The sequence below is a fragment of the Fructilactobacillus sp. X7R7C1 genome (assembly GCF_059901065.1).
In genome coordinates, this window is sequence record NZ_JBWXVF010000003.1 from 1 (window position 1) to 57671 (window position 57671).

The 57671-nt window shown below is 39.0% G+C and carries 61 protein-coding genes, 5 tRNA genes, 1 other RNA gene and 1 other annotated feature (1 of these 68 running past the window's edge); of the genes, 57 read left to right on the top strand and 10 right to left on the bottom strand.

The genetic code is table 11. From position 1 onward, the window contains the following. Positions 1–4 precede the first annotated feature (4 nt). From AC6UDC_RS04835 to glnA, 4 genes are all read left to right on the top strand, one after another. Positions 5–77 (top strand) — tRNA-Asn (locus AC6UDC_RS04835). Positions 78–133: 56 nt separating this feature from the next. Then, a tRNA-Thr gene (locus AC6UDC_RS04840) sits at positions 134–206 on the top strand. A 245-nt stretch (positions 207–451) separates the two neighbouring features. Beyond that, complete coding sequence (locus AC6UDC_RS04845) at positions 452–835, top strand: MerR family transcriptional regulator (protein ID WP_500694500.1); 384 nt, start codon at positions 452–454, stop codon at positions 833–835. Between the two features lie 11 nt (positions 836–846). Then, the gene (gene glnA, locus AC6UDC_RS04850; RefSeq protein WP_500696168.1) at positions 847–2187 is read left to right on the top strand and encodes a type I glutamate--ammonia ligase; all 1341 of its coding nucleotides are present in this window, start codon (positions 847–849) and stop codon (positions 2185–2187) included. Positions 2188–2222: 35 nt separating this feature from the next. Here glnA and mscL read toward each other — a convergent pair whose 3' ends face one another. Further along, the gene (gene mscL / locus AC6UDC_RS04855) at positions 2223–2597 is read right to left on the bottom strand and encodes a large-conductance mechanosensitive channel protein MscL (protein WP_500694498.1); all 375 of its coding nucleotides are present in this window, start codon (positions 2595–2597) and stop codon (positions 2223–2225) included. A 130-nt stretch (positions 2598–2727) separates the two neighbouring features. Between mscL and AC6UDC_RS04860 the strand changes: the two genes are divergently transcribed. From AC6UDC_RS04860 to AC6UDC_RS04875, 4 genes are all read left to right on the top strand, one after another. Continuing rightward, the gene (locus tag AC6UDC_RS04860) at positions 2728–4212 is read left to right on the top strand and encodes a peptide MFS transporter (protein ID WP_500694497.1); all 1485 of its coding nucleotides are present in this window, start codon (positions 2728–2730) and stop codon (positions 4210–4212) included. Between the two features lie 128 nt (positions 4213–4340). Continuing rightward, positions 4341–4423: transfer RNA gene (locus AC6UDC_RS04865), tRNA-Tyr, on the top strand. 8 nt (positions 4424–4431) lie between these two features. Beyond that, a tRNA-Gln gene (locus AC6UDC_RS04870) sits at positions 4432–4503 on the top strand. A gap of 69 nt (positions 4504–4572) precedes the next feature. Beyond that, the gene (locus tag AC6UDC_RS04875; protein ID WP_500694496.1) at positions 4573–5274 is read left to right on the top strand and encodes a GntR family transcriptional regulator; all 702 of its coding nucleotides are present in this window, start codon (positions 4573–4575) and stop codon (positions 5272–5274) included. A 41-nt stretch (positions 5275–5315) separates the two neighbouring features. Here AC6UDC_RS04875 and AC6UDC_RS04880 read toward each other — a convergent pair whose 3' ends face one another. Further along, the gene (locus AC6UDC_RS04880) at positions 5316–6050 is read right to left on the bottom strand and encodes a WecB/TagA/CpsF family glycosyltransferase (protein WP_500721581.1); all 735 of its coding nucleotides are present in this window, start codon (positions 6048–6050) and stop codon (positions 5316–5318) included. Between the two features lie 89 nt (positions 6051–6139). Between AC6UDC_RS04880 and AC6UDC_RS04885 the strand changes: the two genes are divergently transcribed. The 7 genes from AC6UDC_RS04885 (at position 6140) to AC6UDC_RS04915 (ending at position 13765) form a co-directional block, all read left to right on the top strand. After that, the gene (locus tag AC6UDC_RS04885; RefSeq protein WP_500699887.1) at positions 6140–7606 is read left to right on the top strand and encodes a nicotinate phosphoribosyltransferase; all 1467 of its coding nucleotides are present in this window, start codon (positions 6140–6142) and stop codon (positions 7604–7606) included. Positions 7607–7615: 9 nt separating this feature from the next. Further along, a complete protein-coding gene (nadE, locus tag AC6UDC_RS04890) occupies positions 7616–8455 on the top strand; it encodes an NAD(+) synthase (protein ID WP_500721584.1) in 840 nt (279 codons plus the stop codon). A 65-nt stretch (positions 8456–8520) separates the two neighbouring features. Continuing rightward, positions 8521–10689: a Tex family protein gene (locus tag AC6UDC_RS04895; RefSeq protein ID WP_500721750.1), complete on the top strand. Its 2169-nt coding sequence runs from the start codon at positions 8521–8523 to the stop codon at positions 10687–10689. Positions 10690–10701: 12 nt separating this feature from the next. Further along, a complete protein-coding gene (locus AC6UDC_RS04900; protein WP_500694492.1) occupies positions 10702–11151 on the top strand; it encodes a SprT family protein in 450 nt (149 codons plus the stop codon). Between the two features lie 6 nt (positions 11152–11157). Further along, positions 11158–12045 carry a homoserine kinase gene (thrB, locus tag AC6UDC_RS04905; protein WP_500694491.1) on the top strand — a complete coding sequence of 296 codons (888 nt, stop codon included), beginning with the start codon at positions 11158–11160 and terminating at the stop codon, positions 12043–12045. 56 nt (positions 12046–12101) lie between these two features. Continuing rightward, positions 12102–12187: transfer RNA gene (locus AC6UDC_RS04910), tRNA-Leu, on the top strand. A 135-nt stretch (positions 12188–12322) separates the two neighbouring features. Then, positions 12323–13765 (top strand): catalase, encoded by a 1443-nt coding sequence (locus AC6UDC_RS04915; protein ID WP_500696788.1) that lies wholly within the window; start codon positions 12323–12325, stop codon positions 13763–13765. 64 nt (positions 13766–13829) lie between these two features. Here AC6UDC_RS04915 and AC6UDC_RS04920 read toward each other — a convergent pair whose 3' ends face one another. Beyond that, positions 13830–14990, bottom strand: coding sequence for an LCP family protein (locus AC6UDC_RS04920; RefSeq protein ID WP_500721587.1), 1161 nt, complete (start codon positions 14988–14990; stop codon positions 13830–13832). Positions 14991–15179: 189 nt separating this feature from the next. Between AC6UDC_RS04920 and AC6UDC_RS04925 the strand changes: the two genes are divergently transcribed. Genes AC6UDC_RS04925 through AC6UDC_RS04935 form a run of 3 tightly spaced genes read left to right on the top strand, consistent with a single transcriptional unit; the run spans position 15180 to position 17851 of the window. Then, the gene (locus AC6UDC_RS04925) at positions 15180–16127 is read left to right on the top strand and encodes an AEC family transporter (RefSeq protein ID WP_500696159.1); all 948 of its coding nucleotides are present in this window, start codon (positions 15180–15182) and stop codon (positions 16125–16127) included. Between the two features lie 51 nt (positions 16128–16178). Beyond that, positions 16179–17156: a DMT family transporter gene (locus AC6UDC_RS04930; protein WP_500706817.1), complete on the top strand. Its 978-nt coding sequence runs from the start codon at positions 16179–16181 to the stop codon at positions 17154–17156. Between the two features lie 23 nt (positions 17157–17179). Then, positions 17180–17851 carry a 2,3-bisphosphoglycerate-dependent phosphoglycerate mutase gene (locus AC6UDC_RS04935; protein ID WP_500701483.1) on the top strand — a complete coding sequence of 224 codons (672 nt, stop codon included), beginning with the start codon at positions 17180–17182 and terminating at the stop codon, positions 17849–17851. A gap of 91 nt (positions 17852–17942) precedes the next feature. On the opposite strand, the gene rpiA is transcribed toward AC6UDC_RS04935, so the two are convergent. Then, on the bottom strand, positions 17943–18632 hold the full coding sequence (gene rpiA, locus AC6UDC_RS04940; protein WP_500711150.1) for a ribose-5-phosphate isomerase RpiA: 690 nt from the start codon (positions 18630–18632) through the stop codon (positions 17943–17945). Positions 18633–18789: 157 nt separating this feature from the next. Between rpiA and AC6UDC_RS04945 the strand changes: the two genes are divergently transcribed. The 14 genes from AC6UDC_RS04945 to mprF all read left to right on the top strand — a co-directional run bounded on the left by AC6UDC_RS04945 (position 18790) and on the right by mprF (position 30389). Then, a complete protein-coding gene (locus AC6UDC_RS04945) occupies positions 18790–19326 on the top strand; it encodes a dCTP deaminase/dUTPase family protein (RefSeq protein ID WP_500699879.1) in 537 nt (178 codons plus the stop codon). Positions 19327–19341: 15 nt separating this feature from the next. Further along, complete coding sequence (gene radA, locus AC6UDC_RS04950) at positions 19342–20724, top strand: DNA repair protein RadA (RefSeq protein ID WP_500699878.1); 1383 nt, start codon at positions 19342–19344, stop codon at positions 20722–20724. An 87-nt stretch (positions 20725–20811) separates the two neighbouring features. Continuing rightward, positions 20812–22221 carry a cysteine--tRNA ligase gene (gene cysS, locus AC6UDC_RS04955; protein ID WP_500699877.1) on the top strand — a complete coding sequence of 470 codons (1410 nt, stop codon included), beginning with the start codon at positions 20812–20814 and terminating at the stop codon, positions 22219–22221. Positions 22222–22225: 4 nt separating this feature from the next. Then, on the top strand, positions 22226–22651 hold the full coding sequence (locus tag AC6UDC_RS04960) for a Mini-ribonuclease 3 (protein WP_500699876.1): 426 nt from the start codon (positions 22226–22228) through the stop codon (positions 22649–22651). Continuing rightward, positions 22641–23393, top strand: a complete 753-nt coding sequence (gene rlmB / locus AC6UDC_RS04965; RefSeq protein WP_500721591.1) for a 23S rRNA (guanosine(2251)-2'-O)-methyltransferase RlmB — start codon at positions 22641–22643, stop codon at positions 23391–23393. The genes AC6UDC_RS04960 and rlmB overlap by 11 nt, the downstream gene beginning before the upstream one ends. A gap of 193 nt (positions 23394–23586) precedes the next feature. Next, positions 23587–24168, top strand: a complete 582-nt coding sequence (locus AC6UDC_RS04970) for a sigma-70 family RNA polymerase sigma factor (RefSeq protein ID WP_500721594.1) — start codon at positions 23587–23589, stop codon at positions 24166–24168. Positions 24169–24216: 48 nt separating this feature from the next. Beyond that, positions 24217–24366 (top strand): 50S ribosomal protein L33, encoded by a 150-nt coding sequence (gene rpmG, locus AC6UDC_RS04975; protein ID WP_500694478.1) that lies wholly within the window; start codon positions 24217–24219, stop codon positions 24364–24366. Positions 24367–24380: 14 nt separating this feature from the next. Beyond that, positions 24381–24560, top strand: coding sequence for a preprotein translocase subunit SecE (gene secE, locus AC6UDC_RS04980; RefSeq protein WP_500721598.1), 180 nt, complete (start codon positions 24381–24383; stop codon positions 24558–24560). Between the two features lie 102 nt (positions 24561–24662). After that, entirely contained in the window at positions 24663–25223 is a 561-nt protein-coding gene (gene nusG, locus AC6UDC_RS04985; RefSeq protein ID WP_500694476.1) for a transcription termination/antitermination protein NusG, read from the top strand. Between the two features lie 124 nt (positions 25224–25347). After that, a complete protein-coding gene (gene rplK / locus AC6UDC_RS04990; RefSeq protein ID WP_010021774.1) occupies positions 25348–25773 on the top strand; it encodes a 50S ribosomal protein L11 in 426 nt (141 codons plus the stop codon). A gap of 91 nt (positions 25774–25864) precedes the next feature. Next, positions 25865–26557, top strand: a complete 693-nt coding sequence (rplA, locus tag AC6UDC_RS04995; RefSeq protein ID WP_500696148.1) for a 50S ribosomal protein L1 — start codon at positions 25865–25867, stop codon at positions 26555–26557. 56 nt (positions 26558–26613) lie between these two features. After that, positions 26614–26730: a sequence feature (ribosomal protein L10 leader region), on the top strand. Positions 26731–26756: 26 nt separating this feature from the next. Continuing rightward, positions 26757–27275 (top strand): 50S ribosomal protein L10, encoded by a 519-nt coding sequence (gene rplJ, locus AC6UDC_RS05000; protein WP_500694474.1) that lies wholly within the window; start codon positions 26757–26759, stop codon positions 27273–27275. Between the two features lie 38 nt (positions 27276–27313). Then, positions 27314–27679 (top strand): 50S ribosomal protein L7/L12, encoded by a 366-nt coding sequence (gene rplL / locus AC6UDC_RS05005; protein WP_500694473.1) that lies wholly within the window; start codon positions 27314–27316, stop codon positions 27677–27679. 148 nt (positions 27680–27827) lie between these two features. Then, a complete protein-coding gene (gene mprF, locus AC6UDC_RS05010; protein ID WP_500721753.1) occupies positions 27828–30389 on the top strand; it encodes a bifunctional lysylphosphatidylglycerol flippase/synthetase MprF in 2562 nt (853 codons plus the stop codon). A 47-nt stretch (positions 30390–30436) separates the two neighbouring features. Here the strand turns inward: mprF and nrdF are convergent, their stop codons facing one another. The 3 genes from nrdF to nrdH all read right to left on the bottom strand — a co-directional run bounded on the left by nrdF (position 30437) and on the right by nrdH (position 33937). Beyond that, positions 30437–31444, bottom strand: a complete 1008-nt coding sequence (gene nrdF / locus AC6UDC_RS05015) for a class 1b ribonucleoside-diphosphate reductase subunit beta (RefSeq protein WP_500694471.1) — start codon at positions 31442–31444, stop codon at positions 30437–30439. Between the two features lie 17 nt (positions 31445–31461). Next, positions 31462–33627, bottom strand: coding sequence for a class 1b ribonucleoside-diphosphate reductase subunit alpha (gene nrdE, locus AC6UDC_RS05020; protein WP_500721601.1), 2166 nt, complete (start codon positions 33625–33627; stop codon positions 31462–31464). 79 nt (positions 33628–33706) lie between these two features. Beyond that, a complete protein-coding gene (gene nrdH, locus AC6UDC_RS05025; protein ID WP_500694469.1) occupies positions 33707–33937 on the bottom strand; it encodes a glutaredoxin-like protein NrdH in 231 nt (76 codons plus the stop codon). 159 nt (positions 33938–34096) lie between these two features. Here nrdH and AC6UDC_RS05030 point away from each other — a divergent pair, with 159 nt between their 5' ends. The 20 genes from AC6UDC_RS05030 to kimA all read left to right on the top strand — a co-directional run bounded on the left by AC6UDC_RS05030 (position 34097) and on the right by kimA (position 49797). Further along, the gene (locus AC6UDC_RS05030; RefSeq protein WP_500721605.1) at positions 34097–34711 is read left to right on the top strand and encodes a class I SAM-dependent methyltransferase; all 615 of its coding nucleotides are present in this window, start codon (positions 34097–34099) and stop codon (positions 34709–34711) included. Continuing rightward, the gene (gene tadA / locus AC6UDC_RS05035) at positions 34704–35159 is read left to right on the top strand and encodes a tRNA adenosine(34) deaminase TadA (RefSeq protein WP_500721609.1); all 456 of its coding nucleotides are present in this window, start codon (positions 34704–34706) and stop codon (positions 35157–35159) included. Before AC6UDC_RS05030 ends, tadA begins: the two co-directional genes overlap by 8 nt. Before the next feature lie 56 nt (positions 35160–35215). Continuing rightward, an RNA gene (ffs, locus tag AC6UDC_RS05040) (signal recognition particle sRNA small type) lies at positions 35216–35302 on the top strand. Positions 35303–35434: 132 nt separating this feature from the next. Next, complete coding sequence (gene dnaX, locus AC6UDC_RS05045; protein ID WP_500721611.1) at positions 35435–37246, top strand: DNA polymerase III subunit gamma/tau; 1812 nt, start codon at positions 35435–35437, stop codon at positions 37244–37246. A gap of 14 nt (positions 37247–37260) precedes the next feature. Further along, on the top strand, positions 37261–37578 hold the full coding sequence (locus AC6UDC_RS05050; protein WP_500696169.1) for a YbaB/EbfC family nucleoid-associated protein: 318 nt from the start codon (positions 37261–37263) through the stop codon (positions 37576–37578). Between the two features lie 14 nt (positions 37579–37592). Continuing rightward, positions 37593–38192, top strand: a complete 600-nt coding sequence (gene recR, locus AC6UDC_RS05055; RefSeq protein WP_500694465.1) for a recombination mediator RecR — start codon at positions 37593–37595, stop codon at positions 38190–38192. Positions 38193–38202: 10 nt separating this feature from the next. Further along, complete coding sequence (locus tag AC6UDC_RS05060; protein WP_500696139.1) at positions 38203–38448, top strand: YaaL family protein; 246 nt, start codon at positions 38203–38205, stop codon at positions 38446–38448. Between the two features lie 97 nt (positions 38449–38545). Beyond that, positions 38546–39196, top strand: coding sequence for a dTMP kinase (gene tmk / locus AC6UDC_RS05065; protein ID WP_500721613.1), 651 nt, complete (start codon positions 38546–38548; stop codon positions 39194–39196). Positions 39197–39207: 11 nt separating this feature from the next. Continuing rightward, the gene (gene darA / locus AC6UDC_RS05070) at positions 39208–39534 is read left to right on the top strand and encodes a cyclic di-AMP receptor DarA (RefSeq protein WP_500696137.1); all 327 of its coding nucleotides are present in this window, start codon (positions 39208–39210) and stop codon (positions 39532–39534) included. Positions 39535–39546: 12 nt separating this feature from the next. Beyond that, positions 39547–40587, top strand: a complete 1041-nt coding sequence (holB, locus tag AC6UDC_RS05075; protein ID WP_500721617.1) for a DNA polymerase III subunit delta' — start codon at positions 39547–39549, stop codon at positions 40585–40587. Beyond that, positions 40584–40910, top strand: coding sequence for a DNA replication initiation control protein YabA (locus AC6UDC_RS05080; RefSeq protein ID WP_500694460.1), 327 nt, complete (start codon positions 40584–40586; stop codon positions 40908–40910). Before holB ends, AC6UDC_RS05080 begins: the two co-directional genes overlap by 4 nt. 5 nt (positions 40911–40915) lie before the next feature. Further along, on the top strand, positions 40916–41797 hold the full coding sequence (gene rsmI, locus AC6UDC_RS05085; RefSeq protein WP_500694459.1) for a 16S rRNA (cytidine(1402)-2'-O)-methyltransferase: 882 nt from the start codon (positions 40916–40918) through the stop codon (positions 41795–41797). Positions 41798–41813: 16 nt separating this feature from the next. After that, positions 41814–42581 (top strand): acyl-[acyl-carrier-protein] thioesterase, encoded by a 768-nt coding sequence (locus AC6UDC_RS05090; RefSeq protein ID WP_500699861.1) that lies wholly within the window; start codon positions 41814–41816, stop codon positions 42579–42581. 1 nt (position 42582) lies between these two features. Continuing rightward, positions 42583–43308 (top strand): tRNA (adenosine(37)-N6)-threonylcarbamoyltransferase complex dimerization subunit type 1 TsaB, encoded by a 726-nt coding sequence (tsaB, locus tag AC6UDC_RS05095; protein WP_500699860.1) that lies wholly within the window; start codon positions 42583–42585, stop codon positions 43306–43308. After that, positions 43292–43888, top strand: a complete 597-nt coding sequence (rimI, locus tag AC6UDC_RS05100) for a ribosomal protein S18-alanine N-acetyltransferase (RefSeq protein WP_500696132.1) — start codon at positions 43292–43294, stop codon at positions 43886–43888. The genes tsaB and rimI overlap by 17 nt, the downstream gene beginning before the upstream one ends. 20 nt (positions 43889–43908) lie before the next feature. Beyond that, positions 43909–44937, top strand: a complete 1029-nt coding sequence (gene tsaD, locus AC6UDC_RS05105) for a tRNA (adenosine(37)-N6)-threonylcarbamoyltransferase complex transferase subunit TsaD (protein WP_500699859.1) — start codon at positions 43909–43911, stop codon at positions 44935–44937. A 151-nt stretch (positions 44938–45088) separates the two neighbouring features. After that, a complete protein-coding gene (locus tag AC6UDC_RS05110; RefSeq protein ID WP_010021811.1) occupies positions 45089–45724 on the top strand; it encodes a redox-sensing transcriptional repressor Rex in 636 nt (211 codons plus the stop codon). 144 nt (positions 45725–45868) lie between these two features. Next, the gene (gene groES, locus AC6UDC_RS05115) at positions 45869–46153 is read left to right on the top strand and encodes a co-chaperone GroES (RefSeq protein ID WP_500694454.1); all 285 of its coding nucleotides are present in this window, start codon (positions 45869–45871) and stop codon (positions 46151–46153) included. Between the two features lie 33 nt (positions 46154–46186). Continuing rightward, the gene (groL, locus tag AC6UDC_RS05120) at positions 46187–47812 is read left to right on the top strand and encodes a chaperonin GroEL (protein WP_500699858.1); all 1626 of its coding nucleotides are present in this window, start codon (positions 46187–46189) and stop codon (positions 47810–47812) included. A gap of 149 nt (positions 47813–47961) precedes the next feature. Then, positions 47962–49797: a potassium transporter KimA gene (gene kimA / locus AC6UDC_RS05125; protein ID WP_500696129.1), complete on the top strand. Its 1836-nt coding sequence runs from the start codon at positions 47962–47964 to the stop codon at positions 49795–49797. Between the two features lie 53 nt (positions 49798–49850). On the opposite strand, the gene lrgB is transcribed toward kimA, so the two are convergent. Further along, positions 49851–50588 (bottom strand): antiholin-like protein LrgB, encoded by a 738-nt coding sequence (gene lrgB / locus AC6UDC_RS05130; protein ID WP_500721622.1) that lies wholly within the window; start codon positions 50586–50588, stop codon positions 49851–49853. Between the two features lie 6 nt (positions 50589–50594). Next, positions 50595–51017 carry a CidA/LrgA family protein gene (locus AC6UDC_RS05135; protein ID WP_500696812.1) on the bottom strand — a complete coding sequence of 141 codons (423 nt, stop codon included), beginning with the start codon at positions 51015–51017 and terminating at the stop codon, positions 50595–50597. Positions 51018–51220: 203 nt separating this feature from the next. On the opposite strand from AC6UDC_RS05135, the gene AC6UDC_RS05140 reads away from it, so the two are divergent. Then, entirely contained in the window at positions 51221–52372 is a 1152-nt protein-coding gene (locus tag AC6UDC_RS05140) for a glycosyltransferase family 4 protein (RefSeq protein WP_500721626.1), read from the top strand. A gap of 29 nt (positions 52373–52401) precedes the next feature. On the opposite strand, the gene AC6UDC_RS05145 is transcribed toward AC6UDC_RS05140, so the two are convergent. After that, the gene (locus AC6UDC_RS05145; protein WP_500721630.1) at positions 52402–53034 is read right to left on the bottom strand and encodes a YigZ family protein; all 633 of its coding nucleotides are present in this window, start codon (positions 53032–53034) and stop codon (positions 52402–52404) included. A gap of 46 nt (positions 53035–53080) precedes the next feature. On the opposite strand from AC6UDC_RS05145, the gene AC6UDC_RS05150 reads away from it, so the two are divergent. The 4 genes from AC6UDC_RS05150 to secA form a co-directional block, all read left to right on the top strand. Continuing rightward, positions 53081–54421: an ATP-dependent helicase ComFA gene (locus AC6UDC_RS05150; protein ID WP_500721633.1), complete on the top strand. Its 1341-nt coding sequence runs from the start codon at positions 53081–53083 to the stop codon at positions 54419–54421. Further along, positions 54414–55103 carry a ComF family protein gene (locus AC6UDC_RS05155; RefSeq protein WP_500696124.1) on the top strand — a complete coding sequence of 230 codons (690 nt, stop codon included), beginning with the start codon at positions 54414–54416 and terminating at the stop codon, positions 55101–55103. Before AC6UDC_RS05150 ends, AC6UDC_RS05155 begins: the two co-directional genes overlap by 8 nt. Before the next feature lie 88 nt (positions 55104–55191). Continuing rightward, positions 55192–55725, top strand: coding sequence for a ribosome hibernation-promoting factor, HPF/YfiA family (gene hpf, locus AC6UDC_RS05160; protein ID WP_500696123.1), 534 nt, complete (start codon positions 55192–55194; stop codon positions 55723–55725). A 133-nt stretch (positions 55726–55858) separates the two neighbouring features. Then, on the top strand, positions 55859–57671 hold the 5' portion of the coding sequence (secA, locus tag AC6UDC_RS05165; RefSeq protein WP_500694444.1) for a preprotein translocase subunit SecA. Its footprint extends 554 nt past the window's final position; the window shows 1813 of its 2367 coding nt (coding positions 1–1813); its start codon is at positions 55859–55861; its stop codon lies beyond the right edge, outside the window.

Below are 57671 nucleotides of genomic sequence, written 5' to 3' on the forward strand. Positions count from 1 at the left end.
TTATTCCGGCATAGCTCAGTTGGTAGAGCACCTGACTGTTAATCAGGTTGTCGACGGTTCGAGCCCGCCTGCCGGAGCTATGTCTGAGTGCTAACAACAATTGCCGTTAGCACTTTTAATTTATCGTCATTTTGCCGGCTTAGCTCAGCTGGTAGAGCATCGGTATCGTAAACCGAGGGTCACAGGTTCAAGTCCTGCAGCCGGCATAAATTTTTTATTCATTCTTAATGATGATTAAACCTTTGGCATAGCAAATAACGGGTGAATAGAATCTAATGGTGTGCTTGAATATGCACATACATACATGAAGACACAAGAATTTATTTCTTGTGTCTTTTTTTATATTGCAAGTTTTATGTTAAACTTGGATCAGTGTTACATTTCATAACATAGGTTATTGACGCTTATATCAATAACGAATAGAATGGTGTCATATCAAGGAGATATGCGTATGAGTGAAAAAGTACTGAGGAAATCTTTAGCGGTTCTGCCAATGGGAACGGTTATGAAGCTTACTTCCTTATCATCCAGACAAATAAGGTATTACGATGATCATGGTCTTGTTCATTCTAAACGAACATCAGGAAACCGACGTTTGTATTCATTAGATAATGTGGACCAAATTCTTGAGATTCACAACTATCTTATTGAAGGAATGACAATTGCTCAGGTTAAAAGAGTATTTGAGAAACAACGTCGTCGAAAACTTTTACATAGTGGTGATAAATCACTTAGTGATGAAGATGTCCGCGAATACTTGAAAGACGATATTTTAAAAGCTGGACGCTTGTATGATGATTCTGATTTAAAGCAACAGGGTAAGTATTTAAAATAAGGAGACTACTTATGGTACATGATTATACAAAAGACGACATTCGCCAAATGGTAAAAGATGAAGACGTCCGATTTATTCGATTAATGTTTACTGACTTGATGGGCAGCATCAAAAATGTTGAGGTACCCGTTAACCAACTAAACAAGGTTTTAGATGGTAAGATTATGTTTGATGGATCTTCAATTGATGGTTTCGTACGCATTGAGGAAAGTGATATGTACCTGATCCCTGATCTTTCAACGTGGATGGTCTTCCCATGGGGTGACGAACACGGTAAGGTTGCTCGTCTGACATGTAGTGTTCATACATCAGATGGCGAGGTGTTCGTTGGTGATCCAAGAAATAATTTAATGCGTGTTCTGGATGAAATGAAAGAAATGGGCTTTTCTAACTTTAACATTGGCCCAGAACCTGAATTCTTCTTGTTCAAAATGGACGATAAGGGTAATCCAACCACTGAATTGAATGATCACGGAAGTTACTTTGATTTGGCACCAATGGATTTGGCAGCCAATATTCGTCGTGATATGGTTCTTGAATTAGAAAATATGGGCTTTCGAGTTGAGGCTTCTCACCATGAAGTAGCATCTGGACAACATGAAATTGATTTTCAGTACGACAACGCCGTGGTTACGGCAGATCATATTCAAACCTTTAAGTTAGTTGTAAAAACAGTTGCTAGAAAGTATGGATTATACGCCACTTTCATGCCAAAGCCACTGAATGGTATCAATGGATCTGGGATGCACATCAACATGTCATTGTTTGATAAAAATGGTGACAACGTCTTTTATGATAAAGATGGTGACCTGGAATTATCACAAACAGCTTACTACTTCTTAGGAGGACTTTTGAAGCACGCTAAAGCATTAACTGCTGTATGTAACCCAATCGTTAACTCCTACAAGCGACTAGTTCCTGGCTTTGAGGCACCGGTCTATGTGGCATGGTCGGCATCTAATCGTTCACCACTAGTTCGAGTTCCTGCTAGCCGTGGTCTTAGCACCCGCCTTGAACTTCGAAGTGTCGATCCTTCAGCTAACCCATACTTAGCAATTGCATCAATTCTTGAAGCTGGTTTAGATGGTATTAAAAACAAAATCGAACCAGGTGAACCAATTGACCGTAATATCTATCATATGGATGGCAAGGAACGAAAATTAGATCATATTGAAAACTTACCTTCCACCCTTCATAATGCGCTTAAAGCATATGAAGCTGATCCACTTATGAAGAAAGCCATGGGACCTCACATGTATCAAAATTACTTGGATGCAAAGAACATGGAATGGAATGCTTACAGACAAAACGTTTCTCAATGGGAACGCGACAGATACCTAGATATGCTATAAAAAAACACCAACAGAGCGTTGGTGTGATTAAGGAATTACTTTTTAAGCAGTTTAACAATTTCAGCTAGATATTGATCAGTAAGGCTCGGTTCTTGAGCCTTCTTTTCTTGCTTTTTTTGATTTTTATTAGTTAATTTGTTGATAAATTTGACCAATAAAAAGACGATGAAAGCAATCAGCAGGAAATTGATGACTGAGTTTAGAAATAAGCCATATTTTATCTTTGCTTTTCCAACGGTGATGGCAAGTGATGAAAGATCGATTTTTCCTAAGAACAGTCCAATAAACGGGTTAAAAATGTTATTAACCAATGAAGTCACGATCGAAGTGAAGGCAGACCCGATGATAATTCCGACGGCCATGTCAACCACATTCCCTCGTGATATAAATTCTTTAAATTCCTTGAACAATGTATTATCCACTTCCTTTTCCTTGATAATCACTATTCTAACAAACTTTTTGTCGAGATATGATTGTAAATGAAAATCAAGAATGGTATTATTTCTGATAATTGTTAAAAGATTGACAGGAGGAGATTTTATGAACGGACAAGGCGAGAAGAGTCTCGACCATGCGTTCTTTGGGCAACCAAAAGGGTTGCAAACACTGTTCTTCACTGAAATGTGGGAACGATTCAGTTACTACGGGATGCGTGCAATTCTTTTATACTACATGTATTTCTCAGTCGCCAAGGGTGGATTAGGATTTTCTCCAACCACTGCAGCTTCAGTTATGGCAATTTACGGTTCACTGGTATTTCTAACTTCAGTGTTAGGTGGTTATTTAAGTGACCGAGTTTGGGGGAGTCGAAAGACTGTTCTGTATGGTGGAATTTTAATTATGTTTGGGCACGTGGTACTTTCATTACCATTTGGTGCCGGAGCGCTATTTATTTCCATTGTCTTAATCACCGTTGGTACTGGACTATTGAAGCCAAATGTTTCAGAAATGGTTGGTGCCTTATATGGTGAAAATGATCCAAGACGTGATACTGGATTTACCATTTTTGTTTTTGGGATTAACTTAGGGTCGTTCATCGCACCGATCTTAGTTGGGACCGTCGGAATGGACTTTAATTTCCATGCTGGTTTCTCACTTGCCGCTATCGGAATGTTCTTTGCTTTAATTTACTACTACTTCAGTGGTAAAAAGACTTTGAGCATCGATGGCCTCTATCCAAGTGATCCCTTAGAACCAGATGATTTGAATCGTTTAGTTCTTGAAATTATTGGTGGATTGGCCGTATTTGCTGTTATTATCGCGGGAATGTGGTATTTCAAGGTTTTGAGCATTGACAACTTTGTTCTACTATTGAGTATTATCGCAATTTTAACCCCAATTATTTACTTCGTTGTTATTTTGAGAAGTAAGAAGGTTACTAAGACAGAACATTCACGGGTTCTTGCCTATATTCCATTATTTATCGCTGCTGCGGTATTCTGGGCCATTGAGGAACAGGGCTCCGTTGTTTTGGCTTTGTTTGCTGAAAATCAAACTAACAATAACCTTGGATTTTTGCACATTAATGCTACTTGGTATCAGTCACTTAACCCGTTGTTCATTATGCTGTACACACCACTGTTCGCATTCTTATGGACATATCTGGCTAAAAGAAAAGAAGAGCCCAGCTCCCCAGTTAAGTTTACGTGGGGAATGTTTTTCGCTGGATTTTCGTACTTATTTATGATGATTCCAATTTTCCTATTTGGTTCATCAGCTAAAGTTAGCCCACTATGGCTAATTGGTAGTTGGGCCATTGTTGAAATTGCCGAAATGTTGATTTCACCAATCGGGCTTTCCGTTACCACCAAACTTGCTCCGAAAGCATTTGAATCACAGATGATGAGTATGTGGTTCTTAGCGGATGCTGCTGGTCAGGCGGTTAACTCACAAATCGTTAAGTTCTACACTCCAGGACACGAAATCGCGTACTTTGGAATCGTTGGACTTGTAGCCATCTTGTTTGGAATTGTCTTATTATTGATGATCAAACCAGTTAAAAAACTGATGGATGGAGTAAATTAAAATCACTATAATGAAAGGCGCTGTAAAGTTAGCGCCTTTTATTTTTTGAAAAAAAGTATTGACTAACATCATGATCCCGTGTAATATAATAAACGTTGATTCGTTACTACGAATTACTCATTTATTATGGAGGGGTAGCGAAGTCTGGCTAAACGCGGCGGACTGTAAATCCGCTCCTTCGGGTTCGGTGGTTCGAATCCACTCCCCTCCATTGATTCTTGGGCTATAGCCAAGTGGTAAGGCAACAGGTTTTGATCCTGTGATGCGCTGGTTCGAACCCAGCTAGCCCAATACTAATTATTGGTGTAAAATCGACTAACAAATGTTAGTCGATTTTTTTATGCCAAGGTAGGAGTAATTATGACAGTACCTGTTTATATTAAAATTCATGATGATATTAAGAGTAAGATCGAAGACGGAAGCTGGAAAGTGGGAACTCGGATTCCATCTGAAAGAAAACTATCCGAACAGTACGGAGTAAGTCGGATGACGTTCAGGCAAGCTGTTCAAGCGCTCGTTGAGGATGGAATATTAAAACGGATTGCCGGCTCAGGAACGTACGTTACTAACCAAAAGGTTCAAGAAAAGATGTCCGGAGTAACCAGCTTTACTAACATTATGCTGGCTCAAGGAAAAAAGCCATCCACCAAAACCTTGTCATATAAGATTGTTGAGCCCACCTTTAAGGAAGCCTCCGTCTTGGGGCTGAGTCAGGATGATCGGGTTTTGCGGATGAATCGGATTCGCTATGGAGACGACATTCCGATTTGTTATGAAGTGGCAGCTGTTAATGCATCGATGGTCGAAGGGTTAAGTGAAGAAGACGTTTCTAGCTCCCTGTATCGTTCTTTAGAGGACAAGAAGGGACTTCGTCCAAGAAGCGCGAAGCAATTTATTTCGGCGATTTTAGCGACTGATCGGATTGCTGATTTACTGGATATTGAGGTTAAGGCACCCATTCTTAAGCTAAAACAGATATCGTATCTTCAAAATCAGCAACCATTTGAGTTTGTTCAGGCTCAGTACGCTGCTGAGCGATTTGAGTTTTACCTAAATAAATAAAAAAGAGCCCTACTAACGAGGGCTCGTAAAGTTGGATGAGATCACTTCTCATCCTTTTTTTGTTTTCTAACTAAATTTAAAAATTCAGGAATGGCTAGCATTCGTTTAAAACGGGTGGGTTCTTTAAAAAGGCGATAGAGCCATTCGATGTGATGATTAATCCAGAACTTAGGAGCTCTCTTGACGTGTCCAGCTAAAACGTCAAAGCTGCCTCCAACCCCAATCCACAGCCCGTTATTTTTGGCTCGATATTTTGCTATGAATTCTTCTTGGCTAGGGAAACCGGTCGCAACAAAAATCATGTCAATGTCGTTGTTTTCAATGTTGTTAATGATGGGAGTATCGTTTTTAAAATAACCGTCCTGCATCTCCACAATTTTTAAATGTGGATAGTTAACGGTTAAGACTTTTCGTAAATCAAATACGACATCGGGTTTGGCTCCCAGAAAATAAGCTGACTTGTTATTTTGGTTTCCCCAAGCTAATAGTGTTTTAAAAATGTCATAGCCGGTAATTCGTTCTGGCATCGAGTCATTTAACATTTTGGCGCCCTTGATAATACCAATCCCATCCGGAACGACGTAAGTAGCCGTTTTTAAAATTTTTTGGTAGTGAGGGTGACGATTAGCATAAACGACGATTTCTGGATTTGCGGTTACCACGAACGTGTTTTGGTGGCCGTCTATTTGGGATTCAATTACTTGCATAAATTCGGTGAAAGTCGTGTTAACAAAGGGGATGGAAGCGATGTCGGTGGTCGGAAATTTGTGCGTCATTTGTTAGCCTTCTTTTTGGTTATTATGTGATATAATGTGCAACGAGTAACAACAATAGTTTAGCCTGAAAGGGCTAGAGGAGATTAAAGATGTCAACATTACAAAGTCCTGATAATTTAACTTTACACACTGACTATTATGAAATCAATATGATGGCAACTTATTTTGAAAAACATATGCAAAATCGTCATGCTGTATTTGAAGTTTTTTTTAGAGACATGCCCTTTGGAAATGGATATGCCGTCTTTGCAGGATTAAAACACATTATTGAATATATCAACAACCTTCACTTCACTGATGAGGACATTAAGTATTTAAAGTCAATTAGCGATTATTCCGATGAATTTTTAGATTATCTTCGTAACTTCAAGTTTACTGGAACAATTCGTTCTGCTGTTGAGGGTGATTTAGTTTATAACAACGAGCCCATTGTTCAAGTTGAAGGAACGATTGCGGAATGTCAATTAGTTGAGACCGCTATTTTGAACATGGTGAACTATCAGACTTTAATCGCTACTAAAGCGGCTCGAATTCGAATGGTAGCTGGAAATAATCCTTTAATGGAGTTTGGTAGTCGTCGAGCCCAAGAAGTTGATGCAGCACTGTGGGGAACCAGAGCGGCATACATTGGTGGGTTTAACGCGACTTCCAATGTGTTAGCTGGTAAGGAATTTGGCATTCCTGTCAGCGGAACGATGGCGCACTCTTTGATTGAATCATTTGGAAATGACTATGATGCATTTATGGCGTATGCCCAAACCCATAAGAACTGTACTTTTCTGTTAGATACCTTTGATACCATTAAAAGTGGGGTCCCAAATGCAATTCGAGTTGCAAAAGAAATGGGCGACAAGATTAACTTTCAAGGTGTCAGAATTGATTCCGGTGATATGGCGTACTTATCAAAAAGAGTTAGAGAAATGCTGGATGAAGCTGGCTTTAAGGATGTTCAAATTGTGGCTTCCAACGACCTTGATGAATACACCATTAGTAGTTTGAAGATGCAAAATGCCAAAATCGACTCTTGGGGAGTTGGGACCAAGCTAATTACGGCTTTTGACCAACCCGCACTTGGTGCGGTTTACAAGTTGGTCTCAGTTGAAGATGAACAGGGGCACATGGTCGATACCATTAAACTTTCCAATAATGCTGAGAAGGTTTCCACTCCAGGTAAGAAGCAAGTTTGGCGGATTACTGAAAAAGACGACGGTAAGTCTGAGGGAGATTACATCACACTTGATGGTGAAGATCCACGTGAACAGTCTTCCGTGTACATGTTCCATCCGCATTTCACGTACATTAACAAGACTATTACCAACTTTAATGCTCAACCGCTCTTACAAGATATCTTTAAAGATGGAAAGCAGGTATATCAAATGCCGACGTTAGAGGTTACTAAGCAGCATGCGACTGACTCTTTGAAGGCACTCTGGCCAGAGTACAAGCGTCAGTTAAATCCACAAGATTACCCAGTTGATCTTTCTAAGAAATTATGGGACCACAAGATGAGTTTGATTAATGAAATTCATAATGGGGTTGAGCAAAAATTAGAGTAGGTGATAGTAATGGATGAGAAACAAAAACGACTGCAAAAACAGATTATTAATGCTTTAAGGGTTCAGCCAAAGATCGATCCTGAAACAGAAATTAGACGTAGTGTTGATTTTATTAAGGATTACGTTAAAAAGAATTCGTTCATTAAATCAGTAGTACTGGGAATTTCTGGTGGTCAAGATTCCACTTTGACGGGAAAATTGGCATCGATGGCAATGAATGAATTAAGGGAAGAAACGGGTGATACTGAATATCAGTTTATTGCGGTTCGCCTTCCTTATGGTGAACAAGCTGATGAATCGGATGCTATGGAAGCCATTGATTTTATGGATGCTGATCGGGTTGAACGCGTCAATATCAAGGGTTCAGTCGATTCGATGGTAAAAGCAGTTGAAGCTAACGGTGATGCTGTCTCTGATTTTAATAGGGGCAACGTTAAAGCTCGGACGCGGATGATCGCACAGTTCACCATTGCTGGTGCCAATCAAGGAATTGTACTTGGCACTGATCATGCCGCCGAGGCGGTGACTGGTTTTTACACTAAATTTGGTGACGGAGCTTCTGATATTGTTCCAATTTGGCGACTGGATAAACGACAAGGTCGTGCGCTTCTTGAGTACCTTGACGCACCTAAAAACCTTTACGAGAAAACCCCAACGGCGGATCTTGAAGATGATCGTCCAGCTCTTCCAGATGAAAAAGCACTTGGGGTTAGTTATAAAAATATTGATGACTTTTTAGAAGGCCAGGACATTAGTTCTAGTGCAGCTAATGTGATTGAAAATTGGTATTTGAAAACTCAACATAAGCGACACCTTCCCATTAATGTTTATGATACGTTTTGGAAATAAATTTGATTACAATAACTCCGTTAATTATTTAATGGAGTTTTTATTTGAAAGATTATGGTGAAAAAATGGAAAAAACTTTAATTGATCAAACTGCAAAAGTGTTACCACACATTTCGAAACGACAAATTCAACAAACCTTAGAAATGCTTGAGGATGGTAATACCGTTCCGTTTATTGCACGATACCGCAAAGAGAGAACAGGTAATTTGGATGAGGTTTCTATTCGGGAACTTGAGGATACTTACCAGCGTCTAGCAAAGTTGAGCCACCGAAAGGAAGAAGTGTTAAAAAAGATTGACGAAGAAGGCCAATTAACCAAGCAGTTAAAACAAGACATCTTAAATGCTGACAGTATTCAGATTGTGGAAGACTTGTATTTGCCATATAAGCAAAAACGAAAAACAAAGGCGATGGTTGCAAGGGAACAGGGATTAGAGCCACTTGCAACTGCAATTTTAAAGTTTCAAAATGAGCCATTAAAACAACTGGCAAAGTCCTTTATAGATGATGATCACGACGTTAGTTCCGTTAATGACGCTTTAGATGGAGCCCGTGAAATCATTACGGATGCCATTGGAAACAACGCTAAGTTTCGGGAATGGATTCGAAACTATACCTTAAAAAACGCTATGCTGGCGGCAAAGGTTAAACCTAAAGGAAAGGTCAATGACGAAGGTGGCGTTTATGGTGATTACTACGATTTTAGTGAGCGAGCCAAAACGGTTCCGAGTTATCGGATTTTAGCAATCAATCGTGGTGAGAAAGCAAAGGTATTGACCGTGAAACTAGATGTTGATGTTAATGCCATTATGCATTACATTGATTTTCATGTGGTTAGTAATCATAATGGTCCCGCAGTTGACTTTGTTAAAGACGCTTCAAAAGATGCTTATAAGCGCTTCATCGGTCCTGCCATCGAACGTGAAATTCGTTCCACTATGACTGAAGCCGCAGAAAATCATGCCATTGAAGTGTTTGGAAGAAATCTGTATCACCTGTTAATGCAGGCGCCAATCAAGGGTAAGGTGGTTCTTGGTTTTGACCCAGCGTACCGAACGGGATGCAAACTAGCGGTCATTGATGCAAACGGTAAATTCTTGGCAAAGGAAATTATTAAAGCCACTAAACCAGCGACAGAAGCACAGCAAGCGCGAGCTAAAGAACAATTGATTGACCTGATTAAGAAGTATCACGTTCAAATGATTGCGATTGGTAACGGAACGGCGTCACGCGAATCGGAACAATTTGTCGCTGATGCAATTAAATCCATTGATTATCCGGTTCATTACGTAATTGTTAGTGAAGCTGGGGCATCGGTATATTCTGCTAGTAACAATGCGCGAAAAGAGTTTCCTAACCTTCACGTTGAGGAACGTTCAGCCATTAGTATTGGAAGACGACTACAGGATCCACTTTCTGAGTTGATTAAGATTGACCCCAAAGCGGTTGGGGTTGGTCAGTACCAGCATGATGTCTCTGAAAGTAACCTTGATGCCCAGTTGGATCGGGTGATTGAGACCGCCGTTAACCAAGTCGGGGTCAACTTGAACACCGCTAGTCCAAATCTACTTGAACACATCTCGGGATTAACTAAATCCACTTCACAAAATATTGTTGAATATCGAGATGAAAACGGTGCTTTTTCTAACCGTAATCAATTAAAAAAAGTTAAACGATTAGGACCAAAGGCTTTTGAACAATCAGTTGGATTTTTACGTATCATTAATGGCAAGAATCCATTGGACAATACTGATATTCACCCAGAAAGTTATCGGCAAGCTAAACAAATCTTGTCAGCATTGAGACTTACAATTGATAATTTTAGTTCTGATGAAGGTCGAAAGAAACTTGAAAAAGCAAATGAAGTTGATTTATCACAATCACTATCAATTGATCAGCAGTTGGTCAAAGATATTTTAGCTAGTTTGAAAAATCCCGGACGTGACCAACGTGATACGATGGCGAAGCCGTTGCTTAAATCGGATGTCATGAAGATTGAAAATTTGAAATCGGGAATGAAATTACAGGGAACCGTTCGCAATGTTACGGATTTTGGTGCGTTTGTCGACATTGGGGTAAAACAGGATGGTCTCGTTCATATTTCAAAAATGAGTGATCGGTTTATATCGGATCCAGCAAAGCTTGTTTCTGTTGGTGACATTGTCGATGTGTGGGTGTTAAGTGTTGATTTAGATCGAAAACGAATTAAACTTTCCATGGTTGGTCCAGAATAGGAGCGAACTTATTTGCATGACGATGAATTACAGAAATTGGTCGAACAAATTTCATTGGAGTCATTTGGGAAACCATTTAAGCACCGCGCATATTTTAATGGTCGATTGAAAACCACGGGTGGTCGGTACCACCTTAAAGATCATGATATTGATATTAATCAAACGATGGCGAAGGGGATCTCTAGAGAAGAATTAGTGGGAATCATTAAACACGAACTCGTTCATTATCATCTTCATTTAGCAGGGTATTCCGCTAATCATCGTTCAAAAGAATTTAAGCAGTTATTAAGAGCTGTGGGTGGTAGTCGTTATGCTCCAATTTTAAAAGCACAATCAGCTTATTATTACCTTTATGAGTGTACTAAGTGTGGCCAATTATATCGGCGAAAGCGACGGGTTAATATCTCACGTTTTGTATGTAGTAAGTGTCGTGGTAAGCTAAAACTAGTTAAGAAGGAGTGAAGTATCATGGAAAAAATTATTGTGAGAGTTCCAGCAACTTCTGGTAATGTTGGTAATGGCTATAATTCGGTTGGGCTCGCTCTTCATATGTATTACACGGTGATCGTTGAAGAAGAAACTGAGAAGTGGCGGGTCAATCATGCGTTTGGCGATTCAGTTCCTCACGATGACAAAAATTTGGTGGTTCAAACGATTTTAAAGGTTAACCCTAAAATCATGCCCCATCAACTAACGGTAATGTCAGATGTTCCACTGGAAAAGGGGCTTGGGTCTAGTACCACGGCGATTGCTGCGGGAATTAAAATTGCTAACAAGCTTGAAAATATGAACTTATCAGTTAATGACCAAATTAACATTGGTAGTCGAATGGAAGGACATCCTGACAACATTGCCTCAGCCATTCTGGGAGATATAACAATTTCTCACTATGAGGATGGAAAGACTGACGTTGTCAAAGCTCATATGCCCGATGAAATGCAAGCCTTGGTTTTCATTCGAAATGAGAAAATTACCCAACAGAGGGGAATGGAACGTTTCCCAAAGGAAATTACGTTTGGTCAAGAGGTACAGACTAGTAGCGCTTCGAACGTTTTTGTCGCTGCATTAATGCAAAATGATTGGAATAAAGCGGCTCGAATGATTGAAGCTGATAGTTTGGTTCGCACTGGACAGGGTAATGATTTTAAAGACTTCAAAGTAATTAAACAGACTGCTCATGAACTAGGAATCTACGGAACTTACATTAGTGGAGTGGGTTCATCGATTGTCACGCTAGGAGATTATGACCAACTCACCAAGTTACAACAGAAGATTGAAAGTAACGATCAATTGGATGGAGTATGTAAGTTAGTTGACCTTGATAGGGATGGTGCCACGATTCGTGGTGAAGAATAATTAAAAAATTCATTGCGCTATCTCGTTAAATTTGCTATGATGTTTATTGTAGCAATGCGGCCATGGCGGAATTGGCAGACGCGCAAGATTAAGGATCTTGTCGGGATTTATCCCGGTGGAAGTTCGAGTCTTCTTGGCCGCATCATTTAATTCAAGAACACCATATCATTTTAAGATATGGTGTTCTTTTTAATTCTAAGTCTCTTTTGTTGACATTAAGTTGTGCACGATTAATCTAAGAAGTGAACGATTAATTAACAAGGATGGTGTGATAATTATGTCAGATAAATTAACAACCGAAGCTGGTCAACCGTGGGCTAACAACGAACATTCTCAAACAGCTGGTGTTCGTGGTCCTGTTTTGATGCAGGATTATCAATTACTAGAAAAGTTAGCTCATTTTAATCGTGAGAGGATTCCAGAGCGAGTCGTTCATGCTAAAGGTGCTGGTGCCAAGGGCGTTTTTAAACTTACACATGACATGAGTAAGTACACTAAAGCTGATTTATTCAATGGTGTGGGCAAAGAAACCCCAATGACCATTAGAATCTCGCAGGTTGCGGGTGAAGCTGGTTATCCTGACACCGTTCGTGATGTTCGTGGATTTGCGTTGAAATTCTACACGCAAGAAGGCAATTACGACATTGTTGGTAATAATACTCCGGTGTTCTTTGTTAACGATCCACTTAAGTTTCCTGACTTTATTCATTCCCAGAAGCGTGATCCTAAGACTCATTTACGTTCACAAGAGATGCAGTGGGATTTCTGGTCTCATTCACCAGAATCAGTTCACCAGGTCACCTACCTGATGGGTGATCGTGGTAATCCGGCTAGTTATCGAACAATGAATGGTTATGGAAGTCACACGTATAAGTGGGTTAATAAAGAAGGGACTCCATTTTGGGTTAAGTATCACTTCATTAGTCAACAAGGGGTTAAGAACATGACTAATGAACAAGCTTCAAAAGCAGCAACTGAAGATACCGATTATTTAATTCATGATTTATACGATGCAATTGAACAAAAGAACTATCCAACATGGAAAGTTTATGTTCAGATTATCCCTTATCAAGCAGGAATTGATTACAAACCAGATATTTTTGATGTAACTAAGGTGGTTTCTCATAAGGATTACCCACTACAAGAAGTTGGGGAATTTACCTTAAACCAAAATCCAACTAACTATTTTGACGATGTGGAAGAATTAGCTTTCTCACCCGCTAACCTAGTCCCTGGGATTGAAGCAAGTCCTGATAAGTTACTTCAAGGACGGTTGTTTGCGTATAAGGACGCTGAAAGATATCGTTTAGGCGCTAATTATGAACAATTAAAGGTCAACCGTCCATTAGACAAGGTTGAAAATTACGAACGTGATGGTCAAATGGCACAAGGACAAGACGGATCGGTCAACTATGAACCAAACGGTAAGGGTGGTCCAGTTGAAGATTTGAGTGCTTCAATCAGTCCCGATAAAGTGGAAGGTGAAACTGGAGCCTTTAAACCTTATGACACTGACTACTATAGTGCCGCCGGAAAGTTGTATCATGTAATGAAACCGGAGGAACGTGATCGCCTGATTAATACGATCAAAGAAACGCTTGGTTCCGTTGATAATCATGAGATCCAAATCCTAGAAACCAGACAATTTTATAAGGCTGACCCAGAGTATGGGACTCGAGTAACAAAGGCTCTTGGTCTTGATTTAAATGAAATTAGATAAAAGATCCCATAAATAAAAATAGACTTGCAAGATAGGTTATTAGCCCTATTCTTACAAGTCTATTTTAATATGCTGGTGCCGTTGAGTTTGGATCGGTGGTACTCCCTGATGAATCATTGGTAGCAGTATTGTTGTTGGATGGATCACCATTACTAGGGGAATTGGTTTCTTGTTGTTTAGGAGTTAAACCCTTAGCTTGCGGTAAATTCAAGGTGGTTCGAATATGGTTTGAGACGTTCATCAATTCGTCTGGTTGGGCGACTTGATAACTGACTCCGTTAATCATTGCTTCATTCCCCTGAAGGGTCTCAGACTTGATGTGATGAGTGGCTGGACCATACTTAGATCTAATGGCAATCATGTCATCAAAGGATAAATCGGTTTTGAGGTTTCCATTTAATGATTCAAGAATTTGTTGGTACCTGGGAATGGAAGAAATTCCCATTCCTTTCATCACTAATTTTTCTAAGACTTGCCGTTGTCGCTGTTGGCGACCGTAGTCACCTTTCGGGTCATCATCCCTCATTCGAGAATAATCAAGGGCTTGATCACCATCTAGATGGGTCATTTTGCCCTTAACTACATTGGCATTCCCATACTTAAACGTCAATGGTGGCTTCACTTCGACACCCCCAACGGAATCAACCATCTGTTTTAAACCACCCATGTTAACGATCGCAAAGTAGTCGATGGGAACGTTTAAGAGATGCTGGACAGTTGAAATGGCAGTCTTTGGACCACCGATGGTGTAAGCAGCGTTGATTTTTTCGTATGGCTGTGAGTCACCGTCGACCACGACTTTGGTATCGCGGGGGATACTGGTTAAGTAAGTGGTCTGCTTTTGCGGGTTAACGGTAGCGACGATAATGGTGTCGGTGCGGCCAACGTCGTGTCTACCAAGGGCGCCCGTGTCGGTTCCCATTAGTAAGATTGAAAACGGCTTTCGTTTGTTTAGAAGGTTTGATACGTTTCTTGATTTTCCGATTCCATCGTCTTGAAACGTTCCTCCAAATGAATGACGAGCCTGGGTGTAAGCACGGAAACCAAAAGCAAGGGCAATGATGACAATCAATAAAATGATACCCATAAAAGTCCAGGTAACTGGATGGTGCGGTTCGTTATCATAGTCGACGGCTGGCTCTGACTTTGGTTCGGAAAAATGTGGATTACCAGCTCTCCGGCTATATTCGCGATTGTCGTCATTATTATTATCGTAGTTTGACATTATTATTCCTCGCTTATTTATTAATACTGCCCCAAATTATATAGCAGTTATGGCAGCTAACGCTAGTTATTTCTCAACTTTTTAGTAGATTTTAATATAACCGTATTATTCTTATTGGGGCAATTTCTGGTGGTGTAAAATCGTGTGGTACAATAACTTAAGTAAAACTTACAAGAATAGGATGATCAAATGGGTATTTTTTTTAAGAGTATATCAGGGATATTAATTGTACTGATCATGATCGTACTCGGTTTTGTTTTAGCTAAACGGCACTGGTTTAATGATGATTCAACTAACTTAATTGTTAAACTGGTTATTGACGTAGCTTTGCCTTGTTACATGATCTATACGATTGGTCGCGATTTTACGACCGACACGTTACTTTCAACGTTGCCAGACTTAAGATTTCCGGTCGTTAGTATGTTAATCATGTTTGGGATTTCAGTGGCAATTGCGCGGGTGATTCGAATTAAAAAGTATCATCGGGGGGTGTTTGAATCGATGTTTTTAAATTCAAACACTGTTTTTGTCGGATTGCCAGTTAATATGGCTCTGTTTGGAGCCAAAAGTTTACCGTACGTGTTAGTTTACTACATGGCTAATACGACCTTTTTTTGGACCATTGGTGTTTACTTAATCCAACGTGATGGGGACGCTAATTCCAAGTTTGACTGGAAAAAGACCGTGAGTAAAATTTTGTCACCACCATTGTTGGGATTTATCTTTGGGGTGATTTTAGTTTTACTGCGAATTAAAATTCCCAACTTTTTAATGAGTGATTTCCAATATATTGGTGGGTTAACCATCCCACTTTCAATGATGTTCATTGGAATTTCGATGGCAAATATCAACTTTAACAAATTTGACTTTAGTTCTTCTAATTGGGGAATTTTACTGGGTCGATTCGTGATTTCACCAATTTTAATGGCACTGTTGGTTATTCCAACCGGGATGCCAGTTTTGATGAAACAAGTCTTCATTATGCAGGCTGCCATGCCGGTTATGACTAACGCACCGGTGGTAGCCAGGAAGTATGGTGCGGATGCAGATTATGCTTCACTGATGGTCGCTGAAACCACGATCATCAGTTTAATTGTTTTGCCCATTTTAATGGTGATTGTGCAACAAATCCGTTAAGACGAGTCAATTGAAAAATAGACAAGTAAAGAATGGGAGTAGTAGCTTAAAGTGAAAAAATCAGTGATTTATGTGTTAATTTCGACGTTAATGTTTAGTTCAATGGAGATTGCCCTAAAGGTGGCTGGGAGTGAGTTTAATCCAATTCAGTTGAATTTACTTCGTTTCTTCATTGGTGGGATTGTCTTGTTACCCTTTGCGTGGTATGAATTACATAAACGACGACGCAAAATCAACTTAAAGGATTGGAAGACGTTTGCGTTTACCGGTTTTGCGTGCGTGGTAATTAGTATGACCCTGTACCAGTTAGCGATTGTGTACGATAAGCCAGCTATTGTGGCCGTCCTGTTTAGTTGTAATCCGGTCTTTGCCGTAATCTTTGCATATTTCATTTTGCATGAGCGAATTGGACGGGCCAACTTAATCTCATTAATCATTTCGGTCATTGGCTTAATTGTGATTGTTAATCCATTTAACTTAACTAATCCAGTTGGAATTATTTTGTCACTCTTATCGGCTGTTACTTTCGGCTTTTACAGTATTTTGTCGCAGTATTGCTCGGTCAAAAGAGAATTAGATGGAGTGACCATCACTTGTTTCACTTTTATTGCTGGTTCTTTGGAGTTATTTGTTTTATCATTGATTACCAATATCCCGTTTGTTTCAAGTGGGATGAAATCGGTGGGATGGTTGAGTCAATTTGCATCCATTCCGATCTTAAGGGACGTTAATTTACAAAATTTCTGGATTTTATTCTTTATCGGAGTCTGTGTAACCGGCGGCGGTTTTGCGTTTTATTTTTTAGCAATGCAAGAATCAGGGGTCTCAATTGCGTCCCTGGTATTCTTTATTAAGCCTGGTTTAGCTCCAGTCTTAGCAATGATTTTTGTGGGCGAAAAGATTAATCTGCCTACCATTATAGGAATTGTGATTATCCTGATTGGTTCGGTGGTTACGTTTGTAGGTGAGCGTTATAAAGAGACCGATTCAACCATGTTAGACGATCAGACGATTGAAGAAGGTAAATAAATTTAGTTTATTGAGGCGGTTGTATGAGTAAGTTAGTAATTATGAGACATGGCGAAAGTGTCGCAAATCACACTAATACCTTTACTGGATGGAGTGATGTTCCACTGACTAAGAAGGGCGTAGAAGAGGCAATTAAGGCCGGCAAACGCTTAGGTCAGACCGGGATTCAGTTTGGTGATGTTCATACATCAGTCTTAAAACGGGCGATTGTCACCGCTGACATTGTTTTGGACGTGATCAATCAGGATTTTATTCCTGAACATAAGACGTGGCGCTTAAATGAGCGACACTATGGTGCTCTTAGGGGCCAAAATAAAGAGGAAGTTAGAAAGCGGGTCGGAGACGAACAGTTTATGAAGTGGCGCAGGAGTTTTTACGCTGTTCCCCCTAAATTAGATCAGGTGTCCCCGATTCGAAAATATCGGCGCTTAGGTGTAATTGAGCCACCAGCTGAAAGCCTTAAAATGGCTTATGACCGGATGATTCCGTACTGGCAGGATTCGATTGCCCCCAAATTGCTGGATGGTAAAAATCAACTGATAGTTGCTCACGGAAGCACACTGCGAGCTTTAATTAAATATTTAGAAAATATCAGTGATAAAGGAATTGATGGCGTGGAAGTTAAAAACGGGAAGCCGATCATTTATACCTTTGACCCAGATTTAGATATTTTAGATAAGACCTACCTTAAATAACAAAAGGACGAAAACTCAATCAAAGTTTTCGTCCTTTTGTTATTTAGATTTTGATGATAGTTGCGTAGTTATTTTTGGGTCGGTTAAATCATTAGCGAGCTTTAATTGTTTCCGGTCCGTCGGGATGTTCTACGATAATGGTATTTACGATGTTCAAGAACAGCCCATGTTCCACAATTCCTGTCATACTATCAAGTTTTTTGCCCAGTTGAACGGGAGTCGTGATTTCAGGTAAGCCTAAGTCAATAATGTAGTCACCAGAATCGGTTGTTAATTTCCCTCCATTCGTGCTTTGACGAAATTTCGGATGAAGTCCCATCCGATTGAGACGACGATATAGTTGTCCACTGCCATAAGGGATTACTTCAAGCGGAAGTGGAAAATTGAGTTTTTTAACCATCTTACTTTCGTCAACAATCCACATGTTACGATCAGAATTAATGGCAACGATTTTTTCCATCAGGTGAGCGGCTCCACCGCCTTTAATTCCCTGAAAATTTTTGTCAATTTGATCGGCCCCATCAATGGTTAAATCAATGTGGTCGACTTCGTCAACATCCTTAGTAGTGATGCCTAAGCTTTCCGCGTGACGCTTAGTTTTACTGGAAGTGGGCACACCGATAATACCTAGATGTTCATTTTTGATGCGCTCTCCCAGTGCGTCTACCATGTACTTGATGGTGGTACCAGATCCAAGACCCAGTACCATCCCATCCTTAACGTGCTTAACAGCTTCTTTTCCAACGTGTTTCTTTAATTCTCGCTGATCTGCTGAATTCATTTGATTGTTCCCCTTCAAATTAAGTCGTTACTTTTAGTAACTTGACCACTATTATTAATTTTCAATGGTCTTTATGATTTTGTCAAGCAATGTCAAAATTTAAGAAATACTGGTAAAATAATAGTAGGAATTTTTGAGAATAAAGGGGTATTAGAAGATGCAAAGAGGCTTTGAGATTGTTTCAAAATATCAGAATGACGGCTTGACTTTGCCAAAACGAGCAACTGAAAAGGCTGCCGGATATGACTTTGCCAGTGCCGTTGACATGGTTATTCCGTCAATCTGGAAAACTGGTTTAATTCGGTCATTTGGTATCATTAAGGCTAGAAGAAAGTTAGATCAACAAGACATCATGGATTCAGAGAATGCTTTAAAGCCCTTTTTGGTTCCAACGGGAATTAAGGCTTACATGCAGCCAAATGAAGTGTTGATAATCGCGAATCGCTCAAGTAATCCTTTGAAACGAAACTTAGTAATTCCGAATGGGATCGGTGTTATTGACGCTGATTATTACAATAATGAAAGTAATGAGGGTGAAATTTTTGTCCAGATTCTAAACTTTGGAATCGTCGACCGTAAGATTAAAAAAGGTGATCGAATTGGACAAGGAATCTTTATGCCTTATTTACTTGCGGATCAAGATGAGGGACCAAAGCTGACTCGAAATGGGGGATTTGGTTCTTCTGGCAAATAGTTAGGAAATGATTTAATGGCTAAAGCAAAAACGCAATATGTTTGTTCCAACTGTGGATATATATCACCACGATATCTAGGTCGTTGTCCTAACTGTGGTGAATGGAACACGATGGTTGAACAAACGGTCCAAAAAAATGATACCAAAAAGGCGAACGTGAGTCGGGTTTCACTGAGCGGGACTAAGTCGCAACCCCAGCTAATTAGACAAGTTAGCGCTGAAAGTGCCCCGAGGATTCAGGTTGATTCAAATGAATTGAATCGGGTGCTTGGCGGAGGTGTGGTTCCAGGTTCACTGGTCCTAATCGGTGGTGATCCGGGGATTGGTAAGTCAACGTTACTTCTCCAAGTCTCCGGTCAATTAGCAGCCTCAGGACAAAAGGTACTGTATGTCTCAGGAGAAGAGAGTGCCGATCAAATTAAGATGAGAGCGGATCGCCTCAATGTTTCTGAAAAAGGGAACTTATACCTTTATCCAGAAACGGATATGACTTCAATCAGGAAGGCAATTGAAGAAGTGAAGCCGGACACCGTTATCATTGACTCCGTTCAAACCATGCAAGAAGATGAGATCCCGTCTGCGATTGGTTCCGTTACGCAGGTTCGAGGTGTTACCTCGGATTTAATGAACATCGCAAAAACCAACGGTATCACCATTTTCTTGGTGGGACACGTTACTAAGGGTGGTACGCTTGCCGGCCCGAAGACTTTAGAGCATATGGTTGACACCGTTCTTTATTTTGAGGGAGACAAGCATCATTCTTATCGGTTACTACGCGCCGTTAAAAACCGATTTGGATCTACGAATGAGCTCGGAATTTTTCAAATGGATGAAGATGGGCTAAAAGAAGTCAAGAATCCATCTGAGATTTTTTTAGAGGAGCGTTTGAAGAACGCTACCGGATCAGCAATTGTGGTAGCAATGGAAGGAACTCGTCCGATTCTGGTTGAACTTCAAGCCTTAATTGTTCCCTCGGTTTTTGGGAATGCGCAAAGAACTGCGTCTGGACTGGATCGAAATCGTGTTTCACTGATTATGGCGGTTCTTGAGAAACGGGCTGGATTGATGTTACAAAACCAGGATGCTTATTTAAAAGCTGCTGGTGGGGTCAAACTTAATGAACCAGCCATTGATTTGGCAATGGCAATTAGCATTGCGTCAAGTTATGAGAATATTGGAACCGATCCAAAAGAGTGTTACATTGGTGAACTTGGTTTGACTGGTGAGATTAGAAGGGTCAATCGAATTGAGCAACGCGTTATTGAGGCCCAGAAACTAGGCTTTAAGCGCGTATTGGTTCCTAAATATAATCTAAAGGGATGGACTCCACCTAAAAATATTCAGGTCATAGGAGTTTCAACCATTACCGAAGCTCTCAAAACAGCATTAAAAAAGTAAAATATTTTCATTTCAATTGGTCTAGTTCATAATGAACTGAAGGGTTAATTATGATGTTAATATTGAACAATTATTAGGAGGTTGGACATGTTAAAAGTTTATAATTCACTTACAAATGAAAAAGAAAAGTTTGAACCAATCACACCCGGTGTGGTTAACATGTATGTCTGTGGTCCAACTGTTTATAACTATATTCACATTGGCAATGCGCGAAGTGTAGTGGCATTTGATACCATTCGTCGTTATCTTGAATATTGTGGTTATAAGGTGAATTATGTGTCTAATTTTACCGATGTTGATGATAAAATGATTAACGAAGCCAAAAAAGAGGGAACCACGGTTTCCAAATTAGCCAATAAATACATTGAGGCTTTTATGGAAGATACGAAAGCGTTAAACGTGCAACCTGCAACCGTGAATCCGCGTGCCACGGATAATATTAAGGACATTATTACCTTTGTTTCTGACTTAATTAAAAAGGGATATGCTTATAACGTTGACGGGACGGTTTACTATCGGGCTCGTAAGTTTAAATCTTATGGTTTACTAGGACACGAAAACATCGATGACCTTGAGAGTGGTGCAAGTGAGCACGTTTCAAGTGAAGAATTAGCCCAAAAAGAAGACCCAATTGATTTTGCACTTTGGAAAAAAGCTAAACCAGACGAAATTTCCTGGGATTCTCCGTGGGGAAAAGGCCGTCCCGGTTGGCACATTGAGTGCTCGGTAATGTCAACTAAGTACCTTGGTAACACCTTTGACATTCACGGTGGTGGGATTGATTTAGAGTTCCCTCATCATGAAAATGAACGGGCACAGAGCGAGGCCAAAACGGGTCAAAAGTTTGTTAATTACTGGCTTCACAATGGTTTTGTGACCGTCGGTGATGAAGACGAGAAGATGAGCAAATCAAAAGGGAACTTTGTTACGGTCCATGAGTTACTTAAAAAGGATAATCCTCAAGCACTGCGGTTTTTGATCTCAACGACCCAATATCGCCGGCCAATTCGTTTTAGCCAGCAGGGAGTTGATGAAGCTGCCACCAATCTGCAAAAAATACAGACGGCTTACGATAATTTGAACTATCGGTTAAAAGACGCTGATCCTTATAACGATCCGAAATTAGACCAAGAGATTCGTCAAATTCAGGCTGATTTTCAGGATGCCATGGATGATGACTTTAACGTTCAAAATGGAATTGCCAAGGTCTACGAGTTGGCTAAGCTTGGAAACGTTTATGCGGAACGACCAGTGGTCTTTAAGGATTCGATCAAGTTACTTATGAAACGGTTAGAACAGTTGTCCGCTATCTTTGGGATTAAACTACAAAGTAGTGAGTTAAATGACGACAAAGTTAAGAAATTAATTAAGCAAAGAAACGATGCGCGAGCTAACAAGCAGTTTGCTAGAAGTGATGAAATTCGGGATGAATTAAAAAATAAGGGTATTATTTTAGAAGACACACCACAGGGGACCCGATTCAGAAGGGAAAATTAGTTTAATGAGTGAAGCGGACGATAATATTCAATATCGACAGTTAAATGGTATTGTACTAGCTTATTTAGGTGATGCGGTTTATGAGGTATACGTGAGACGGCATTTGATTGACGAGGGCATCGCTAGGCCAAATCAATTGCAGCATTTTGCTACTAAATATGTGTCAGCCAAGGCTCAGGCCGGATTGATCGCTTTGATGAGTCAGGATGCAATCTTAAGTGATGAAGAAGAGTACTTTTTTAAACGGGGACGTAACGCCAAGAGCTATACTCACGCCAAGAATACGAGTGTTGTTACCTATCGGATTTCCACTGGCTTTGAAGCCCTCTTTGGTTTCCTTTCCCTTAGTGGCCAAGATAAAAGACTCGATGAACTGGCGCAGTGGTGCATTGATCAAGTTGATTCTGGGAGGGTTGAGTATGAGAGATAATGAAGATTTTATTATTGGGAGACACCCGGCAGTCTCAGCACTGCGCAATGAAAATCAAGAAATTAACAAGGTGTTTTTACAAAATGGAGTCAGTCAAGAAGATGGCACCATTAAGGCGGTTATTCGTTTGGCCAAGGGTCGTCATTTAGTAATTTCTAAGGTGCCAAAGCAAAAGTTAGACTTGATGTCAGACCACCAGAATCATCAGGGAGTCATGTTATCAATTGCATCCTTTAATTATGCATCGATTGATGATTTATTTAAAAATGCTGAAGCAAAGGGTGAACCACCCTACTTCATTGTTCTGGATAACATTGCCGATCCTCATAATTTGGGGTCAATTATTAGAACCGCAGATGCTGCCGGCGTTCATGGGGTGATCATTCCCAAGCGTCGGGCTGTTGGATTAACATCAACGGTAGCGAAAACCTCTGCGGGGGCAATTGAACGTGTTCCGGTCGCCAGAGTAACTAACTTGGTCAACACCGTTAAAGAATTAAAAGAACGTGGGTTGTGGGTCTTTGGTACTGATATGAAAGGAACTGATTATCGGCGCTGGGATGCTAAGGGGCCAAGTGCTCTCATCGTTGGTAGTGAAGGTAAAGGAATTTCTCCCTTACTTAAAAAACAAGTTGATGAAACACTTACCATTCCAATGGTGGGAGATATTCAAAGCTTAAATGCTTCGGTTGCTGCCGGATTAATTATGTATCAAGGTTTTAACTCGCGCCATCCTTTATAATGAAATGACTGAACTAAAGAACAATGCGCTAGCATCGTTCTTTTTTATTGGGCTTGTTTAATATCGTAAATTCGATATTAAAAATTGGTTAGCAAATAATATCACATGTCGAACACTCGTTCGCTTGTTTGAACTCAACTCGTTTCGATACGATACTAAGTGTTAATTAATTGATTAAGAGGAGAGCCAATTGATGAATAAAGAAGAGAAACGGGTTAGAGAATTAGAAATGGTTGAGGATGCAAAAAAGAACGACGCTGGTTTCATCAAATTGTTTAAAAAATATGCTCCAATTTATCTAAAGTTGTGGAACGATTTCTACTTATCAGGTATGGAACTCTCAGATTGGAAACAGGAAGCGGCCATTGTGCTTAGTCGAACAATTATTAGGTATGATGCCAATCGTAAGGTTACCTTTGGCAGTTACTATAAAGTTAACTTAAAAAACCGCTTATATGATATTTTAAGAAAAAAGCGAGCTCAAAAGCGCGTGCCCGATTCTAAAAAAGCTTCTCTTAGTGCGTATTTTCAATTTTATTCTGATACCATTGCCGATATTCATGCTGCCAGTCCAGAACGAGTTCTTTCAATGTATGAGAACTTACAAGGCTTGATGAAAAGGAGTTCGGTAGTTGAGAGAATGGTGATTATTCGTTCGCTTGAGAATTATTCGTTTGAAAAAATGGCTCAGGTTTCTGATGTGAATGTGATGAAATTGAAAAATGCGATCGCACGTTGTCGTCAGAAATACTATAGATTTAATAAAATTGACTAACGTTGAAATTGATGATACGCTTAATTAGTTATTAAGGAGGTGCAGCCTATGGCACAGAAAAAGGTAGCATTAGCTTGTTCTGTATGTGGTTCAAGAAACTACACCATTTCCAGCAATCCGAATCGTGTCAAACGATTGGAAGTAAAGAAATTTTGTAAGCATTGTGGAAAATATACGTTGCACCGAGAAACTCGTTAAGAGGGGAATTTTACATGAAACGATTATGGAACTTTTTTAAGAGCGTTATTGCAGAGATGAAGGTGGTTGTTTGGCCGAACGCTAAGCAAACTAGAGCCGATACTTCAATCGTTATCTGGACTACCATCTTTTTTGCAATCTTTCTTGGTGTAATTGATTGGGCAATTCAAACCATTTTGAAGTTACTAGCCTAAACTAGATTAGTGTGATAATTTCTGTTATAGTTAGTTTGATGATAAGAACTTCGTTTACGCGAGGTTTTTTTATTTTGCTTTAAGTTAAAGGAGATAATCATTGTGGTAGAGACTGCAGAAAAGCAATGGTATGTATTACATACGTACTCTGGCTATGAAAACAAAGTTAAAATGAATCTTGAATCTAGAAAAGAGTCCATGGGAATGGAAGACTATATTTTTGACATCGTTGTTCCAGAAACTGAAGAACACGAGGTTAAAAACGGTAAAGAAAAAGTGGTTATGAATAAGACCTTCCCAGGATACGTGCTGGTTCAAATGGTAATGACTGATAGAGCCTGGTATGTCGTTCGAAATACCCCTGGAGTGACCGGATTTATTGGTTCTCACGGTCAAGGTTCAAAGCCCAACCCGTTGTTACCCGAAGAGGTTGAAAACGTTATGTCAACGATTGGGGTAAAGAAGCGAGTTAAACCATTGGATAGCCGGGTTGGTGATACGGTTACCATCGTTGAGGGAGCCTTTAAGGGACTTTCTGGCAAGATCACTGAGATTGACAACACTAAGGGTAAACTCAAGGTTAATATTGACATGTTTGGTAGAGAGACAAGTACTGAACTGGAATTTGACCAAGTTAAACCCCTAGAAGCTGATTCTCAGTAAAATACTCATTGTCACGTTTCCATAAACGTGGTATATTTAACTAGTATGCGTATTGCATAAATTAACGTGGGAGAAGAAATTTTGATCTTCATTTACCACACACGGACTTAAGGAGGTATGTCTCGTGGCTAAAAAAGTAGCTAATGTAGTTAAACTACAAATACCTGCGGGTAAAGCAACACCCGCTCCTCCAGTTGGACCTGCTTTAGGTCAAGCTGGAATTAATATTATGGGATTCACTAAGGAATTTAATGCACGTACTGCTGATCAAGCAGGGATGCTGATTCCAGTTGTGATTACTGTTTACGAAGATCGTTCATTCGACTTTGTAACCAAGACCCCTCCAGCCGCTGTCCTATTAAAGAAAGCCGCTGGTGTTGAACACGGTTCCGGTGAACCTAACACTAACAAGGTCGCAAAAGTTACCAAAGACCAAGTTAAGCAAATTGCCGAAACTAAAATGCAAGATCTAAACGCAGCTGATGTAGAAGCAGCTATGCGCATGGTTGAAGGTACGGCACGTAGTATGGGATTCACTGTTGAAGGTTAATTTCACTATGCCCGGACAGTACAATGTCGAAAGATAATGTGCTAGTGGGAGGAAATTCCGTTATAACCACAATTGCAAGGAGGATGACACAATGGCTCGTAAGAGAGGTAAGAAGTACGAAGATGCTTCAAAGCAAATTGACAAGAGTAAAAAATACGCTGCTCAAGATGCTGTAGAATTAGTTCAAAAATTAGATTCAGTAAACTTTGATGACACTATCAGAGTTGTTTATAAATTAAACGTTGATACTAAACAAGCTGATCAACAATTACGTGGTGCCGTGGTTTTACCTAATGGTACTGGTAAGGATCAGACAGTTGTAGTATTTGCCAAGGGTGAAAAGGCTCAAGACGCTAAGAACGCTGGTGCCGATTTTGTCGGTGATGACGACTTAGCTCAAAAAATTCAAGACGGATGGCTCGACTTTGATGTCGCAATTGCTACTCCTGACATGATGGCTCAAGTTGGTCGTTTAGGTCGTGTTCTTGGACCTAAGGGATTAATGCCAAACCCTAAGACTGGAACTGTTACCATGGATGTTTCAAAAGCGGTTTCTGATGCTAAGGCCGGTAAGGTTACTTACAGAACTGATCGTGATGGAAATGTCGCAGTTTCAATCGGTAAAGATTCATTTGACGCAGACAAGTTGGCCGAAAACCTTAACACCATCAACGATGTGATTGTTAAGAATCGTCCAGCATCTGTTCGTGGAACTTACATTAGTAACATCTCAGTTTCATCAACAATGGGACCTGGTGTCTCAGTTGATCCTGAATCATTTTAGTTACTAACTAATTAAATAATCCCTAATTGACTAATTTTTATCATTATGATAGATTATTAGTTGAATATGATTCGCCTAAGACTCAGGTGGTTTTTGACCTTAATTATGCCTGCCGAGGAGTAATACACTCTTTCTCTATGTTTTGGCGAACATAGGGATTTTTTATTAAGTCCCAAAATACATTGGGAGGTGAAATAATATGCCAAAAAAAGAAGTTATTGATACTAAAGCCAAAAAGGTTGATGAAGTTGCTGACCAATTTCAAAAAGCTGTATCAGCAATTGTTGTTGATTACCGAGGTTTAAGTGTTGCTCAAGATACTGATTTACGTAAACAATTGCGTGATAATGATGTCTCAATGAGTGTTATTAAAAATAAAATTTTAGAGCGTGCTGCTGATAAAGCAGACGTTAAGGATTTGAAAGATACTTTTGTTGGACCTACTGCCATTGCATTTTCTGATGAAGACCCAGTTGCTCCAGCCAAGATTTTGAAGAACTTCGCTGATGATAATCCTGAACTTGAAATCAAGGGTGGAATTATCGAAGGAAAGATCGCTTCACTTGATGAAATCAATGAATTTGCTGCTCTACCAAGCCGTGAAGAATTGCTTTCAACTCTTGCTAACATCTTGAAAGATCCTATCCGTAAGGTTGCTTATGCTGTTAATGCCGTTGTTGATAAAGATGATAATGGTGACGATAGTGATGCAGCTTAATAAAAATAGATTAAATGTCCTAATAGGAGGAAATTAAAATGGCTTTTGATAAAGATAATATTATTGCTCAATTAAAGGAAGCTTCAATCACTGATTTAAACGACTTGGTTAAGTCAATCGAAGATGAATTTGATGTTTCTGCTGCTGCTCCAGTTGCAGCTGCAGGTGCTGCTGGTGGTGAAGGTGCTGCTAAGGATTCATACGACGTTGAACTTACTGAAGCAGGTCAAGAAAAGATTAAGGTTATCAAGGCAGTTAGAGATATCACTGGTCTTGGTTTGAAAGACGCTAAGGACTTAGTTGATGGCGCTCCTAAAGCTATTAAAGAAGGCGCTTCAGAATCAGATGCTAACGACATCAAGGACAAGCTTGAAGCCGTTGGTGCTACTGTAACTCTTAAGTAGTCGATGACTAAAAAGAACGTGCAAAAGCACGTTCTTTTTTTTGCCTTAATATTGTTTAAATAAAGTTGTTTTATGTCATAAAAATTGAGAGAATGAAGTTAGCCGATTTTTTGGGGGTTAACAATTGGAAAAAGCATTTAATAAAGTTATGGATTTCTATAACAAATATTCTGCCTGGATTAAGGGGATTTTTGTCACCCTGGTCCTTGTGTTTGTTGTTTACGAGGCGACCCACGTGCTTTCTGAGATTAATGGAAAGGAAATGCGAGCGAGCCTTGCATCACAGTCACCAACGACGTTAATTATTTTAACGATCTTAGGATTTGTGGCTGTGTTACCAATGTTAATATATGATTTTACCATTACGGAGTTTCTTCCTGGCAAGTTTAAACCATCCTACATCGTCAAGAGCGGGTGGATTGTTAACACATTTACCAATATTGCTGGGTTTGGTGGCTTTCTTGGGGCCAGTTTGAGAGCCATGTTTTACAGTAAAAATGCTAGTAAGAAACAGGTATTATATGCCATTTCTAAGATTGCCTTGTTCTTACTGGCAGGACTTTCCACCTATTGTTTGGTTTCGTTAGTTTTGATCTTTGGATTTGGCATTGGATCTCAGTATGCAAAGGATTGGATTTGGTTAGTAGGTGGAGGAGTTTATTTTCCAGTGATTTTCCTAGTTACTAGATTCAGTAATTCTGAGTTTTTTAGTGATTTGACCTTAAAACGGGAGTTTCAACTGATCCTCGGTTCCTGCCTCGAATGGGGGAGCTGTGCCATGTTGTTTTTAATTATTGGATACTTCATGAAACTTAACATTAACCTTTGGGACGTTTTCCCCATTTTTATTGCTGCTAATGTTTTTGGAGTTGTCTCAATGCTTCCGGGTGGTCTTGGGTCGTTTGATACGATGATGATTGGTAGCCTGAGTTTACTTGGGGTGTCACCGACAATTGCTGCCGTATGGGTGCTATTGTACCGAATTTTCTACTATTTTCTCCCGTTTTTCGTGGGGGCCTTTCTCTTTTTCCACGAAATGGGAGCACGAATTAACAATTTTCTGGATGATATTCCGAAAACGATTGTTCATAGGTCGGCCCAGCTGGTCATTACTATTTTTATGTACTTTTCGGGAATCATGATGATTTTGTATGCGACTATTCCTAATTTGGCTCTTGTTAATCCACTCTATTTATCACTGGCACCATACACGCTGTTCTTTTTAGGACAGTTGTCGAACGTGATTATTGGGATTTTATTGATTGGATTAGCACGTGGAGTAGGATCAAGAGTCCACAAAGCTTTTTGGCCGACCGTTATCATTTTGTTGTTTGCCATTGCTAACACCCTGTGGAAAGAGGACTTTCCACTAAAATTAACGTTACTGTTAGGATTTATCATTATTTGTTTGTGGTTATCAAGAAAGGGTATGTACCGACAAAAACTCACGTACTCGTGGGGAAATGCAATTTTTGACGGCATCATTTTTATTGGAACTTTCTTAATGTATTCCATCATCGGAATCTACATGAGTAATCATAACTTGTCTAGTAGACACGCTCCCGTCAAAATGATGAATGTGTATCTTTTGCCATCTGAACAGGTCTGGTTAACCGGATTTGTGGGCATTATCATTGCCTTTATTATCCTGTTTATGTTGTACAAGTATTTAACGTACGCTCGCATCCCATGGTTGAATCAACCCTTTGATGAAGTTAGAATTCGCAATGTTATTCGCAAATTTGGTGGAAACGAAGTTAGTCACTTAGTCTTCTTGCGTGATAAAAAGGTTTACTTCTATGCTGAAGATAGTGAAGACGAAGTCATTTTCATGTATAAACAGAAGGCAAATAAGTTAATTGTGATGGGTGAACCAATTGGAAATCAGGATAAATTAGATCCAGCGATTGACCAATTCATGAGTGATGCTGACAAAGCTGATTTCTCACTGGTATTTTACGAAGTTGGAGAATCACTAACAATGTTACTTCACGAAAAAGGCTTTGATTTTATTAAAGCTGGAGAGGAAGGTCACGTTGATTTAACGGACTTTTCCCTTACCGGTAAGCGACATCGAGGTGAACGGGCGTTAATGCACAAGTTCGATCGGGAAGGCTATCGTTTTGAGGTTTTAGATCCACCATTTTCTAAAGAACAGATGGGTGAATTTAAACGAATTTCTGATGAGTGGCTCAATGGACGTGATGAAAAGGGCTTCTCTCTGGGCTTCTTTGATCCATATTACTTAAACCAGGCTCCAATTGCGGTCATTCGCGATAAAAATGATGCGATTGTAGCTTTTGCTAACATCATGCCAACGGGTGATCGAGTGATGACTTCGGTTGACTTAATGCGGTCGGGAAATGATGCTCCGTCTGGAATTATGGATGGAATCTTCATTCATCTCTTCAGGTATTCAAAGGATGAGGGTTACAAGTGGTTTAACTTAGGAATGGCACCCCTAGCTAATGTGGGTGAATCAAAATTTAGTTTTATTAACGAAAAAATTGCTCACTTAATTTATCAGTATGGTGATGCGTTCTATAGCTTTCAAGGATTGCGGTCTTATAAGCAGAAATACGTCGATAACTGGGTGTCTAAGTACTTCGTATACCGTAAGGATAATTCATTGGTATTCACGATGCTACAGCTATTATCGGTGGTTAGTGAACGTCCCACGATTGAAAATGTTGAAGAAAATATGCCATAAAAAAGAGGTTTCAGAATTAATTCTGAAACCTCTTTTTAGTTGAACAATTATTTTGGGTTCTTTTTATTACCAATATCGTAGTCGGAATCGCTCATTGCTTCAACGTTACCAAGTCGATAACCGTTACCGACTTGGGAGAAGAAGTCATGATTGACCGTAGCGGTGGAGATTCCGTTCATAACGATTGGGTTAACGTCTGCTTCAGTATCAGGGAACATTGGATCTTGTCCTAGATTCATGAGGGCCTTATTGGCGTTATATCTAATGAAAGTTAAAACATCTTCAGACCATCCCACTTGGTCGTAAAGCAAATGTGTGTACTTTTCCTCATTTTGATAAAGGTCGTACAAGAAGTTATACATCCAATCCTTTAAATCATTTTGTTCATTTTCACCTAATTGGTTGAACTGAACTTGGAATTTATAGCCAATGTATGTTCCGTGAACCGATTCGTCACGAATAATTAATTTAATGATTTCAGCAACGTTTGGAAGCTCGTTATGACCGAGGTACCAGATGGGAGTATAGAATCCAGAGTAAAAAAGAAAAGTTTCAAGGAACACACTAGAAATTTTCTTTTTTAATGGATGACCATCGTCATGGTATAACGAATAGATCTTTTTCGTTTTGTTTTGGAGGAATTCTTCTGTATCACTCCAATGAAAGATTTCATCAATTTCATCAGGGGTGTTTAAAGTTGAAAAAATGGATGAATAGCTTTTGGCGTGAACGGATTCCATAAATTGAATGTTATTTAAAACCGCAATTTCATGTTGGGTAACAGCATCATTTCTAAGGGCGGCCATTCCGTCTTGAGACTGTAAGGTATCCAGTAAAGTTAAGCCACCAAAAACGTGACCAACAATCCATTTATGATCATCGTCAAGCGAACGCCAATCCTTTAAATCATTTGACAAAGGAATTCTGGTATCAAGCCAGAACTGTTCGGTTAGTTTTTCCCAGGTGGCTTTATCAATCTCGTCGCCAATGGAATTCCAATTAATGGCCTTGTAATTTCCCTGTAACTTTCCGGTTAAAACTTTATTAATGTCCATAAATTCCCTCCTAAAGATTAAATTACACAGCTTTCACACTCGTTAGCACCAACTTCAGTGTTGTCATCGGTAAATGTCCGAACATAGTAGAGCGATTTAATTCCCTTTTTGTAGGCGTAATTGCGAAGGATCGTTAAATCTCTGGTGGACATTTTGTTACTTCGACCGTCTTTCCATTCGTATAGCCCTTCAGGAATGGTTGAGCGCATGAAGAGAGTCAAACTCATTCCCTGATCGACGTGTTTTTGAGCGGCGGCGTAAACGTCAATCACCTTTCGCATGTCCGTGTCGTAAGCTGATTCGTAGTAAGGAATGGTGTCATTAGAAAGGTAGGGGGCCGGATAGTAAATTGTTCCGATTTTGGACTCTTGTCTGGCTTCAATTTTTTGAACGATTGGGTGCAAACTAGCGGTAGCATCACCGATGTAAGCGGTGGAACCGTTTGGAGCAACTGCCATTCGGTTTTGGTGGTACAAACCATATTCCATGATTGACTTCTTTAAATCTTCCCAATCTTTTTCAGTTGGAATAAAGACACCATCAAACAATGACTTGACTTTTTTGGAAGTTGGCGCCCAACTTTTATTTACGTATTGATCAAAATAAGAACCGTCAGCGTACTTACTCTTGTCGAAGTTATGAAAGACCTTACCGCGATCCTTGGCCATTTGATTTGAGGCCTTTAAGGTCCAGTAATTTAATAACATGAAATAGGTGCTGGTAAATTCAATGGATTCTTTTGAACCATAATACATATGATTTTTAGCAAAATAAGAGTGAAGACCCATAGCTCCTAAACCAATTGAGTGACTTAATTCATTGCCACGTCTGACTGATGGAACAACGTTAATTGATGAATGATCGGTCACAAAAGTTAGAGCTTTGACCATGGCTTCGACTGATTTACCGAAGTCAGGAGAAGCCATCAAATTGACAACGTTCGTTGACCCTAAATTACAAGAAACATCGGTTCCAAGCTGTTCGTAATTTTGTTCATCATCAACAATTGATGGGGTTTGGACTTGCATAATTTCAGTACATAAGTTACTCATGACGATTTTGCCATCAACTGGATTGTCACGATTGGCGGTGTCGATATTGATAATGTATGGGTAGCCGGACTCTTGTTGTAACTTACCAATTTCTGTCTCTAGTTCACGTGCCCTGATCTTCTTTTTGCGAATATTCTTGTTGTTGACCATGTTGTCGTATTCTTTAGTGATATCGACGTAAGAAAAGGGAACGCCATACTCACGTTCAACGTCGTACGGACTAAATAAGTACATATCTTCATTGTTTTTAGATAGTTCATAGAATTTATCTGGGACAACTACTCCCAGGGAAAGAGTGTTAACCCGAATTTTTTCGTCGGCATTTTCCTTTTTAACCCCTAAGAACTCGATGATGTCGGGATGGAAGACACTTAAATAAACAACCCCAGCACCGTTTCTTTGGCCTAATTGATTAGAATAGGTAAAACTATCCTCTAGTAACTTCATTACTGGAAGAACGCCGCTAGCTGCTCCTTGAATGTGTTTAATAGGGTCGCCGGCCGCTCTAAGGTTAGAAAGGTTGATCCCAACTCCACCACCAATTTTGGATAATTGAAGGGCCGAATTAATGGTACGACCGATGGTATTCATGTTATCGGTGGTTTGAAGTAGAAAACACGAAATCAACTCACCCCTGCGTTTCTTTCCAGCATTTAAAAAAGTTGGAGTGGCTGGTTGAAAGCGTTGATGAATTAATTCATCAGCAAGATCCATGGCAAGCTTTTGATCGCCATCAGCAAGAAACAGGGCGTTCATTGCGGTTCTGTCTATGTAGCTTTCTAAGTACATGGAATTGTCATCAGTTTTCATGGCGTATTGAGCATAAAACTTGTATGCAGCCATAAATGATTTGAAGTGAAAATCTTGTTTTTCCAAATACTTGTATAATTTTTCAATGAATGAAAAGGGATATTTATTTACAAAATCCTCTTCAATGTAATTATGCTTAATTAGATAATCAAAACGATCTTTTAAAGAATCAAACTTAACGGTATTTGGATTAACGTTTTCTTTGAAGAAGGCTTTTAAAGCTTCCTGATCTTTTTCCAATTGGATTCTGCCATCGACAGGGATATTAATTTCATTATTTAGTTCGTAATACGTAACATCGTGCAAATCTTTTAAAGACATATTGGATTACTCTCCCTTAATCGTGTCGTACGAAATATCTGAAACGTTGGTTTTGTATTATACTATAAATATGAAAAATTTAACCAACTAGTTTCTTTAATTGGTCAGGTTGAAACCCACTAAATGCTTCAAGTGCTTGACTCTCAACAACTGGAACAGCTTGAAAGCCTTCACCTTTCAGGTAAGCGACGTATTCCGGATTTTCGGATGTGTTTTTTTCAACGAAGTCAACGTTGTGTTCGCTAAGGAAACGTTTTGTCATCTTGCATTGGATACAATTGTTCTTGGTAAATACAGTAATTTTTTTCATTTTGTTTCATCTCCTTGATATCTTTCACTTGATGAGTTTACTCTCAAAAAGTGAAATTTTCAACAGAAAAAAACACCATATATAGTGAAATTGATAGGAATTAGACGCTATATATAGTGTTTATGGTTTAAATATTATTTTTTTAGGATGTGATTAATTTTGAACGACTTTTATTATACCGCAAATCCCAATGTTAAACATGAGGAAAAACATTGGAACTTTTCTTTACTTAAAACCACGCTAAGTTTTGTGACAGACAACGGTGTGTTTTCTAAAAATACCGTGGATTATGGTTCGCGGGTTTTGATTAATAATGTCGATGTTAATGAAATGCCTCAGGGAGCAATCTTAGACATGGGATGTGGTTACGGCCCGATTGGTCTGTTTTTGGCCAAGACAAATCCAGAACGGCATTTTACTATGGTAGACGTCAATAATTTAGCATTAAAACTGGCTAAACAGAATGCAGATCTCAATCAGATTGATAACGTAGATATTTTTGCTTCTGATGGGTACCAGAATATTTCCCAAAAGTATGCGGGCATTATAACTAATCCGCCCGTTCGTGCCGGAAAAAAAGTTGTCGATGAAATGATTACGGGTTCTTATGACCACCTGGTTAATGATGGAACGTTGACGGTGGTTTTACAAAAGAAGCAGGGAGCACCCTCGGCTAAAAAATTAATGAATAAGGTTTTTGGTAACGTACAAATCGTTAAACGTGATAAGGGATATTACATTTTAAAGAGTAGAAAGGAAGTCATAAATGAATGAAAATGATGCGTATTTTATGGACCAAGCTTTAAATGAAGCTAACCATGCTTACGTCATTGGCGAAGTACCGATTGGAGCAGTAATCGTTAAGGACGGTCAAATTGTTGGAAGGGGACATAATCTGCGTGAACATACGGAGATTGGAACCGAGCATGCTGAAATCATTGCGATTGAAGAAGCGTGTATCAATTTAAAGAGTTGGCGTTTAAATGATTGTGAGATGTACGTGACGGTTGAACCCTGTTTAATGTGTGCTGGTGCGATCATTAATACCAGAATTAAAAGATTAGTATATGGAGCAAAAAATGAAAAAGCAGGAGCCGTTGAAAGTCTTTATCACACCCTGAATGATTCAAGACAAAACCATCAGGTTCAAGTGACAAGTGGATTGAAAGCCAGCCAATCTGGTAATATGATGAAGAAATTCTTTAAAGATAAACGCAAATAACGTGAATATTCCTAGACATTTGTGGATTTTTCGGTTATGATAATTAATGCCGTAAGGCCCTGAAGCAAGGGCAGACTTACGAACCGTGTCAGGTCCGGAAGGAAGCAGCACTAAGTATCTTTTGCCTTGTGCTTCTCGTTTTTAGAAATTAAACTCCTAGTCGTTTGACTGGGAGATTTTTTTTGGACAAAATGTTGTTTAAAGTTATTAGCATTTCATCAATTTTCAAGATATAATAATTAATGGTATCAATTTTTGGCGAAAGGAAGCATTTCATGAGTTATCAAGCACTATATCGGACCTGGCGTCCACAAAGATTTGATGAAATTGTTGGGCAGCCAGTCATTACTCAGACTCTAAAAAACGCATTGATAACTAACCAAATTAGTCATGCGTATTTATTTACGGGTCCCCGTGGAACGGGAAAAACTTCCGCCGCTAAAATTTTGGCTAAAGCGGTTAACTGCCCTAATTTAAAGGATGGCGAGCCCTGTAATGAGTGTGCAACGTGTCTAGCAATTAATAAAGGTGCGTTTAATGATGTCATTGAAATTGATGCTGCTTCTAATAATGGGGTCGAAGAGATCAGAAATATTCGCGATAAGGCGAAGTATTCCCCAACGGAAGGTAAATATAAAGTTTATATCATTGATGAAGTGCATATGTTGTCGACGGGGGCCTTTAATGCCTTGCTTAAAACACTAGAAGAGCCGCCGGAGCACGTCATTTTCATATTGGCTACCACTGAACCCCAAAAGATTCCTGCTACCATCATTTCACGAACACAACGTTTTGATTTCAAACGAATCAAGGCTAGTGATATCCTGCAACGAATGGAATACATCCTTTCAAAAAAGGGCATTGAGTACGATGACAAGGCATTAAAGGTAATCGCTAAAAGTGCTGAGGGTGGGATGCGTGATGCACTTAGTATCCTTGACCAAGCTCTTTCCTACAGTAATGATAAGGTAACATGTGAAAGTGCCTTGTCAGTCACTGGCAGTGTCACCAGGGATCGAATTCAGTCGTACTTTGAGGCTGTTTTTAATTCAGACGTTTCGACGGGTTTAAAAATGGTTCAAGAAATTCTTGATGACGGCAAAGACGCTAATCAGTTTATTGAGGACTTAATTGATTATTGTCAGAATATTTTGTTATATCATCAGGATCCAGAAATGGTCCAAAAGAGCGAACTTGGACTTTTAGGCGACAATTTTAAGACGATTGCTGATAAGGTAGATAGTAATCTAATATATCATTACGTTGAAATTATGAGTGACGTTCAAAGTCAGATGCGTTATTCGTCTCATCCCGATGTTTATTTGGATATTTTAACGGTTAAACTGGCAAATCAAAAAGAAAGTGACCCAGATAACGAATCAAAAAGTGATGATAATAAGGATACGAAAGTTTTAAAAAAGCAACTGTCTGAGCTGCAAAATCAAGTTAGTGAGTTAAAGTCGGAACTGGGAAATGGTTCGCCTTTAAAACAGTTAACTGATGATGATAAGCAACCTAAATCAACTAAATCTAAACCAATCGCTGATTCCCCTCATTATGATTCCACCAAACAGGTCCGAGTTAATTTGACGAAAGTTTACGATATCCTAGAAAGGGCCACTAGAAAAGATCTGACTACCTATCAGGATATCTGGCAGGAATTACTTCAGTCGTTGTCGGTCACGCAACGAGCCGTGATGCATGTCTCAAACCCCGTTGCTGCGAGTGATAAGGGAGTTGTTGTTGCCTTTGATTATGGTTTTTTGTATCAGAAGGCTGGAACCGATGGTGATTTGATGGATGCACTTCAAAATGGCCTTGATCGTATTTTAGGATTTGTTCCAATGGTTGTGTTTGTACCAAATGATGAATGGCCACAACTTAGAAGTGACTACCTTAAAAATCACCGGTCTCATAATGAAAAGACTAAGTCAACCCCCAAGTCAGAAAAAGCGACTTCTAATACGAACGAAGCTTACGAAAAGCAAGAACAAACTGAAACGACCAAAGATAAAGATAACAATGATTCGGTTAATACTGCCAAGCAGATGTTTGGTGATGATATAATTGATGTTAAAGATGATTAATTAAAAGGAGAATAATTATGAACGGAATGAACATGGGAAAGATGATGCAAAAAGCTCGTAAGATGCAACAACAAATGCAAAATGAACAAGAAGAAATCGAGAAGAGTGAGTTCACTGGAAAAGCACCAGAGGATATGGTGACCGTTACCTTTACTGGTGATCGCAAGATGAAAGACATGAACGTCAAACCAGAAGCCATTGATCCAGACGATCCAGACATGCTCTCAGATCTAGTGATCAGTGCGGTTAACGATGCACTTTCACAGATTGAAAAGACCACTCAAGATAAGATGGGAAAGTATACCAAGGGAATGAATATTCCAGGTATGTAGAAGAAGGGATTTAAATGCAATACCCAGAACCAATTGCTAAGCTAATCGATAGTTACATGCATTTGCCAGGAATTGGCAGAAAGACCGCCACTAGATTGGCATTTTATACGGTTGATATGAATAAAACCGATGTAAAAAACTTTGCGGATGCCTTAACTTCAACTAAGAATGATTTGCGTTTTTGTTCAATTTGCGGCAATATCACCGAGACCGATCCTTGTGAGATCTGTACCGATGAAAGTCGTGATCAAAGTAAGATTATGGTAGTGGAACAGTCTAAAGATGTGATGACGATGGAAAAAATGAAGGATTATAATGGTCTTTATCACGTTTTACACGGAGTGCTTTCCCCCATTGAGGGGAAGGGTCCTGAAGACATCAATATCAGCTCTTTAATCAAACGACTGCAAAAAAACGAAGAAGTTAAAGAAGTCATCATTGCTACTAATGCCACTCCCGAGGGAGAAGCAACGGCAATGTATTTGGCAAAGTTAATTAAGCCAGCAGGCATTAAAGTTACCAGATTGTCTCATGGACTGTCAGTCGGAAGTGATATTGAGTATGCAGATGAGATGACCCTTTCAAAGGCAGTTTCTGGACGCACCGAAATGTGAGGGATGAACGATGTTTTCGTTATTTAGATATAGTTCTATGAAGCAAAATTATGATGACCAATTGCTTGATACCATCAATTTTTTAAAAAATGATTGGGATCAGGCTGTGCAAACTGAACAAGCTGTTTCCGAAACGGACAGTCACTTATTTGCACAAACGATGCTTACAAAGCAAAAATACATGTTTATGTATCGGCAAGCACGAAAACGAAACATTAAAAATGATCGGATTCAACCGTCAGTATATGAAAACTAAACGTAAGCCAGCTAGATCCTAGCTGGCTTTTTAAATAGACAATAAATATAACTTAAAGTACAATGAAAATAGCAAAAATGCTGGGACTGAATCTAATATGACTGGACAATTTATTACATTTGAAGGCACTGATGGTGCTGGAAAAACCACCGTTTTAAATCAGGTGGTTGATAAAATTAAACCAATGCTTAAAGACCAATTGCTAACTACTCGTGAACCAGGTGGAAACCAAGTTTCCGAGCAAATTCGTCAGATAATTTTGAATAAAAACGAGTCAGATATGGATGACCGTTGTGAGGCGCTTTTGTTTGCGGCGGCCAGAAGAGAGCATTTAGTTAAGACCATTTTGCCAGCTTTAAAGGCCGGTCAATTAGTTTTGTGCGACCGCTATCTTGACAGTTCAATTGCGTATCAAGGAGCGGGCCGAGAACTTGGTGAAAACGCCGTTTTATCAATGAACCAGTTTGCTACTGAGGGTTTAATGCCTGATACCACCATTTATTTTGACGTCCCAGTCGACGTTGGATTAGACCGCATTGCTGAACATCGGAGTGGGGAAGTTAATCGTTTGGATCTTCAAGAACACGATTTTTACGTTCGGGTTCATGAAGCTTATGATGAAATTGCCAAACAGAACCCCAAGCGGGTTATTAAGGTTGATGCTACTAGGCCAATTGAACAAGTAGTAGATCAGGTCATTTCCGTGTTGTATAAGAGAGCAGCTAGATATTTTAATGAAAGTAAATAGGAGGATCAGTTATGAAGTTAATTATTGCAATTATCCAAGATAAGGATGCAGCCAAATTACAATCTGAATTCATCAAACATAAGATCCAGGCAACCCAATTATCCACTAAGGGTGGATTCTTGAAGGCTAAAAACGTCACTTATTTGATTGGGGCTAAAGATGATAAGGTCGACGAGATTTTGGATATCATTAAAACAACCTGTGAAACTAGAAAACAATACATGACGCCACCAGTTAGTTTAGCTGGAAGCATTAGTGAGACGTCTTACCCAGTTGAAGTTCAGGTTGGAGGAGCAACGGTTATGATTTTGCCAATGGAATCATTAAATCGCTTCTAGTTAGTTAATATAATGGTAGAAGAAACTTTAGCTCAGACCATAATTAAACAGGCTACCCAAAAACAAGCTACTTTAACACAACACTTTATGGGCGTTATTTCGGCTCAAGATCTCAGTCACTCGTATCTTTTTTCGGGTTCGGATGGTTTGGGAAAATTAGCGGTTGCAAAGACGATTGCAATGCGTTTGTTTTGTAATAACGTTCAAAACGGCATGCCATGTGGCATCTGTAATGAGTGTGTCCGGATCGCAGAAAACGAACATCCTGATGTGGTGATGATCAAACCCGATGGCAGAAGTATCAAAGTTGATTCAATTCGACATTTAAAACATGAATTTTCTAAAAGTGCGGTTGAAGGAAACAAGAAGGTTTTCATTATTGACGGGGCCGATACGATGACTACTAGTGCTGCTAATAGTCTTTTGAAGTTTATTGAAGAGCCAAATGGGCAAGTTAATTCCTTTTTACTTACCAATGACTATCGAAAGATATTACCAACCATCATATCTAGAACGCAGTTAGTAGAATTTCCAAAAATTAACGAAGATAACTTGATTAAGTACGTAACTGATAGAGGGTTATCGAAAACGTCTAGTAATCTTATTTTAGAATTAACTGAGGACTTATCTTCAATTGATAAAATGCTTGAAGACGGTTGGTTTAACAAGGTTAAAGAGATAGTTGAGCACTGGTTTAATGAATTAGTTAATGATGACTATCGCGCTTTTACGAGCGTTCAAATTAGCTTTATGCCTAATATAACGGGTCGGTTTGAACAACAGATGACTTTAAAAATGATTTATCAAATTTTTAAGGATGTCTTTGATATCAAGTTTAGGGAATTAAAGCCTGATAGTTTAGGGTTTGGTGATCAGTATTCCCTTTTGAAACAGATGGCTAACCAGTTATCAGATGATCAATTAATTGAAATCATCACAACGGTCTTGAACAGTGCCAAAAAACAAGATCTAAACGTTAGCTTCCAAAATATTTTGGAGGTTATTACCCTGAAATGTTTAGCAGTCATTGAAGGAGGAGCAAAAGTCGATTGAAAGAATCAGATGTTAACGAAGAATTTAATAATTTGGAATCACAATCGGAATTAATGAGTGAAAAAATTGGTGATCTTCGGGATGAAATTGATAAAGTCATCGAGGAAAATTCAGAACTGAAGATTGAAAATGAACATCTTCGAGAGTTAATTTCAGGAAAAGATGGGAAAAACAAAAAGAAGCAGCAACTTTCGATGTCCAAGAAAAACTTGGAAAAATTGTATAACGAAGGATTTCATGTTTGCACACAGTTTTATGGAAAACGGCGTAATAGTAATAGTAGTTGTATGTTTTGTACCGATATCATTTACGGAGAAAGGTAATTCCATTGGATTTATCAGTTCAAAAAAGTTTTGCAGATCATAACAAGGGCAGTTTATATCTGGTTCCTACACCAATTGGTAATCTTGATGATATGACGATTAGAGCCATCAATATTTTAAAAGATGTTGATTTGATTGCTGCTGAAGATACGAGGAATACCCAGAAACTTTTAAATCATTTTGATATTACGACCAAACAAATTAGTTTTCATGAGCATAATACTGAACAACGAGCACCTGAATTAGTTGAAAAATTAATCAATGGGATTTCAATTGCACAAGTCAGTGATGCAGGGATGCCTTCAATTAGTGATCCTGGACGTGAGTTAGTAAAGCAATGCATTGAACATGATATTTCCGTGATAAGCATTCCGGGACCAAACGCTGGCCTTACTAGTTTAATTGCTTCAGGACTTAAACCTCAACCGTTTTTGTTTTATGGATTTTTAAAACGGAAACCCAAAGAGCAGGTTGATGAACTAAAGATTTTAGCACAAGAATATCCGACCTTGATTTTTTATGAAGCTCCTCATCGACTTAAAAAGACGCTCTTAAACATGCAAAAGGTTTTTGGCAATCGGCAGGCAGTGCTTGCAAGAGAGCTCACTAAAAAGTTTGAAGAATACGTTCGTGGTGGTCTTGACGATTTAGTGGAATGGTCCAAACAAAATGAGATTAGAGGAGAGTTTGTCATTCTAGTTTCTGGGAATCCAGACGGGTTTAAACTTCATGAAGAGAAGCAAAATGAAGCTCAATTATCGGTTTACGAGCAGGTTGATCAATTAATTAGTAACGGTGAAAAGCCCAATGGCGCGATTAAGCAAGTCGCTAAGCAAAATGGGTTAGTCCGTCAGGATGTTTATAATCAATACCACCACATAGAATAAGATAAGAGGAATTAAGATGACTGGAGATATTTTTTCTGAAGACCATGTAGTTGAGTACTATGAAACCAATTTACTGGGTAACATTACTCTTTCAATGTTAATTGACGTGATCATTATGATTTCACAGGACCAAGCAAAAGCACTCGGTGTAAGTACCAGACATGTGATTGAACATGGCGTAACTTGGGTTGTTGTTCAAACCGACATGGATATTACGCGTCTTCCTAAAGTTCATGAAAAAATTCAGGTTCAAACGAGGGGAACTTCATACACTAAGTACTTTGCGTACCGTGAATTCTGGGTTAGAGACGTTAACGGGAATGAATTAGTTCATGTTGGCAGTTTGTGGGTCATGATGGACATTAAATCCAGAAAAATGGTTCGATTAGAGGAAGATATGATTACTCCCTATCATTGTGATCGAGTAAGAAGGATTCAACGGTTAAGAAAGATTCCTCAAATTCATGATGAACAAAATCTTATGAAGACTGAGTATCATGTTCGTTTTACTGACATTGATTGGAATTCTCATGTCAATAATGCCAAATACATTGGATGGATGGTTGATGATTTATCCTATGATTTTTTGGCAACTCACGTTCCAAAGCAAGTAAGTATTAAGTATGAAGATGAAGTTACATATGGTGATCCGGTCGTAAGTCGAAGCAAACTCATTAAGACCGGTGATCAAATTCGATCGATCCACGATATTTCGGTCAATGATGATACTAAATCGATTGCCGAAATTAAATGGGAGAAGCTGAATAAAGAAGGAAGCAAATAATATGCACGTTTTAGCAGTTGATACCTCTAATCAACCATTAACTGTGGCAGTTTTAAAAGACGAACAGGTGCTAGCAACAACCACGATGACAACGCATAGAAAACATGCTGAATACTTAATGCCGGTGGTTGAAGAGTTGGTTAATTATGCCAATTTAACTCCACAAGATCTGGATCGGGTCGTCGTAAGTAATGGTCCTGGTTCATACACTGGGATTAGAATTGCCACCACGGTTGGAAAAGTTTTGGCCGATACATTGAATATTGATTTGGTTGGCATTTCAAGTCTCATGGCGCTTGTTTTAAACGTGCAAAAACACGACCAGTTGGTAGTGCCATTATTTGATGGTAGAAACGATAATTTGTTTACTGGTCTGTACCGTACTTCCGATCGTGGTCCCGAGTCGGTAATTAAAGATCAACACGTTAATTTTGATAAGTGGATGACCGAACTGGACAAGTTTGATGAGCCCATCGTATTCGTTGGAAGTGATGTTGCTCATTTTTCCGAGCGCTTAAAACAACATTTCGGGAAAGATTTCAAATATATGACTGGAATTGATAACCTGCCACAGGCAGCTAAAATTGGTATCTATGGGGAAAAGCAAGAACCAGTTGCTGATGTTAACAATTTTAATCCCAATTATCTTCGTTTAACCAAAGCACAAGCAGACTGGCAAAAGTTAAACCCGGGGAGGGAAAACGAGTCTTATGTTGAAGAAAATTGAGGCATGGTTAAAAAAGAACGTTAAAAAAAAGGAAGAAGCCAAGATTCAGCGTGGACTTCAGATTAAAAATCACATTGTTGATGTGAATGGAGTCGATTACTATTTTGGCAAGGGTTCTATTACTGACATCCCTGACATTGTGAATGTTGAAGAAGAGGTTTACGACAAAAAGGCAGCTTGGGATCGAGAACGTTTCCTAAATGATCTAAAAAAGCACAAAAACAGTTTATACTTGGTAATTAGGAAAGCCGACGAATTGATTGCTTTTGTCGGTTGTTCGATTTCTCGTGATAGTAAGAATTGTCACGTTGAAAATATTGCGGTGTTACCCAAATTCCAAAATCGCGGATTGGGATATTTTTTGCTTACCATGGTTATCAGAAGAGCACGACTGATGAGACTTAAAAGTGTTTCAATCGAAATTCGATTGGGAAATATTAAAGCTCAAGATTTGAATCGGGATCTTGGGTTTGTTCAGGTTGGAATTGATCCAGATTACTATAATGATGGTGAAGATGCTGTGGTAATGAAACTGGATTTATCCAAGCAAAAAGTGGCACCAAATAATTTTGGAAGATAGTTAGAGACGGGTGAGGATTAATGCAAGATAATAGTGTGATCTTGGCGTTTGAGAGTAGTTGTGATGAAACAAGTGTTGCTGTTATCAAGGATGGTAAAGAAATTTTATCAAACGTCGTTGCAACTCAGATTAAAAGTCATCAGCGATTTGGTGGTGTGGTACCAGAAGTGGCTAGTCGTCATCATATTGAAGAGATTACCATTTGTATAAATGATGCTTTGAAACGTGCAAACGTCACATACGATGATTTAACGGCGGTAGCTGTGACCTATGGCCCAGGATTGGTTGGGGCACTTTTGATTGGAGTCACCGCTGCCAAAGTGGTAGCTTGGGCTCATCATCTACCCCTCATTCCAATTAATCACATTGCAGGACATATTTATGCTACTAACTTTATTAAGCCAATTGAGTTTCCGGCAATGGCACTTGTGGTATCTGGTGGTCATACGGAGCTTGTTTTTATGCCTGCAGAAGGTAGGTTTGAAATCATCGGTGAGACTAGAGACGATGCCGCAGGTGAAGCGTTTGACAAAATTGGGAGAGTTTTAGGAATTAATTATCCAGCTGGTCCAACTGTTGACAAAATGGCTCAAAAGGGAAGGGATACTTTTAATTTTCCACGCGCGATGGAATCAGATGGTAATTATGATTTTAGTTTTAGTGGACTTAAAAGTGCTTTTATCAATACCGTTCACCATGCCGATCAGATTGGAAAGACTCTAAATAAGAACGATTTAGCTGCTAGTTTTGAAGCTGCCGTAGTGGACGTTTTGGCAAAAAAATCACAAAGTGCGCTTGAAAATTATCCTGTAAAAGAGTTTATTTTAGCTGGCGGAGTTGCCGCGAATAAGGGCATTAGAAATCGACTAGATGCGATTGCCAGTAAGGAAAATGTGGAATTTGTCAAGGCTCCGCTTAAGTTGTGTGGAGATAATGCAGCTATGATAGGAGCTGCTGCAGCGGCAATGCAGCACCATCAGGAAAAAGGAAAAGCTTCACTAAATGCTGATCCAGGATTAGAATTTGAGTGGGCTCAAAATGAAAAATAAATCGTTAACAACAAATTATTAAATTAATTTATCCTGCCCTGTGGGGCTTTTCAGCTGATTTCATTTTTATATTATTTCACAAACAATTTCTTTATGTTAGAATTAATTTTGTGACTTATTAATCTCGACAATAATAATAGGAGATTTGAAAATGGCTGAGACAAAAATTCCACGTGCAACCGCGAAACGATTGCCGCTTTACTATCGTTATTTAAATATTTTACATGACGGTGGAAAGAAACGAATATCATCAAATGAATTGGCCGACGCAATTCAAGTGGATTCTGCTACAATTCGTCGTGACTTTTCATATTTTGGTGCCCTTGGTAAGCGAGGTTATGGATATGACGTAGACAGTTTACTAGAATTTTTCAAGAAGATCTTGAACCAAGATCAATTAACCAATGTAGCATTGATTGGTGTTGGTAACTTGGGTCATGCCCTTTTGAATTTTAACTTCCACATGGATAGTAATATTAGAATTTCCGCTGCTTTTGACGTTAATCCTAAAAATGTTAATACCATTCAAGGTGGGGTTCCAATTTACCCAATGGATCAATTGGTAAAACAGCTTAAAGATCAACAAATCAGTGTTGTGATTCTCACAGTTCCTGGTAAAGTTGCTCAACAAGTTGCTGATCAAGTTGCCAAAGCGGGTGTAAAGGGAATTTTAAACTTCACATCAGTCCGATTATCGGTTCCAAAGGAAATTAGAGTTCATAATGTTGATTTGACTAATGAACTGCAAACATTGATCTATTTTATTGATCATTATGATAAAGATTAAGCATCCAATTTTGGATGCTTTTTTATTTTTATCGGGCAAAGTTCTTGCATTAGTTGTGAAAAAATAATATATTAAGAATGTAAGTTAGCACTTGATAAGTGCAAGTGCTAAAATTTAATAAAGATATTTATTGGAGGGATTAACGTGTTAGAACCATTAGGAGATCGCGTAATTGTCGAAGTGCAAGAACCAGAAGAAAAAAACGTCGGTGGAATTGTTTTAGCAAATAACGCTAAAGAAAAACCACAGATGGGTAAAGTTGTCGCTGTAGGCGAGGGTCGAGTTCTTGATAACGGACAAAAAGTTGCCCCTTCTGTTAAAGAAGACGACATGGTCATGTTTGATAAGTATGCAGGGACAAAGGTTGAATATGATGGTACTCCATACCTTGTAATGCACGAAAAAGATTTACTTGCAATCGTTAAATAATAAAAATAAATTAATTAATATGAGGTGATAATAATGGCTAAAGAAATTAAGTTTTCTGAAAATGCTAGAAATTCGATGTTAAATGGTGTTGACAAGTTAGCTGACACTGTAAAAACAACTATGGGTCCAAAGGGACGTAACGTTGTTCTAGAAGAAAAAGCTGGAGATCCAACAATCACAAATGATGGTGTTACCATTGCTAAAGCAATTGATCTTCCAGATCACTTTGAAAATATGGGTGCTAAGTTAGTATCTGAAGTTGCTTCTAAAACGAATGACGTTGCCGGTGATGGTACTACTACCGCTACTGTTCTTGCCCAAGCAATTGTTAAAGAGGGTATGAAGAACGTTACTGCCGGTGCTAATCCCGTTGGAGTTCGTCAAGGAATTGAAAAAGCTACTAGAACAGCCGTTGATAGTCTTCACAAGATGAGTCACCAAGTAACTAGCAAGGAAGATATCGCTCAAATTGCTTCAATCTCATCAGCTAACGAAAAGGTTGGTAATTTGATTGCCGATGCAATGGAAAAAGTTGGTAATGATGGTGTTATTACGATTGAAGAATCACGTGGTGTTGACACTAGTTTAGACGTTGTTGAGGGTATGGAATTTGATCGTGGATACATGTCACAATACATGGTTACCGACCAAGAAAAAATGGAAGCTAACCTAGATAATCCCTACATTTTAATTACTGATAAAAAAATAACTAATATCCAAGACATTTTGCCATTACTTCAATCAGTCGTACAACAAGGTCGTTCACTCTTGATCATTGCTGATGATATTGGTGGAGAAGCTCTTCCAACCTTAGTTTTGAACAAGATGCGTGGAACCTTTAATGTTGTAGCTGTTAAGGCTCCTGGCTTTGGTGATCGTCGTAAAGAACAACTCCAAGACATTGCTACGTTGACTGGTGGTACTGTAATTACTTCTGATCTTGGATTAGATCTAAAAGACACTACCATTGATCAATTAGGTCAAGCTAATAAGGTTAACGTTACTAAAGACAGCACAACTATCGTTGAAGGTAAGGGTAGCAAAGAAGCTATCGACAAACGAATTGATGAAATCAAACAACAAATTGATGCCACTGATTCTGACTTTGACCGTGATAAGTTGAAGGAACGTTTAGCTAAGTTGGCTGGTGGAGTTGCTGTTATCAAAGTTGGTGCAGCCACTGAAACTGAACTTAAAGAACGTAAGTACCGAATTGAAGATGCTTTGAATGCTACTAGAGCCGCTGTTGAAGAGGGATTTGTTCCCGGCGGTGGTACAGCCTTTATCAACATCTTGAATGACGTTGATAAAATCCCTGCTGAAGGTGATGAAGCAACTGGAATTAACATTGTTGTTAAAGCCCTAGAAGCACCAGTAAGACAAATTGCTGAAAATGCTGGGATTGACGGTTCAGTTATTGTTGATCATTTGAAAGACGAAAAACCAGGCATTGGTTACAATGCATTGACTGGCAAGTACGAAGACATGATCAAAGCTGGTGTCGTTGACCCAACTAAGGTAAGCCGTTCAGCACTTCAAAACGCTGCATCTGTTTCAGCTCTTCTATTAACTACTGAAGCTGTTGTTGCCGAACAACCAAAAAATGATAATGATCAACCAGCTGCTCCACAACAACCTGGAATGGGTGGAATGATGTAATTTAAGTTTTAATAAAAAAGAGTCCGAATGGACTCTTTTTTATTTCCAATTATGATGAATTATCTAGTTTAATGTAGTACAATTGCATTTGACTTTAAAATTACGGTTTTACTAGGTTAAATATGACATATTAAAGGAGTATGGATTAAATGTGGCGGTATTTAAAAAGATTAATTATTGGACGTCCGCTTAAGACAACGGAAGGCTCTGGTCAATCTCTCACTAAGTTCAAAGGTTTAGCATTGCTGTCATCTGATGCCTTATCATCAGTTGCTTATGGTACTGAACAGATTACTGCCGTTTTGATTACCTTATCGACCGCGGCATTAATGTATCAAATGTGGGTCGCACTGCTAGTGTTGGTTCTGTTAGCCGCAATCACATTATCTTATCGACAGATTATTTATGCTTATCCATCTGGTGGAGGTGCCTACGTTGTTGCCCGAACCAATTGGGGTGACACTGCTGGTTTAGTTGCTGGTGGGTCCCTATTAGTTGATTATATGTTAACGGTTGCCGTTTCAACGACTTCTGGAACTGAAGCAATTACTTCTGCCATCCCTGCGCTATATAATTATCAGGTTCCGATCGCAATCTTAATTGTAATATTTATTATGATTTTGAATCTTCGTGGAATGCATGATTCAGCTTCATTCCTGGTTATTCCAGTGTACCTATTTATTGTGATGATTATCATTTTAATCATTGTTGGTGCTTATAATATTTTAACTAATAAAATTACTTATCATGCGTATGCTCCACTGAATACCTCAGTTAAGGGAATGACCTTGGTATTATTCTTTAAGGCATTCTCATCTGGTTCAGCATCGTTAACTGGAGTTGAAGCCATTAGTAATGCGGTTCCAAACTTTAAACAACCAAAACGAAAGAACGCTGCCAATACATTAGGTATCATGGCCATTATTTTAGGAATCTTCTTTGCTGGGATTACCTTTCTAAGTTACTACATGGGAGTTATTCCTAACGCTAAGGATACTGTCTTATCACAGATTGGTACCAATGTCTTTGGTCACGGAATCATGTACTACTTACTTCAGCTTGCAACTGCCTTGATTTTAGCTGTTGCTGCTAACACTGGTTTCTCTGCCTTTCCAATTTTGGCCTACAACATGGCTAAAGATAAATATTTGCCACATGCCTACCTGGATAAGGGTGACCGACTAGGTTATTCAAATGGAATTATTTCGTTAGCTTTAGGTGCGATTGTTTTAATTGTCCTCTTTAAAGGTAAAACTAATCTCTTAATTCCACTCTATGCTGTTGGTGTGTTTGTTCCATTTACGTTGTCTCAATCTGGAATGATTGTTCACTGGTTCAGAAATAAAGATGGCTTGTGGCCGGTGAAGGCTGTCATTAATTTTATTGGAGCGTTCATCTCAGTGATGTTAGTCTTCTTCCTGTTTGCACTTCATTTTGCAAACGTTTGGCCATATCTCATTATCATGCCGTTGCTCCTTTTGATGTTTTACAAAATTCATCTTCACTATCAGCGAATTGCTGAGCAGCTTCGTATTTCAACTGATCCGAATTATGAGAATCATACCTATGCTGGTTCAACGGTAATCGTGTTAGTGGGAAATGTTACCCAAGTTACTAGACAAGCAATTAACTATGCGAGATCGATTGGTGACAATGTCATTGCCATGCACGTTTCGTTTGCCGATAATCCGCAAAAAGAAGAGAAAATTTCAACGAAGTTTAAGGAAGAGTATCCAGACATTCGATTTGTCGATATTCATACTTCGTATCGTTCGGTTGTCGATCCAGTGCTTCGTTTCTGTGATGTTATTGCGAAACAGGATGAGGATCGCAATTATACTACGACGGTTTTGGTTCCTCAGTTTGTACCAAAACACTACTGGCAACAAGTCCTTCATAATCAGACTGCTGTTCGATTAAGAAGTGCCTTGAATTCACGTCAGGACATCATTGTATCGACGTATAACTATCATTTAAGTGAATAATAGAACAAAAAGCTAGGCTATGTTAAACATAGCCTAGCTTTTTTGATTTGGATTTAAAGGTGCACAATATGAGCAAATAGTGGGACGATGATATCAACGACCACCGAAATAATGACCACCGCAATCGCAGCCATGGAGCCCTGAACTTCACCAAGTTCAAGGGCTTTAGCTGATCCAAGGGTGTGTCCTGCCGTTCCAAGCCCCAATCCAATTCCGATGGGGTTCTTCAATCTGAATATTTTAATGATCCAGTCGCCAAGTGCGTAAATAATAACAGCGTTTAAGATACATGCCATGGCGGTAATTGCTGGCACACCGTTAATGCCCTGAGCGATTGGCATTGCAACTGCGGTAGTGGCAGCCTGCGGAAGCATGGAGGCAATTTCCGACTTGTTTAATCCAATTAACTTGGAGACAAAGTACATGATGATTACCGAAATGGTTAAACCGATTATTAGTGATAACAAAATTTCAAACCAGTACTTTTTCACGATGTCGTTTCGCTTGAAGAGTGGGACTGCGAAAGCAATCGTGGTAGGGAAGAGGAACCAAAAAATAATATCACCACCTGGCTTATACAAGTTGGTGTAAATCCAGGTAATGTTAATCCCCGTTGCTTTGCTCATTAACCAGAGAACAAAGATCCCGAGCACCATCCCAACAAATAATGGTTGAAAAAGAAAAAAGCCGTTAAATTTTTTAAATAGAAATGATCCAATCAGATAGATCACCAATGATAGAGCAATTCCAAACATTGGATTGCCTAAAAATTTTAATAGTTCCGTTTGCATATTTGGTTACTCCTTATCGATGTCTTGTTTTTTGCCAAAAATTTTATTGCGGGCCCATATCAAAAAAGTAGCAACTAAAGCCACCGACACCAACATGACAACTGTCGAAATAATGATCATAATCACTAGTTTGACGCCAGAATGTTTCATAATGTCGAGGGAGGCCGCTAATTGAATTCCAGAAGGGACAAAAAGGAATCCTAGGATTCCAATAAAAAATGATCCGACCTTTTCGACCTGTTCTGGTTTAATGACTTTAAAGGTCAATAACAAATATAATATTACCAACCCAATTACTGGGGTTGGAACTGGAAAGTTGGCTGGAAAGAGTGCTGAGATTAGACTTGAGACGAATAAAATGACCCCAAAGATACCGAGTTGAGTTAACAATGGAGCATCTTTTTGAGATTTTTCTTCTTTATTTTGCATGTTTGACTCCTTTCAAAAGTATGTGATTGATTTAGCTATTTCTATATTTAATATAATATATGAAATGAACTAAAAAACAAACCAAAATTTTAATTGTTATCATTAGATTTAATTATCATTAAATTAAATAAAGGGAAGCTTGTGTTTGTTATTTTCCGTTTGTATAATTGAATATAAACTTAATCGTGGAAGGCCATACTTAATTGAAATTTGAAATATTCGTCTATTTGTTTGCAACGATGATAATGTCGGCGGTTTTAACCCCTTTTATCAGAATTTTAGCATTCAAAATTGGCGCCATTGATAAACCGAATAAAAGACGTGTAAATAAAATTCCAATGCCAACGTTGGGTGGTCTGGCAATTTTTATTGCTTATACCATTACGACTTGCGTTTTTTTGCGAAACCAAATTCCATCTAGTAAGTTGTGGGGAATTCTGGGCGGAGAAATTATTATCATTATGACGGGGGTCATTGATGATATTTTTGAATTGAAGCCACGACAAAAGGTGATTGGGATCTCACTAGCAGCACTATGGGTGTACATTTTTGCGGGCATTCAGATGAGTTCTATCACGCTCCCATTCTTTGGTGATGTTAGTCTGGGATGGTTAAGTCTACCAATTACCTGGATATGGATTCTCGGGATTACGAACTCAATTAATTTAATCGATGGACTGGATGGACTAGCAACGGGGATTGCCATTATTGCTCTGACTACCATGGGAATCATCGGCTTATTCTTTTTAAACGTCGGTAACGTTTACGTGTCAATCATGATTTTTACCTTTGCCGCTTCCTGTTTGGGCTTTTTACCGTATAATTTTTTCCCAGCTCGAATCTATCTAGGGGATACGGGATCCTTATTAATTGGCTTTATGATCTCGGTCTTTTCCTTACAGGGCCTTAAAAACGCCACCTTCATATCAGTCATTATTCCCGTTGTGATTTTGGGAGTTCCCATCTCGGATACCGCTTATGCAATTTTACGGCGGATTTTGAACAAACAGCCCATCTCTCACGCTGATAAGCATCACTTACATCATCGATTGATGCAGATTGGTCTAACTCATCGGCAAACCGTTTTGGTGATTTACGGAATTGCGCTAATTTTCGCTTTCATCTCTTTACTCTATCCGTTGTCCAGTTTCTGGGGATCAGTGTTGTTGACGGTTGCCACTTTGATTGGGATTGAGCTTTTTGTGGAAGCCATTGGATTAGTCGGAAAGAACCGGCAACCCTTGCTTAATTTGATTAAACGCGTTGTGACTGGAACAACCAGTAAGGCTAATCACGAAACCGAAATCACTAAAACCAAGTCAAAACATAAAACTAAACCAAACAAAAAAGAGTAGTTCATTTAAGGTGAACTACTCTTTTTAGACTAAACTGGATTCTCAAAATAGGCTTTCTTACCAATCTTGAATTGAACGTCTCCTGCAAGCAAATTGTTGATTTTTATTTTGAAATTATCAATCGCATGAGTTGAAATGGCGGTACTTACTCGAACACTAGTGCCATATTCAACGTTAGTAATTGGTAAATTATTTTGTTTAAGAAAATATTGGAGTTTATCATTTAACTTATAGGATACTGAAATAGTAAGCGCAGTTTTAAGCGTCATTTTGCTGATTCCAGCGCTTTCAATCACATCCGATGCCGAGTTACTATATGCTCGAATTAGACCACCAGCACCTAGTTTGATGCCACCAAAGTACCTTGTTACTACAATGGCTGTGTCATGAAGCTCCATGTTTTTAATGGCATCCAAGATTGGAACTCCAGCAGTCCCAGTGGGTTCGCCGTTGTCACTTTCTCGCTGGACATCATCATTTGGGCCGATAACATAGGCAAAACAATTGTGGTTGGCTTTTTTATTTTGGCTTTTGATACTGGCGATGAATGCTTGAGCACTCGCTTCGTCCGTAACACGAGATACGGAAGCAATAAACTTTGATTTTTTGATAATAATTTCATTTTGACCAGCTTGTTTAATGGTTAAAAAAGAATTTTGCATTAAATTATTCCTGTTCTTCGTATTTAAAAATGGAGGCGGATAGTTAATGATCAAAGATCAAAAAGAACTAATGGGAAGACTTACGCCAAGCACTTTGATTGATCCGATACTTTTAAGTGATCCACTTCTTAATTTTGAATTAGCGGTAACGGTTAATCAAACTACTATTCATTGTAACCGATGTGGATTCAATTGTGAAAAATCAAAATGTGAACTTCCCAATCATATTTTTTACTGCCCCAATTGCATCGAAATGAGGCGAATTGATTCGTCGATGAAACTGGTTAGTGTCCTAGAAACAAATCGTTTTGTGGTTCCAAGTAATGTTTTGACTTGGGATGGGACGCTAACTGTAAATCAAAAAGACTGTGCGTTAAGGATGATTGAATCAGTAAAACATCACCGTGATCATCTACTGTGGGCGGTTACTGGGGCTGGTAAGACCGAGATGCTTTTTCCGGTATTAACATGGGCAATTAAACGTAAATTTCGAATTGCCATTGCTTCTCCCAGAGTGGACGTGTGTTCGGAACTTTATCCGCGTCTTAAAGCGGCTTTTTCTAACCTTGATATGGTTTTATTGCATGGTAAAAGTAAAGACAAGTACCATTATTGTCAACTGACTGTCTGTACGACCCACCAACTCATGCGTTTCTTTCATGCTTTTGATTTATTGATTATTGATGAAGTTGATGCGTTTCCATTCGTTAACAACGTTAACCTGGAGTTTGCCGTAAAGCATGCCTTAAAGACTACGGGACAAAGAATCATGTTAAGTGCCACTCCAAGTAAACGACTGAGAACCCAAATCACGCGTGGAAATGGAGATATGAGTTATTTGCCGATCAGGTTTCATGGTCATTTATTGCCCGTGATTAAAGTTCACTTGTCAAGAAAATGGCGGATGCAATTATCAAAGGGAAGGTTACCCCATCAATTAATTAAAATGTGTCAGCGTAACGTTGCAATTAGAAGAAGATTTTTATTGTTTGTTCCTAAGATTAAAGATTTACCGGTGGTTGATCGGATTTTAAGCAAACAAATCCGTGGTCCAAAGGTATGGGAATGTGTTTATTCTGCTGACAAGAAACGAATGGAAAAGGTTCAAGCCATGCGTAACCAGCAAGTGTTATTTTTAGTGACTACGACCATTTTAGAACGAGGAGTGACGTTTCCAGATATTGATGTAATGGTACTGGGGGCTGACGATGAAGTCTTTTCTACGTCGTCATTAGTTCAGATGGCAGGAAGAGTGGGTCGAAAAAGGACCAGACCGACCGGTAACGTTGATTTTTTTGTGGGCAGTTTTTCAAGACGAATTACTAGCGCCCAAAATGAGATTAAGGCTATGAATCGCAGAGGGATGAAATTAAAAAGTCATGAATAAATGTGTATGGTGTAATCAAATTATTAGAAGTGATGTGAGCATTTCCTTTATTTTAAGTTTTCGTTCCTTTGTCCCGCCAATTATGTGTGATGAATGTCAAAAACTTTTTTGTCCCATTGATTTAAAAACGGCGTGTCCAGATTGTGGCAAGCAGCAAGCAAAATTAGAGTTGTGTGATGATTGTAAGATTTGGGAAGATCAATCTGGTCCCAAATTAATTAACCACGCGTTGTTTCCATACGATGAAGTGAATGATTACATGGCTCGGTACAAGTTTCAGGGCGATTATCGGTTAAGGCGATTATTTCAAAGTCAGTTTCAGTCTTTTATATTTGGACATAACGATGGTGGTATGATTGTTCCCATCCCGATTAGTAAGAAAACGTTTGAGGTGCGAAAGTTTAATCAGGTTGAGGGATGGTTAACTGGTATAAAATATCAAAAGGTCTTAGGAGCTGTGTCAAAAAAGGGCTTACCCCAGTCTAAAAAAGATAAATTTGATAGGATGCACTTAAAACAACCATTTTACGTTGAGCCGGAGTGGTCAACTAATAACCTACGTGGGAGAAAGGTTTGTTTGATTGATGATGTGTATACGACTGGAACCACCCTGCACTTAGCGGCCAAACTGTTATATTCGTATGGGGTTAAGAAAGTCTCAAGTATTACCCTTGCACGTTAGTATTGATTGTTATTTAATCGATTAGAATTTATAATAGTTATAAGAGATTCGTTTGAAGACAATGATACTAAGCATAGGAGAGATTAAAATGCTTGAAACTAAATTAAGAGGTGATGATGTTGAAATCACCAGTGATCTCCGTGATTACATTAATCATCATGTCAAAACAATTGATAAACGTTTTGATGCAAACGTGAAAGGGACTGCTCATGTTGATCTTATGAACTATTCTAACGAACGAATCAAAGCTGAAATCACTATTATCCTACCGAACTTTTTACTGCGAGGTGAGGGCAACTCTGATGATATTCACAAAAGCATTGATATCGCGATTCACGATATCCAGCAACAGATCGATAAATATGGCTCAAAGGTAAATGAAGAATTAACTGAGCATAAGTTATCCCACGTTTTTAATGATCCCGATAAACGATTAGCCGAATCTAAGATCGTTAGGAAAAAGCGGATTCCTTTACAGAAGATGACTTCGGAAGATGCCATTATTCAGATGAATTTGATTGGGCATGATTTTTTTGTCTATGTTGATGTCACCGATGGCACCACTGACATTGTTTATCGAAGACATGATGGAGACTATGGGTTAATTAAAACCGATCGTTAGAAAAAACAGAAATATCATATTTCTGTTTTTTTGTGATGAATTTTTAATTGATTTGATAAAATGTTAGAATAAGAAAATAGACTGAGAATTCGAGAAACAAAAACGGTTTAGACACTAGAGGAGAAATCAATCAATGGCAACAAACCTTTTAAAGAAATGGGTTGAAAGCGACAAAAGCGAACTGAAACGATTAGGAAAGCTCGCCGATAAGGTCAGCTCATACTCAGAACAATATCGGAAATTAAGTGATAAGGAATTACAAGCTAAAACTCCAGAATTTCAAAAGCGTTATCAAAATGGTGAAAGCTTAGATGACATGTTACCTGAGGCTTTTGCGGTTGCCCGTGAAGGTGCCAGACGAGTGCTCGGACTAAATCCATTTCGAGTCCAGATTATGGGTGGAATTGTCCTTCATGAGGGTAATATTGCTGAGATGAAGACTGGTGAAGGGAAAACGTTAACGGCTACAATGCCCGTATACCTGAATGCTTTATCAGGAAAAGGTGTTCATGTCGTTACGGTTAATGAATACCTATCACAACGTGATGCCACTCAAATGGGCCAGTTATACAATTGGCTGGGCTTAACGGTCGGGGTGAACTCGGCTGATAAGAATCCGGAAGAAAAACGAGCTGCCTATGATAGCGACATCACTTATTCAACTAATAGTGAGATTGGATTTGATTATTTAAGGGATAACATGGTGGTTTATAAAGAAGATCGGGTTCAACGCCCACTTAATTTTGCCATCGTCGACGAAGTTGATTCGATCTTAATCGATGAAGCCAGAACCCCATTGATCATTTCTGGTGAAGCTCGTGGGTCAAACAAGCTTTACATGCAGGCAGATAAATTTGCTAAGACACTAAATCCTAAAACGGATTTTAAAGTTGATTTAGAGACTAAAACGGTCTCTTTGAAGGATGTTGGAATTGAAAAAGCTGAAAAGTACTTCAATTTAAATAACCTTTACGATACGGAAAACACTGCTTTAACCCACCATTTGGATCAGGCTTTACGTGCCAATTACGTGATGGAAAAGGATAAAGATTACGTTGTCTCAAAAGACGAGGTTTTAATCGTTGATTCCTTTACCGGAAGAATCATGGAAGGTCGTCGTTTTTCAGATGGGCTTCACCAAGCACTTGAGGCTAAAGAGGGTGTTACCATCCAAGAAGAAAGCAAGACGATGGCTAACATCACCTATCAAAACCTATTTAGACAGTACAGTAAATTAGCTGGAATGACTGGTACCGCTAAGACAGAACAGGATGAGTTTCGAGAAATTTACAACATGGATGTCATTGCGGTTCCAACCAATAAACCGGTTGTTAGAATTGATGAGCCAGATGTTTTGTATCCAAGTTTGGAATCAAAATTTGACGCCGTTATTGCCAAAATTAAAGATTTACACAAACGGGGACAACCAATCCTGATTGGTACGGTTGCGGTTGAAACTTCTGAATATCTTTCAGAGCGACTTGATGAAGAAAAAATTCCTCACGTAGTTTTGAATGCGAAAAATCATGCCAAAGAAGCTGACATTGTTGCTAACGCCGGTCAAAAAGGAGCTGTTACCATTGCAACCAACATGGCCGGTCGTGGAACTGATATTAAGCTCGGACCTGGAGTGGTCAAATTAGGTGGATTAGCGGTTATCGGGACCGAACGACACGAGTCACGAAGAATTGATAATCAATTACGTGGACGTTCTGGAAGACAGGGTGATCCTGGTTATTCCCAATTCTATCTTTCACTTGAAGATGATTTGATGCGTCGATTTGGGTCTGATAAGGTTAAAAGCATTCTCGATTCGATGAAAGTTGAGGGCGATGATGCGGTTATCCGGAGTCACATGATCACGAAGCAGGTCGAATCGGCTCAAAAACGAGTTGAAGGTAATAACTATGATTCACGTAAAAACGTGTTAAAGTACGATGATGTGA

What these genes read in the sequence shown, in the direction of transcription:
- AC6UDC_RS04970 (WP_500721594.1), top strand. Translation starts at nt 23,587, where the DNA reads ATGAATAAAGAAGAGAAACGGGTTAGAGAATTAGAAATGGTTGAGGAT.
- AC6UDC_RS05090 (WP_500699861.1), top strand. Translation starts at nt 41,814, where the DNA reads ATGACTGGAGATATTTTTTCTGAAGACCATGTAGTTGAGTACTATGAA.
- AC6UDC_RS04920 (WP_500721587.1), bottom strand. Translation starts at nt 14,990, where the DNA reads ATGTCAAACTACGATAATAATAATGACGACAATCGCGAATATAGCCGG.
- cysS (WP_500699877.1), top strand. Translation starts at nt 20,812, where the DNA reads ATGTTAAAAGTTTATAATTCACTTACAAATGAAAAAGAAAAGTTTGAA.
- AC6UDC_RS04935 (WP_500701483.1), top strand. Translation starts at nt 17,180, where the DNA reads ATGAGTAAGTTAGTAATTATGAGACATGGCGAAAGTGTCGCAAATCAC.
- rplA (WP_500696148.1), top strand. Translation starts at nt 25,865, where the DNA reads ATGGCTCGTAAGAGAGGTAAGAAGTACGAAGATGCTTCAAAGCAAATT.
- AC6UDC_RS04875 (WP_500694496.1), top strand. Translation starts at nt 4,573, where the DNA reads ATGACAGTACCTGTTTATATTAAAATTCATGATGATATTAAGAGTAAG.
- dnaX (WP_500721611.1), top strand. Translation starts at nt 35,435, where the DNA reads ATGAGTTATCAAGCACTATATCGGACCTGGCGTCCACAAAGATTTGAT.
- radA (WP_500699878.1), top strand. Translation starts at nt 19,342, where the DNA reads ATGGCTAAAGCAAAAACGCAATATGTTTGTTCCAACTGTGGATATATA.
- mprF (WP_500721753.1), top strand. Translation starts at nt 27,828, where the DNA reads ATGGATTTCTATAACAAATATTCTGCCTGGATTAAGGGGATTTTTGTC.
- nrdH (WP_500694469.1), bottom strand. Translation starts at nt 33,937, where the DNA reads ATGAAAAAAATTACTGTATTTACCAAGAACAATTGTATCCAATGCAAG.
- rplJ (WP_500694474.1), top strand. Translation starts at nt 26,757, where the DNA reads ATGCCAAAAAAAGAAGTTATTGATACTAAAGCCAAAAAGGTTGATGAA.
- tadA (WP_500721609.1), top strand. Translation starts at nt 34,704, where the DNA reads ATGAATGAAAATGATGCGTATTTTATGGACCAAGCTTTAAATGAAGCT.
- AC6UDC_RS04895 (WP_500721750.1), top strand. Translation starts at nt 8,521, where the DNA reads ATGGAAAAAACTTTAATTGATCAAACTGCAAAAGTGTTACCACACATT.
- rlmB (WP_500721591.1), top strand. Translation starts at nt 22,641, where the DNA reads ATGAGAGATAATGAAGATTTTATTATTGGGAGACACCCGGCAGTCTCA.
- AC6UDC_RS05155 (WP_500696124.1), top strand. Translation starts at nt 54,414, where the DNA reads ATGAATAAATGTGTATGGTGTAATCAAATTATTAGAAGTGATGTGAGC.
- AC6UDC_RS05145 (WP_500721630.1), bottom strand. Translation starts at nt 53,034, where the DNA reads ATGCAAAATTCTTTTTTAACCATTAAACAAGCTGGTCAAAATGAAATT.
- AC6UDC_RS04925 (WP_500696159.1), top strand. Translation starts at nt 15,180, where the DNA reads ATGGGTATTTTTTTTAAGAGTATATCAGGGATATTAATTGTACTGATC.
- groL (WP_500699858.1), top strand. Translation starts at nt 46,187, where the DNA reads ATGGCTAAAGAAATTAAGTTTTCTGAAAATGCTAGAAATTCGATGTTA.
- rpiA (WP_500711150.1), bottom strand. Translation starts at nt 18,632, where the DNA reads ATGAATTCAGCAGATCAGCGAGAATTAAAGAAACACGTTGGAAAAGAA.
- holB (WP_500721617.1), top strand. Translation starts at nt 39,547, where the DNA reads ATGGTAGAAGAAACTTTAGCTCAGACCATAATTAAACAGGCTACCCAA.
- nrdE (WP_500721601.1), bottom strand. Translation starts at nt 33,627, where the DNA reads ATGTCTTTAAAAGATTTGCACGATGTTACGTATTACGAACTAAATAAT.
- AC6UDC_RS05135 (WP_500696812.1), bottom strand. Translation starts at nt 51,017, where the DNA reads ATGCAAAATAAAGAAGAAAAATCTCAAAAAGATGCTCCATTGTTAACT.
- nrdF (WP_500694471.1), bottom strand. Translation starts at nt 31,444, where the DNA reads ATGGACATTAATAAAGTTTTAACCGGAAAGTTACAGGGAAATTACAAG.
- AC6UDC_RS04880 (WP_500721581.1), bottom strand. Translation starts at nt 6,050, where the DNA reads ATGACGCACAAATTTCCGACCACCGACATCGCTTCCATCCCCTTTGTT.
- glnA (WP_500696168.1), top strand. Translation starts at nt 847, where the DNA reads ATGGTACATGATTATACAAAAGACGACATTCGCCAAATGGTAAAAGAT.
- rpmG (WP_500694478.1), top strand. Translation starts at nt 24,217, where the DNA reads ATGGCACAGAAAAAGGTAGCATTAGCTTGTTCTGTATGTGGTTCAAGA.
- rplL (WP_500694473.1), top strand. Translation starts at nt 27,314, where the DNA reads ATGGCTTTTGATAAAGATAATATTATTGCTCAATTAAAGGAAGCTTCA.
- AC6UDC_RS04915 (WP_500696788.1), top strand. Translation starts at nt 12,323, where the DNA reads ATGTCAGATAAATTAACAACCGAAGCTGGTCAACCGTGGGCTAACAAC.
- AC6UDC_RS05110 (WP_010021811.1), top strand. Translation starts at nt 45,089, where the DNA reads ATGGCTGAGACAAAAATTCCACGTGCAACCGCGAAACGATTGCCGCTT.
- nadE (WP_500721584.1), top strand. Translation starts at nt 7,616, where the DNA reads ATGGATGAGAAACAAAAACGACTGCAAAAACAGATTATTAATGCTTTA.
- rimI (WP_500696132.1), top strand. Translation starts at nt 43,292, where the DNA reads ATGTTGAAGAAAATTGAGGCATGGTTAAAAAAGAACGTTAAAAAAAAG.
- secE (WP_500721598.1), top strand. Translation starts at nt 24,381, where the DNA reads ATGAAACGATTATGGAACTTTTTTAAGAGCGTTATTGCAGAGATGAAG.
- AC6UDC_RS04845 (WP_500694500.1), top strand. Translation starts at nt 452, where the DNA reads ATGAGTGAAAAAGTACTGAGGAAATCTTTAGCGGTTCTGCCAATGGGA.
- darA (WP_500696137.1), top strand. Translation starts at nt 39,208, where the DNA reads ATGAAGTTAATTATTGCAATTATCCAAGATAAGGATGCAGCCAAATTA.
- AC6UDC_RS04945 (WP_500699879.1), top strand. Translation starts at nt 18,790, where the DNA reads ATGCAAAGAGGCTTTGAGATTGTTTCAAAATATCAGAATGACGGCTTG.
- tsaD (WP_500699859.1), top strand. Translation starts at nt 43,909, where the DNA reads ATGCAAGATAATAGTGTGATCTTGGCGTTTGAGAGTAGTTGTGATGAA.
- hpf (WP_500696123.1), top strand. Translation starts at nt 55,192, where the DNA reads ATGCTTGAAACTAAATTAAGAGGTGATGATGTTGAAATCACCAGTGAT.
- AC6UDC_RS04960 (WP_500699876.1), top strand. Translation starts at nt 22,226, where the DNA reads ATGAGTGAAGCGGACGATAATATTCAATATCGACAGTTAAATGGTATT.
- thrB (WP_500694491.1), top strand. Translation starts at nt 11,158, where the DNA reads ATGGAAAAAATTATTGTGAGAGTTCCAGCAACTTCTGGTAATGTTGGT.
- lrgB (WP_500721622.1), bottom strand. Translation starts at nt 50,588, where the DNA reads ATGCAAACGGAACTATTAAAATTTTTAGGCAATCCAATGTTTGGAATT.
- AC6UDC_RS05060 (WP_500696139.1), top strand. Translation starts at nt 38,203, where the DNA reads ATGTTTTCGTTATTTAGATATAGTTCTATGAAGCAAAATTATGATGAC.
- AC6UDC_RS04885 (WP_500699887.1), top strand. Translation starts at nt 6,140, where the DNA reads ATGTCAACATTACAAAGTCCTGATAATTTAACTTTACACACTGACTAT.
- AC6UDC_RS05150 (WP_500721633.1), top strand. Translation starts at nt 53,081, where the DNA reads ATGATCAAAGATCAAAAAGAACTAATGGGAAGACTTACGCCAAGCACT.
- tsaB (WP_500699860.1), top strand. Translation starts at nt 42,583, where the DNA reads ATGCACGTTTTAGCAGTTGATACCTCTAATCAACCATTAACTGTGGCA.
- AC6UDC_RS04860 (WP_500694497.1), top strand. Translation starts at nt 2,728, where the DNA reads ATGAACGGACAAGGCGAGAAGAGTCTCGACCATGCGTTCTTTGGGCAA.
- recR (WP_500694465.1), top strand. Translation starts at nt 37,593, where the DNA reads ATGCAATACCCAGAACCAATTGCTAAGCTAATCGATAGTTACATGCAT.
- tmk (WP_500721613.1), top strand. Translation starts at nt 38,546, where the DNA reads ATGACTGGACAATTTATTACATTTGAAGGCACTGATGGTGCTGGAAAA.
- kimA (WP_500696129.1), top strand. Translation starts at nt 47,962, where the DNA reads ATGTGGCGGTATTTAAAAAGATTAATTATTGGACGTCCGCTTAAGACA.